We start from the raw sequence: 57,671 nt of genomic DNA, 5'->3' as shown, positions 1-57,671 counted from the left end.
CGCATCTCCGGCTCAAAGTCAACTCCCCAGTGCCGGAAACAGCAGCGCACCCAAAACCGCTGTGGATGATGAATTGGAACAGTTGCGATCGCAACTCAATGACAGTTAACTAATCCCCCAATTCTCCACAACTCCCTGATGTTCATGAGTTGGCTTGTCTTTACTTCTGACTAAGGCGGCCCTCTACCCAGGGAGTTGTGGTTTTTTTTCTATAAATCCGCCACCCCCCCATCCCTTAAGGGAACTCCAAAAAATAAAATACCCAAAAAACCCGCACCCTGAAGGGTGGGGCTATACGGACGAAGCCCGCCTGCGCGGGCTGAAGAAGTCTTGTTAGTTCCTTAACCATCGCATTTGGACGATTTATTTCTTGGAAACCCCAAAGGACAAATGACAAAGGACAAAGGACAAATGACAAATGACAAATGACAAATGACAAATGACAAATGACCCATCCCCCATCCCCCCCATCTCCCATTGCCTCCCCTGCTGTAAAATAATCAAAGTTTAATAACAGTGCGCGATCGCCCCAGAGTGGAGATCGCCTAGTACCTGATATTTGAAAGCGGTGGGCATGAGTAGCATTATCAAAGTCACAGATACTGAGTTTGGAACCGAAGTAGAACAAGCAACCACCCCAGTATTGGCCTATTTTTGGGCCAGTTGGTGTGGCCCTTGTCGATTGGTCTCTCCCTATATAGACTGGGCCGCCTCAGAATATGGCGATCGCCTCAAAGTCCTTAAGCTAGAAGTCGATCCCAATCCTGAATCAGTGAAAAAGTGCGGTGTAGAAGGCGTACCGGCAATTCGAGTATTTAAAGAGGGGGCGATCGTGGAATCCTTTGAGGGAGCCATTACCAAACAGGCATTAGCCGCCCTGATCGACGCCCATCTCTAAAAACCCATTGGGATTCCCTAACCGGACCTGCTTTATGATGAGAGCCTGCGTAGGCAGGCTTTGTTAGTATAGCCCCACCCTTGAGGGTGCGGGTTTAGCAGACCCCGGTAAACCGGATTCCGAATCAGTTGCACTCCATCAGCTTCTCACCCGTTAACCATCATGCAGTTTGCTAACCGTTTAGAACCCCTGCGTTCCAATGTCTTTGCGGATATGGATAACGCTAAAGCTAAGGCAAAAGCCGCAGGATTGAAGGTCATTGATTTATCATTGGGGTCCTCGGACCTGCCTCCGGCACCCCATATCGTTGAGGCGATCGCCTCATCTTTGCCCGATCGCAACTCTCACGGCTATGTCCTTTTTCACCGCACCCAAGCCTTTCGCGAAGCGGCTGCCCAGTGGTACTACGAGCGCTATGGCATTGCAGTAGACCCCCAAACTGAAGTCCTGGCGTTAATTGGCTCCCAGGAAGGCACCGCTCATTTACCCTTAGCCATTTTAAATCCCGGAGATTTTGCCCTACTGATGGATCCGGGCTATCCCTCCCATGCGGGTGGGGTGTACTTAGCCAGTGGTCAAATTTATGGGATGCCTCTGCGGGAAGAAAATGGATTTCTGCCTGTCTTTGAGGAAATTCCCTCAGCGGTTCTCAATCAAGCGCGGATGATGGTGCTCAGCTATCCTCACAACCCCACCACCGCGATCGCTCCCCTGTCGTTTTTCCAAGAAGCGGTTGCTTTTTGTCAGCAGCATCAGTTAGTCCTGGTGCACGACTTTCCCTACGCGGATTTAGTCTTTGATGCCCAAATTTCCGTCCCTTCCATCCTGCAAGCGGACCCAGAAAAAACCGTTTCTATCGAGTTTTTTACCTTGTCCAAATCTTATAATATGGGCGGATTACGGGTGGGGTATGCCATTGGGAATCCCCAACTCATTAAAGCCCTGCGGCAAGTCAAGGCGGCAGTGGATTTCAACCAATATCAGGGGATTCTCACCGGGGCGATCGCTGCCCTCACCGGCCCCCAAGACACCGTAGGCGAAATGACCAGCATCTTCCGGAAGCGTCGGGATGCTTTCGTTAATGCCCTCCATCGCATCGGCTGGCAAGTGCCGATGCCCGAGTCTACCATGTATGTCTGGGCCAAACTCCCGGAACAGTGGGCCAACAATTCCATCGGCTTTTGTACGCAAATGGTCGAAAAAACCGGCATAGCTGCTTCTCCCGGTTCCGGATTTGGAAAAATGGGTGAAGGATATGTGCGGTTTGCCTTAGTTTGGGATCCGCCGGTTTTAGAAGAAGCGGTGGAACGAATTGCCCAGTTTTTGAATTCATAATTTTACCGAGTCCCCCAGTCCCAAAGAACAACCGATGAGAGCGTCTCATCGGTTGTTTTTTACAAAAGCCCCACCGGGAGAAAACTTTAGTAAAAATATAGGCTGGCAACGGGGCAAGTTTAGCAACTCTTTACACAAACTTTACGAGATTCCATCATAACTTTATGGAAGGTGAGAGGGGTTGCGGATAAGATGAGGAGAGATAGTCAGAAATCCTATTGTTATTACTCAACCTTAATGTTGAGACCCTCTCAGATAGAGAGGGGGGCCGACCGACCCCAGCCTTGGTAAGTGTATTTACTGGCCCGCTTCCAAACGATCGCGTCTTTAACGTGATGGCGATCGCACCATCCCGGGAAACCCCGAGATTTAATAAGACATCCGCAAGACCCAGCGGATTCCCCAACCTAAACCCACTTGCACATTCTTGAGGAGACCCCCACCATGACCGGATTCATCAACAAACTCGCACTCGCCACCTCCGTTGCTGTTGGTATGACTGCGATCGGTAGCGCCCCCGCCTTTGCAGGCACCTTAACCAATCCCCAATTTGGAGGAACTGCTGCCACCGACGTCTTATTATACTGTTCCAATGGCACTAGCACCTTCACCGGACTCACCTGCACGGATTCTGTATCCACCATCCTATCGGGCAATAGCAGCGCCCCAGGCGGCAACATCGAATTAGCGAAAAGCAGCGAACAAGCTAACTTTGATTTTACCAAAAACACCACTTTAACGGGTACAATCGGCGGCAAAAATATCGTCATCAGCAGCTTAACCCAAGCCGACTGGTACAGCGATATGGGGAACGGCAAAACTTTACTGTCTCAATGGTTAGACGATGCCTTTTTAGCGAACAACGTCCCCTCTTTCGTCAAACCAGCAGTTCAGGCTGCCTTGATCAGCAAGAAGGGATTGCAGCGCTTCAGTGACCCCAATATTTCCTACGTCAATCAAAATGATACAACAGGGGAAATTAGTATTGGACTGGCAGGACACTTCAATGCCTCCGATATGTTAAAACTGGCAGTCGGAAACGCCACAATACAAGTGCCATTTCTAGGAACGGTACCTCTAGCTTCCTTGGTACCCGCCAGCATAAAAGCCAGCGAACTGGTTAAAGTGATCTATGACAATGGTCCTGCTAAATACCTGTATAGCTTCGCTGCCACCGATTCGCGTCAAGCCAACAACCTCGGCGTTGGTGCAGATGGGATATCTCATAATGGGAACTATGAAGTTAAACTAGCTGGCGTCCCAGTCACCTCAGTTCCCGAACCCTCTACGATGCTTGCTTTAATGGCTGTTGGCGGTCTATTTGCCACAGCCAAGCGCAAAGGAGTCAAAAACGCCTAAATTGTGAGACCCTTGCAGAAAAAGGAAGCCTAAAAGCTTCCTTTTTTTTGTACCCTTCAGCCGGAGGATAAAGCGTATTTGTCAGGGGCGAACCGGGAATCGCCCCTACTGTTCTTATGTCCAATTACAAACTCGCCTGCAACTTATCCAATAAGCCCTCGATATAATCTAAGGCACTGGCGATCGTCTGGGGATTTTCGATATCCACATCCACATACTTCCGCAATGCGTCCACCTGATTGATACTCCCACCGGCAGCCAATAATTCCAGATAGCCGGGAATAAAATCTTTACCCGTTTCCAGATACTTCTTATAGCAGGCTAAACTCACAATATTAGAAGCGGCGTACTGGTAGCAATAAAAAGGCTTAAAGAAAATATGCCCAATTCGCGCCCAGTCATACTGATGTTCGGGCAATAATTCTACGGCATTGCCACAGAGATTGCGATACAACTCCATCCATTTTTCATTGACGAACTTGGCATCAAAGCTGCCTTCTTTGGCGCGATCGTGAATTGCTAATTCCAAACGACTAATCGTACTTTGCCGGAATAGCAAATTAAACTGGTCTTCCAACTGCCGAGTGAGCAACGACTTCATCAGTGCCTTATTGTCTGCCGAAGTTTTCAGCAGGTAATCCAGCAACAGCAGCTCATTAAAGGTCGAAGCAATCTCTGCTAAAACCAAAGGCGGATTGCTATTATAATAGGACTGAGCATCATCAATCCAAGCAAAATGCAACCCATGACCCATTTCATGAGCTAGGGTAAACAAAGAATTGTAATCGTCCGTGTAAGAGAGCAATAAATAACTGTGTTTACCGTGAGAGTAAGCACAAAATGCACCACCCCGTTTACCTGGACGGACCTTGGCATCAATCCAATTTTTCAGGAAAAACTCTTCTGCACGCCGCGCATAATTGACATCAAACTCTTGTAAGGCTTTCAGCAAGGTTTCTACCCCGGTTTGATACTTAACTGGGGGTAAGGGTTCCTCATCCTCAGTGGTCCAAGGTGCATAGAGGTCACAAATTCGGATTTTCTGACCCAGTGCCTTTCCTTTGAGTTGATAGTAGCGCTCGAACAGTTCAAATCGACTCGCTGTCCCGTCCATAATCGCACGGAAAACAGGTTCAGAAACCTCATCAGCTAACAATTGCTTATGCAATGTGGAGGAATACTGCCGCATCTGACTTTCGATGCGATGATCCTGAGTGACGGTATTTAGAATAAATCCGTAAAGGGAGTTGTGCTGTTTGAGGACATTTCGCACGGAGAGATAGGTATTGTACCGCACTTCCGGCGAGGGATGAAACAACAAGGCACTTAATTCTGCCTCATTGCTTGCACTTTTGCCATCGGGGGTTGTGACGGGTTCATATTCTTGTTCTCCCAAATGTACCGATCGCAATTGGATAAACGCTTGCCGACCCGTCAGACTGTCTTGATTGCGCGTTTGTTCGATTTCTTCCGAAAGGGTGTGAGGACGAAACTCCGCAATCCGATGGAGATAATGGGTATAACTTGCGAGTTCTGCTGCCCCCAGTAATTGATTGAAATTCTCTTCAGAAATCTGTTGTAATTCTAGGTCAAAAAAGAGCAATTGATTTTCAATTGCTGTTAGAGCTTCCATCACCTGATCCAGCAGTTGCTTCGCTTCCGTATTGCGCGTATCTGCTGAAAAGGTCAGGGAAGGATAGGCATAAACATAACCCGAGGTTTGCGCGATTTCTTCCAATTCTTGTAAACAATCGGCGATTTGCTCCGGTTTGAGCGTGGCAACATTGCCGCGATAGGTGCGACGAAACCCCGCAGCACGATGCTGAAGGACTTCTAAATCATGCTCGATCTGCGGGTCATCAAACCCTTGATAAAGGTCCGATAAGTCCCACTCTTGGGGATTTTCCAATTGAGCGATCGCCGGGGATTGAGGGGTTTGAACCAAAGTAGCACTCCTTTGTAACAATTTGCTACTTCTATTATGAGGGAAATTTTCTCCATTATCCACACCCACTCCGGGTACGGCAATCCGAACGGACTCCCCCATTCTATCAAGCGATGGACTCCCGGTGCAGGTCAATTCATGTTAACCCTGGGAATTATTATGAACCTTTTTATATTAAACTTAACCATAAAACCTGGCAATTAACCTCAAGGATCATGCCGATTGATAACTTATGTAAATACCTCGCCGCCAAATATCCACAACGGTTTGCCGCTTGGAGACTGGGAACCCCAATTTCCAGCCCCGTCAAAGTTTTAAAAACCGAATTGACCCTAGAACCCATTCGGGCGGATTCCGTAATTTTTTTACAGACGGAGCGGGAAATCCTGCACTTAGAATTTCAGGTGAAAGTCCCCCAGGAACAAATCATGCCTTTGCGGATGTTAAATTACTGGGTTCGACTATACTGGCAATATAGACTACCCGTGAGGCAGGTGATTATTTGGCTCCAACCTACCCGCAATCCAGCAGTTTTTGAGACAGAATTCCAGTTCCAATCAACCCGTCATGGATATGAGGTTGTGCGGATGTGGGAGGAACCTCCAGAACCGTTGCTCCAAGACCCCGCATTGCTACCCTTAGCCGTATTATCAGCGACGGAAGAACCGAACCAACTCCTAGGGCAAGTGGCTCAGGAAGTGGCTAAGATAGAAGAAACTGAACTGCGCCAAGAAATCGCTGCTTGTACCCAGGTTCTAGCGGGTTTACGGTTTAATAAAGATGTGATTGCTAACTTTTTTCGGGAGGAAATTATGCAAGAATCGGTGATTTACCAAGATATCCTTCAAAAGGGTCTCGAACAGGGACTTGAACAGGGACTGAATCAAGGGAAAAAACAGGAGGCGATCGCCCTAATTCAGGGGATGCTGAACCGCCGTTTTGGTTCCCTGGAACCCCATGTCCAAGAACGCCTTGAATCTCTCACCCTAACTCAATTAGAAGAGCTAAGTTTAGCCTTATTTGATTTGACCGAAGTTACGGATTTAGTGACTTGGTTGCAGTCCCGTTAAAATCAAGTTTGGGGCTGTTAATTAACGGCCCCAAACCCAATCAGTTGAGGAGTCATTTAAAGCCCAGTTCCATGCCACTAGATAACCTATGTAAATACCTGGCAACGAAATATCCCCAACGCTTTGCCGGTTGGATACTACGCAGAATCATTACCTCACCTGTGGAGGTGTTAAAAACTGAATTAACCCTAGAACCCGTGCGGGCCGATTCGGTGATTTTTTTACAGACGGACCGGGAAATTCTGCATTTAGAATTTCAGGTAAAAGTCCCGACAGATAGACCGATGCCTTTGCGGATGTTAAACTATTGGGTGCGGCTATATTGGCAATATGGCCTCCCGGTGAAACAGGTGATTATTTGGCTCAAACCCACCAGCAATCCAGCGGTGTTTGAGAGGGAATTTATCAGCGAAAATACTCGACATCGATATGATGTTATTCGGATGTGGGAGGAATCTCCCGAACCGTTGCTCCAAGACCCAGCATTGCTCCCCTTGGCGGTGTTATCGGCGACTCAAGAACCGAACCAACTCTTAGCGCAAGTTGCTCAGGAAGTGGCTAAAATAGGAGAAACTGAACTGCGCCAAGAAATCGCTGCTTGTACCCAGGTTCTAGCGGGTTTACGGTTTAATAAAGATGTGATTGCTAACTTTTTTCGGGAGGAAATTATGCAAGAATCTGTGATTTATCAAGATATCCTTCAAAAGGGTCTCGAACAGGGTCTGAATCAAGGGAAAAAACAGGAGGCGATCGCCATGATTATGCGTCCGATTACCCGACGGTTTGGTTCCTTAGAACCGGATGTAATAAACCGCCTTGATGCACTTACAACAGCTCAATTGGAAGATTTGAACGAGGCATTATTCGATTTTACAGAAGTCACCGATTTAGTGACTTGGCTGGAGTCTCGTTAGCGGGGTTCCCCCTTTTTTGGCGAGTAGGGACAAGGCAGTGCCTTGTCCTTGGTCCTTGGTCCTTGGTCCTTGGTCCTTTGATGACCTCAAAAATTAGGCTTTAAGGCGCGATTAAATGTTGCTCAGAACGGCGATATTTTGCTTTGAGACGCGATCGCCTGATGGGAAGCCACACCATGACTCCTATCACGGGAACGCCGGTGAGGGCAGCAGCAGCAATGAGTAATGGAGTCCAGAATCCTAATTGTAAAGCAATGCCGCAACTGATGCCAGAGGCGGCAGTTAGTAGGGAAAGGGCAGTGGCGATTTGCAGTCCAAATTCCTTGGTAATCCCGGAGGCGGCCAATATTAAAGCAACCCCGGTAACCGCTGTGGCAGCTAGGGTTCCAGCTGTGGCCCAGGACCCCATTAGACTGGCCCCGGCAGCCATTCCCAGGGTAAATCCGGCGATCGCCGCGATTAGGGTCGTTGCTACGGAAGTGAGCAGGAATTTAACGACAAATCCCTGCTTTCCAGCAAGTTTAGACAGCCCCGCCCAAGCTAGAAATCCACTCAGGGCGATCGCAATTGGTGTGGCGATGGAATGAAGGGCTAACATTCCTCCAACACCGGCTGCTAAAAATAACAATCCTAATGAACTGTAAGGTAATTTTTGAGTAGAAATTGGAATGGGAGCTGTGGTAATTTCGACAGGAATTCTAATCGGGTTGGGTATGCCATTATTTTCTAATAAAAGTTCTCTTTTATAAGTTTGATTTGCTCGTAATTGACGGGTATCAATAATAATTTTAGTGTCTAACCGATTGTTATTTTTAAAATGCGCAGGAGAAAAGGAAATCCAAGCATGAGCATCGGGACTATGAGGCGGGTCCTGTCTATGGGGAGCAACCTGCCATTTTCCTTGGAGTCGGGTGTCGGGAACCGGGTTTCTAATCGAGAGGGTGTGGGTGATTTGTTCTCCTAGGGTTGAGGCGGTTGCGGTGAAGTGAGTTTTGCTGAGATGGACTTCCGGTGTGCGGACGACATAAATCGGTTCCAATGCGGCCAAGGCGGTTGCTGCATCAGGGAAGCGACTATCCGGATGGGGTTGAACCATTGTTTCTAACCATTCAATCCAGCGCCAACTCACTTTAGGCATGAGATGTTTGAATTGGATGCGATAATCGTCATCGACTAACTCGGCGATCGCAACTGACCGGGTTCCGGTGAGTAAACAAATCAAGGTCGCACCTAATCCGTAAAGGTCTGAAGCAGCAGACAGTTGGCGATTCAGCAATTGTTCAGGGGGCATAAATCCCATTGTCCCTTTGACCATACTGCTCATCGCCACATCTTCCGAACCGAGTTTAGCAAAGCCAAAATCGACGAGGTATAATGTTAGGAGATCGCTGACGAGGATATTTTCGGGTTTAATATCCCGATGAATCACCAACGGGGTCCGAGTTTGCAGATAAACTAAGATGTTTAAAGCTGCGATCGCCAGTTCCTTGACCTCATCCGCCTCAAAACTACGGGGAACCGCCAGGGATTGAGCATCTTTATACTCCTGTACCATACAAAACCCGTCGGCAGTCTCAAACGAATTCAAATATTTGGGAATCCCGGGGTGATTTAACTGTTGTAATACCTCAATTTCCCGTTCCACCGCCCGATAAGCGGACCAGTCCGAACCACTGGTGGCAAATTGGAATTGTTTAATGGCAACGGATTCTTGTCGCTGCTGATCCACCGCCAAATACGTCACCCGACCCCCGGCGCGATTATGGCCGAGTTCTCGGATAATTTTATAGCCGTTCGCGCTAAAGTCGGGAAAATCATTCATGGTTGGAAATCGCTAGGGGCTGTTTTTATTGTAGGAGATGGGGAGGTGGGGAGAGACGGGAGATAGGGGAGAGACGGGAGATAGGGGAGATAGGGGAGATAGGGGAGAGACGGGAGAGACGGGAGATAGGGGAGATAGGGGAGAGACGGGAGAGACGGGAGATAGGGGAGATAGGGGAGAGACGGGAGATAGGGGAGAGACGGGAGATAGGGGAGAGACGGGAGATAGGGGAGAGACGGGAGATAGGGGAGATAGGGGAGAATAATCCTCCCCATCCTCCCCATCCTCCCCATCCTCCCCATCTTCCCCATCCTCCCCACCTTCCCCATCTCCCTAAGAACGCAACTGTTTCAACAGAAATTTAACCTCCTGCGGAGTCAAATCCCGCCATTCACCGGGTTGTAACCCCCCTAGGGAGAGGTTGCCGATGCGCGATCGCACGAGGCGGAGGGTGGGAAACCCGACAGCGGCAGTCATCCGTCGGACTTGGCGGTTTTTCCCTTCGGTGAGGGTGATTTCTAACCAGGCGGTGGGGACAGTTTTGCGAAAGCGAACAGGGGGATCCCGGGGGGGGAGTTCGGGTTCGGTGGGTAAGAGTTGCACCGTTGCCGGTCGGGTGCGATAATCCTGAATCTGGACGCCTTTGCGGAGGGAATCGAGGGCCTGTTCGTCGGGGATGCGTTCAACTTGTACCCAATAGGTCCGGGGATGGGCATATTTAGGGGAACAGAGGCGATGTTGAAGGGCTCCGTGATTGGTTAACAGCAACAGTCCTTCACTGTCAAAATCTAGGCGACCGGCAGCATAAATATCGGGGATGTTAATGTAATCTTTTAAGGTGGGGCGTTCAATGCCTGCATTGTTGCCGTCGCGATCGCTAAATTGGCACAGAACGTTATAGGGTTTATGAAACAAAATATACTTATAAGACACAGATTAATTCATTGATGAAACAATAAACTTGGCGCAAATGTGAGGAAAACTGTTGTAGGGTCACCGAGTTGAGGACAGGGCACGGCCCTGTCCTCAACTCGGTGAATACGAAAATGTTAGGCGTTGGTGTTCCCGGTCCAACTGGTTTCTAACCAGTCTAAAATCAGGGGATTCACCACCTCGGGACGTTCATCATGGGGACAGTGCCCGGTATTGGGAATCGACTTAAAGGTAATGGTCCGTTGTGGGTGAGACTGTTGAAAAATCCGACTTCCGGCGATCGGTGTCCAAGGGTCATCTTCCCCCCACAACACCAATAACGGATGGGTAACATTTGGTAAAATCTCGGACGGAGGGGTTCCCGGAGGTGCGGTCAAAATTGAGGCAAACACTTTTTGTGCCCCCGCATCACAGGAGGGTTCGTATAGCAAATCGACCAATTCATCGGTAATCGCCTCGCGGTTGCGATACACTTGGCGCAAGGTATTGCGAATTCGGTGTTTTTGGCGAATGCGGTTAAACAGGAAGGTTCCTAGTGTGGGAGAACTCACTAATTTGCTAAACGTACCCATCACCAACCGCAATGGCGGATTCAGTTCTTCCGGGCGATGATTTAACCCCCCGGCACAATTGATTAAAACACCCCCTGCTGACTTTTCGGGGTGATTGGCAACCAGCATCAGACTCAACAATGCACCAATGGAATTGCCGATAAATACGGTCGGTTCCTGGATATGTTCCCTCCAGAAATCCGTGATTAGTTCTTCCCACAGTTCCAGGGTGTAATTCAGGGGGGCTTTATCTGAACCGCCAAATCCCAGCAAATCCAAGGCAAACACGCGATATCCCCCTTCTGCAAGGGCGGGAATGTTCTTGCGCCAATGGCCGATAGAGGCCCCGAATCCATGAATCAGGACGAGGGGACGACCGACCCCTTGGACGGCATACTGTATTTTATGGCCGTTCCAAATCCAGGTTTCCTTGGCGATCGCAGTCGGTAGTCTAAGCTGTTGTGTAGTCACGGTCTCTATTATTAAGTTTAGTAAACTCTCTTTATCATAATCTAGGACATCCAGACTGGGAAGGGCCAGAAACCCAGGACCCTGAAACCGGGTTTCTGACACGGATTGTAGAGATTTAGCACAGATTAGGAAAAAAAACCCGGTTTCTCACCCCTACCCCAGGACCCGAAATGATTGAATTCCCCAACTTAGAGCGAAGTTCTGGGGTGTTTGCTCTGTCTCCGTGAGCCTTGCCCTTGAAAGGATATATCCTTTTTTATAGGTTCATCAATGTTAAAATTGATAGAGTAGCGAGTTGAAAGTAATGGGAGAATGGGTACAGCGTTGCAGTCTCAGAGGAATCGGAGTTATGCCATTATTGGCACCGGGGCGATAGGCGGATTTTATGGCGCGAAACTCCAGCAAGCGGGGTTTGAGGTGCATTTTTTGCTGCATCGAGATTATCAGTTCGTGCGGCAGCGCGGATTAAGGGTGGATTCGGTTTGGGGGGACTTTACCCTCGACTCCCTGAATGTTTATAATGATGTCCACCAAATGCCGCCTTGTGATGTTGTTATTGTTGCCTTAAAAACCACCCGCAATTCTTTATTAACCACTTTGCTGCCGCCAGTTTTGAAAGAATCCGGGGCGGTGTTAATGTTACAAAATGGTCTGGGTAACGAAGAGACAGTCGCCCCGATTGTTGGTCCAACTCATATTTTGGGCGGATTATGCTTTATTTGCTCTAATAAAGTCGCAGAGGGCCATATTCACCACCTCGATTATGGCGCGATTACCCTAGGGGAATATGCACCAGATTATCAACCCTTGGGAATCACCCCTACCCTGCGAGACATTGCTGGAGATTTGGAAATTGCTGGAATTCCCACCCAATTTGCTGAAGATTTACTCCTGGCCCGGTGGAAAAAATTGATTTGGAATATTCCTTATAACGGCTTGTCAGTAGTTCTCAATGCCCGAACTGATGAAATTATGGAAAATGAATACACGCGCCTGTTATCGGAACAGTTAATGCGCGAAGTGGGGGCGGTTGCTGCTGCCTATAATCGGGAAATTCCTGAAAGCTTTATTCAAAAAATGCTGGACCATACGGCTAAAATGAAGCCCTATATCACCAGTATGAAATTGGATTATGACCACCAGCGACCCTTAGAAATAGAATCCATTGTAGGCAATCCTCTGCAAGCAGCGATCGCCAAACAAATCCCTGTCCCCAAAATATCAATGCTTTACGCCCAATTAAACTTTATAAACACTCAAATCCAAGCTAAACACCCTCTCACTACTTCGTAACAATTATGGATGAACGCTTAATCAAACCCGGACTCCCCCAACCCCCCACATTCGATCGCCTCAGCGATGAACGACTGTATCGCAAACAACGCTTGGCAGCCGCATTCCGCCTGTTTGCTCACTTTGGATTTGATGAAGGCGTGGCGGGTCATATTACGGTCCGCGATCCGGAATTTCCTGAGCGATTCTGGGTCAATCCCTTTGGAATGTATTTCGGTCATATTCGTGTCTCGGACCTGGTATTAGTCAATCATCAAGGGGAAATTTTAGAAGGCGATCGCCCCATCAATGCCGCTGGATTTGCCATTCATTCCCAAATTCACAAAGCGCGTCCCGATGTCATCGCGGCAGTACACACTCATTCCCTCTATGGCAAAACCTGGTCCACCCTGGGACGACTCCTTGACCCTCTCACTCAAGATGCCTGTGCTTTCTACGGGGATCATGCCTTATTGGATGACTATACCGGCGTGGTGTTAGATGTGAGTGAGGGAGAACGATTAGCGCGGACCTTGGGAAACGCTAAGGCGATTGTACTTCGCAATCATGGATTACTCACCGTGGGTCATTCCGTAGATGAGGCAAGCTGGTGGTTTATCACAATGGATCGGTCCTGTCAAAGTCAACTGATGGCAGAGGCAGCAGGAGAACCCATCTCTATTGCGCCAGAAATTGCTCAATTGACTTATTCTCAGGTGGGAAGTCATTACATGGGGTGGTTTAGCTTTCAGTCACTTTATGAGATGATCGTTCGTCAGCAGCCGGATTTATTGGAATGAAGGAGGCGATCGCCTGGAAAAATATGACCCTAGTCTCCCCAGGCGAGTTGATGAATTCCCTTCAGTTATAGCCGAGATAGCTGTAATTTCAGGGAAAATTGACTCACTACTGGCTAAAAATGAAGTATAATCTTCAAGCTTTCATCCTTTGGATAGAGATAAAAAAGCGTCAATTGTATTAAAAAGGAACTCTGAATCTAAACCCCCAAATTAAGCTATGCAACTAACCCGCGTTGATGGGATCGCCCGAGGACTAGCTTTAGAGGCGATCGCTTCCTATAAAACCCACCTTTCTCCCAGAAAAGGGTTTGCCTGCGCTCATCGGATGTTACATCAAGACGAGTCTTGCTCAGATTATATTTACCGGATGTTTAGCAGTGAGAATTTTCTCGCTGCCCTTGCCCAGTCTGGGGAACGGTTCCGCGCTTGTGCTAACGCGCACCAAGCTTTAAAAGGAACATCGAAATCGGGTTTTGGCTGTGTTGTGCTTCCCTGCTGTCTCCCGTTATAAAAACTGAAGGTGTTAAACAGCAGACGTAATCCGGGTAGAGGCGGGGCATTTTCCGTCTCTACCCCCCTTTTGCTGCTAACTGGAGGCGCTGGTATAAAACCGGAGGGCAAAGCGCCAAAATGCCATCGAAGCCAAGAAGAGGACGATCGCCAAGAGGGCAGCCCCCGCAATCCAACTGAATTCGACCCGTCCTAAAACCGCCTCGGCAGGGACGGTAGTGAGAAAGGCAACGGGGACAATGAAGGTGAAGAAAAAGCGATAGGCAGTGGGATAAGCCACCATTGGAAATCGACCCGCTTCCAGTAATGCTCGGAGGACTTGCGTAACATTATATATTTTCACAAACCAAATACTCATCGCACCTAGCATAAACCAGAGGCTATAGAGACTGATTGCCCCAAAGAGTAGGGGAATGAAACTGACTAGATAGTTAACCGCAGGTAAATTTAATTGGCTGCCTGCATAAAAAATCAGGAGTAAGCCTAAAATAATATCCGGCAGCCCCCAAAGGGAAATTGTCCGTCCCGATAGCCAAAATTGAGAACTGATGGGTTTAAGCAGCACAAAATCGAGAGTGCCGTCCTGCACTTGTTTGACAATGGTATTCAAATTAGGGGCGAGCAAGGTGGAGGAAAAGCCTTGGAGAATGGTAAACACCCCCAAAACCACCAGGGCTTCTTCCCATTGCCATCCTGCAAAATTGTAGTCAGTGGCGTAAAATAGGGAAAGGGCAAACCAACTCCCGGCGAGGTTTCCCAGGCTGCTGAACGAGGCGATCGCAAAGTTGACCCGATATTCGAGTTCAGCAGCGATCGCAGTTTTCCAAAATAGCACGAGTACAGACAAATATAGCCAGAATACTGACAAATATCGTTTCATTTTTCTTGGGGATTTTAGAAGATAATAAATTGGGAAGGGCCAAAATTAGTCCGTTTTTTATTAGCGTAGCGCAACGATCGCCCCTTGAGGAAATTCAAAACTCCCCAGGGACCTCGATTCGCCAACAGCGGTTCATCTTCCGAAGCTTTAGGTCATTGCCAGGAGTCATTTTATAATTTACATCTCAAAAATTCACCTCAAAAGCCTTGTTACGGCTGGAGTAAAAGGCCATTGGGAATGTCTAATCAATTTAGCAGAGGAAATAACAAATGAATGACTTTAGCGAATTATTAAGAAATAAAAAAGATTTAATTTTGGAGCAATGGATTATCTTGGTTCGCCATGAGCAAGCGATAGGCACAACGGGTGAGGTCCCTTATCAAGCCATTCTGGATACCCTACCTAAAATCATTGAGGCGATCGCTTCTCTCCTGGAACCCTTCCCCAAAAATGATCAACGCACTCTATTACAAACTGCTTTAGCTCAGGGTTTTATAAACCTGCAACCGGACTACAAAGCGCCCGAAATTGTCCGAGAATATGGATTAGCCCGAGAGACAATTGTAGATGTCATTGAGGAAAAACTCGAACAAAGCAATCCCAGAGAAGTGATTCGGGTCCTGCGCCTGATTGATCATGCAATGGATGAAGTCATCAGGCTCTGTTTTAGCAGCTATACCGAAGAACAATTGCAAGAATTGCAGGTTTTATACGCCCAGCTTAAGCTCACTAATCAAGAACTGGCGCGATTAGTCCGTGCGAGTCAAGAAAATCTGGCCCACCTGGCCCATGAATTGAAAACCCCCCTGACTTCCATTATCGGCTATTCCGACCTCTTCTTACGTCAACAGCGAAAACATTTAGCGGAATGGGAGAATGAGATTCCTCATTTAGATCATATTGAAAAAGTGCTTCGCAACGGACGACAGTTACTCCAGTTGATTAACGATGCCTTAGAAATTTCGCGCTATGAATCTGGGCAAATGCCCCTGCATTTGATGGAAACTAATGTGCGTAATGTCATTAATTTAACCGTAGAAATGGTTGAATATATGGCCCACGCTAAAAATATCACAATTGAAGTGGACTGTGATCAATCTTTTAATTTAATCGTGAGTGACCCGTTACGATTACAGCAAGTGCTAACCAATTTAGTTACTAATGCAGTGCGTTATACCGACAAGGGAACAGTCCTCATTCGCTGCCAAGTGATCTCGGAAGAGAAGTGGTCAATTACTGTAAGTGATACCGGCATTGGAATTGAGGAAAAAGAGCAATCTAAGATTTTTGAACCCTATTTTCGAGGAGCGGGTTCCAATAACACATTTTTGGCGAATAGTACGGGATTGGGGCTGGCGATCGTCTCTCGTTTGGTTAAGTTGTTGCAAGGCAACATTGAGTTGGTTTCAGAAGTGAATGTGGGTTCTACTTTTACAGTGACTTTACCCTACCAAATCCAGTCTTCCTAAACCCCTGAAGCCCGGTTTCAGTGAGTTAGAAACCGTTCGGGTCTCCACCCTGTGCTATACATAAAACTACAGCCTGTCTGCTTGATCCAGGTCCCCCAAGTCTGGGGTTTTTTGTCTTGACAATTTAGTCGAGTTATGCTATATTTTATTACCCTATTTTTATCAACTTAGACCCAAACCCCTGATCAGCAGTCCCTAAAATTCAGCAAAAAAGCGGATGTCTGATAAGTATTTTTTCTGGTAAAATAAGTAGTAAAGCGATAAGTCAGATAACCAAACCGGAAGGGGTCAATGTTGGGGGTTAACCACCCTAGTCTTAAAGAATAAAAGTGACAGAAGCATAGAGAATTCTCTATTTATTCAGGGGTCCGATGCCACTCTTCTTCGGTCATTAATGGGTTTTTGAAATTTCAACTGCATCCAGAACAAGTTAGTGCTTTTCGGTGAATTGGGAGACTCAAATGATTACCAAACTCTTCAGCAAATTTCAAAATAAGCTCTTGGTTTTACTGTTCTTGAGTACATTAATTCCGGTGGCGATCGTCGGGGGATATAGTACCCTGTCCTACCGGAAGGTTCTAACCGAGTTACTTTATAACCAAATGGCGCGTCAAGGTACAGATAGTGAATCAAAAATTAGTTCTTTTCTAAAAAATGTTAAAGCTGATGTCTTATACCTCAGCCAAACCCCTCCGGTTCAAGGGATAGTGAGAGCCAGAGCTAATCGAGGAATCGACCCCCAAGACAAATCCTCGTATCCAGACTGGAAAAATAGATTAGAAATCATTTTTAATTCTTTCCTAGACTCTAAACCCTATTATTATCAACTGCGCTATTTGGATGAAAAGGGCGATGAGTTGGTCCGGATGGACTCACGAAATGGAACGATTAAGACTATACCGGATTCCCAGCTTCAGAATCAGGCTAATCGGGACTATTTCCTTGAAACAATGAAATTAAGTTCCGGTGAAATTTTTGTTTCACAGGTTGACTTGAATCGGGAAAATGGAGAAATAGAAGTTCCTCATACTCCAGTGATTCGCTACAGCACCCCGATTTATAGTGCATCAGGAGAAAAAAAGGGTATTGTTATTGCCAATGTGTTCGCCGATGCCTTTTTGGAAATGGTGGATGGGAAAACGGGAGAAAACTCCCATGAAGCCTTTATTATAAACCCTGAAGGCTACTACATTTATCACCGAAACGAAAGCAAAGAATGGGGATTTGACTTAAATAAGCAGGAGACGGTAGTCCAGGACTATCCTGAAGAAATTAGTCAAAAGTTATTGTCATTTCAAACAGGCTTTATTTCTGAAGGAATTGATTGGGTGATTAGCTATAATCCAATTTTCCCAAATAGCCAAAATTTGAAAAATGGGTTTGTTTTGGTCTATGCCGCGCCGAAAGACGTGGTTTTTGCCCCAATTAATAACTTAAGCACCGTTGCTATTATGATTACTGGGGTTGCCTTGGTGGTTGTCCTGCAAGTCGGGAGTATGATTTTAAAGAATTTGCTCGGTTCTATTCGAGATATTACCGGGGTAGTTTCCTCCTTCTCAATAGAATTGTTAGCAACTATTGAACAGCAAGAACGAATGACGGTGCAACAGTCGGCATCAGTGCAAGAAACAACCGTGGCGATTGATCGGATTAATGCTGCTTCTGCCGACTCAGCGCGACAAGCGCAAAATGCCGCTCTGGGTGGAAAACACGCCTTAGTTAAAGTGGAAGAAGGGAGCAAAGCGGTTTCCCAAACTTTTGAGGAAATGGAAACTTTGAAAGAAAAGGTCGAGGCGATCGCCTCCCGGAGTTTCAGCTTAAATGAACAGACAAATAAAATTAGCACCATCTCCAATTTAGTCAGCAATTTAGCCACCGAAACCAATATGTTGGCGCTGAATGCGGCAGTGGAAGCAGTGCGTGCAGGAGAACAGGGAAAAGGGTTCGGAGTGGTTGCCTCGGAAATTAGAAAACTGGCCGATCGCAGTAAACAATCTACCCAGGATATTTCCACCTTAGTCCAAGATATTGAACGGGCGGTTAATTCAATGGCCCTAGCTGCTCATGAGGGACAAACCAATGTAGAAACTGGAGTGAAAATCGCTCAAAATACCGCCGAAGTGTTTACCGATATTGCCGGTGGCATGGAACAAATTGTGGAACATACCCAACAAATCGCCCTCACTGCACAACAACAGTCCCTGGCGATCGAACAGGTGATGACTGCGATGAATGATCTCACCCATGAAGCAGCAGAAACCGCAACGAGTATGACTCACGTCAAAACCGGGATTCAAAAACTCAACGAAACCGCCTTAAATCTGAAATCCATGATTTGAGCTTAAATTAAGCCCCCATCCCGGAATATTGGCGCAACCCGCGACGCCACAACCAGCGATTGAGGATCCAAAAGATTGCCACCCAACCTAACATGATGGCAAGACTGGGGACTACATTAACAGGTAATCCCACCAATAACGCCGCTGGAAAGTGAATCATATAGGGAAACGGTGTCCATAAAACCACTTGGCGAACTGCTTCGGGGAACACCTCTAAAGGAGCAACCATGCCGGAGAAAAACAGATAAAATAGAAACCAAAATTGCTCGATCGCATTCGCCCGTTCTATCCAAAAACACAGGAGTGCAAAGGTATATTGAATCAAAAAGCGCAGAGTAAACCCCAGCGCCACCACTCCGATCCAGAGTAAAAACTGTCCTAAATTGGGCAGCCAAAACGCATCGGGATATAAGGCAAAAAAAACTAAAATCAAGCCCCCAATAAAGGGCAGGCGAGCACCCCGTTCCGCCAGATGAGCGCTAACATGATGCCACACCGGGTCCAAGGGTTGTAATAACCTCATGGATATTTTTCCTTCTACCACTTCTTTTTCAAACTCCCAAACCACCCAAACCACATTGAATTGACGGACAATAAACGCTGCCAAAAAATAACGAGCAAACTCCACAGGCTCTAAGGCGAATTGACCTCCTTGAGAGGCTTCTAACCACAGTCCCATTAAAATAAAAGGGAGACAACCTGACAGCGCCCACAACACAATTTCGGCGCGGTATTCCACCATGTGAGCATAATGAACTGAGAGTAAAGTTGGAGCAATTCTTAAAAAACGTCTCATGAATTTTAGGAGTTAAGAGGTTAGGGTAGGGGTACAAGAGAAGTTATAAATGGGTTTTTTGGACTTAATTGCCGGTGATTCGTATAAATTGGGGGACTCAACCCGGTTTCGGTTCTTTACCCAATGGTTTAGACGATCGCCCCAGCGGTAAAGACTCGTCCTATCACTTCTTCAAGCGGCGGTTCAGTCACTGTTAAATCTAATATTTCAAAATCGATTAAAATCTGACCCACGGTAGCAGTTAGGGTATCCCGACGCACCAATAATCGCACCGACTGACCCGCAATTTCTTCCACCTCTCCATACTTAGAAATTTGTTGCCGCAATTTTTCCGGGTCAGTAACCGCATGAGTTAACTCTAACTGCACCTCTCGATAGGGAGCAAAACGCTCAACTAAGCCATCTAAACTGCCATCATAAATCAGTTGCCCTGCATAAATTAAAATCACGCGATCGCACAGGGCAGTAATATCCGCCATGTAATGACTGGTTAACAGAATTGTCGCCCCTGTCCTTTGATTATAGTCGCGTAAAAAATCCCGAACCGATGCTTGTCCATTCACATCTAATCCCAGAGTGGGTTCATCCAAAAATAAAACATCCGGATTGTGCAACAATGCCGCCATCAATTCCGCTTTCATCCGTTCCCCGAGGGATAGTTTGCGCACAGGTTGATTCAGCTTGCCTTCCAAAGAAAGCATTTCCGTTAATTGACCAATCCGTTTCCGACATTCTTTCTCGGGAATTCCATACACCGCCCCATTAATTCTTAACGAATCTAAGGCGGGTAAATCCCAGATTAATTGTTGCTTTTGTCCCATGACTAACGTAATTTTTTGCAGGAAGGCTTCTTGGCGTTGAAACGGAACATGACCCGCCACCTCGACGCGCCCACTTGAGGGATGAATTAACCCGGTTAACATTTTTAAAGTCGTGGTTTTTCCTGCCCCATTAGGTCCTAAAAATCCCACCATTTCCCCGGGTTGTATTTGGAAAGAAACATCTTTAACCGCTTCGATATTCCGATAGGTCCGTTTGAAAAAGTGATTCAGAGTTCCTTTGAGTCCCGGTTCTTTGATGGCAACGGGATAAACTTTACTGAGATGTTCCGCAACAATGATTGACATAATAATTATTTTTACTAAAACCGCAACTCATCCGGTGAAATTTTCATCTAACCCTGCCGCAGGAGACAGGGTTGGATTAGCCCCATGCTTTAGGGGATAGGTTTATTTTAGCTCAGGGAAGCAACTCTTTTAAATCAACAACCCGAACCACGGGACGGGGATGGGTAAAAATTAAGCCATTGTGGCGATAAACGAGGATAAATTGGACAACCAGACGCTCAATAATCTCGATGATTCGCCCTAAACAATGGCGACTTTTAAAATGTTCCAGGGGGGAGGGAGTCCGCTGAATCAACCACTCGGTTAAGCGGTATTTCCAGGACCGAGTTCCTCGTTTAGAGATTTGCAAAATTGTCCCGGGGATGAATTCTCCTTGATTCGCCCAAAATGCGTAACGTTCCCCGAGGGTAAAGTAATGAAATACCGACGGATGAGGACTAGATTGGGCTAATTTTCGGGAAACTCCTAAGGGATTAAAGGTGACAACGGACGCGATGCGATCGCAGTATTTAACCCCCAGTTGTTGAGCGATTTTTCCGCCTAGACTTTCGCCAATCACGTCCGGGCGATCGCCCTGTTCACATTTTTCCTTAATCCAAGCGATCGCGCCTTGGGTTTCCGCAGCTTTGGATTGCCAATCTAGGTGAGCAATAAACACCTCTGGAGTATCTTGAATGACTCCATCCAAGGGATACCAAGACCCATATCCGCGAATCACTAATACCGGCGGTGCATTGCCCGATAAAGGCACTCGACCCTCGGCATAAAATCCCGTTGTTTTATCTTCAAATACCTTTTCCACCTGATAGTTCCATTTAATAATTTGTCCCTCGGTATGCCGCACATAAATCGAGGGTTCGTCTTTTTTAAAAATAAAATTGAGTTGAGGTTTACTAAACTGTTCATAAACCACATCTAGGGGATGGCGAGGGGGTGGAGAGGGGATAAAATCAGGGAATTTAACTGAACCCGCAGGTTTTTGACCAAGTTGAGCGCGTTTTGATTTGGATTTTTTGCGTTTAGATAGCACGAATTGATTCCCCTTGCATACCGAGAGGGTCATTACCCGGTTATGTTTATAGAGCATAGCCTAATAAGGCCCTCAACGGGGAGGGGATTAGCAGAAAAACCCTCATCCTAAATCTCTCTCCCCTTTTCAAAGAGGGATTTAGGGTGAGGGAAATATTTCCCCCGCTTTCACCGTGAGAATTTGGGCGGAATTAATCCAATCATGCTCAAATCCGCCTAAATGAGTCGTGGCAATCACTGTTTGAAATCGGTCTTGAATCGCTTCTAGGAGTTGGTTTTGCCGCTTGGGGTCTAACTCAGCGAGAACATCATCTAGGAGTAAAATCGGCGGTTCTCCAACTATCTCCTCAATCAGTTTAAGTTCCGCCAATTTTAAGGCTAAAACCAGGGTGCGTTGTTGACCCTGGGAGGCGAATTGTTTCACGGGGAGTTCGTTGAGAGTAAACTCGATCTCATCGCGGTGAGGACCAACCAGAGTTGTTCCTTGAAATGACTCAGCGATCGCCCGGGATTGGAGTTTTTCTAAAAAAGCCTGCGTTGCCTGTTGTGGATGATCGCGCAATGCTTTATCTTGCATTCCTTCCACATTTGGGGCATAATGAATACATAAAGATTCCACACGCCCACTAATTGCCGCGTGCCAAGTTTCGGCAATGGGAACCAATCGGTCTAACGCCCGCGATCGCCGCTGCATCACCCGGACTCCAAGGGTCGCTAATTGGGCATCCCATAACCCCAATTGAGCCTGCTTTTCCGGACCTAGATAGGATTTTTCTCCCCGGGCCTCCGCATTTCTAATCTCCTTTAATAACGCGTTTCTTTGTTTTAAAACTTGATTATATTGCTGTAAAATATGAGCATAAATCGGCTCAAGCTGGACCAACAAACCATCTAACCAATTGCGCCGCGTTTCCGGACCAGCACGGACTAATTCCAAATCCAAACTAGAAAACTGAACCACATTTAACAAACCCAAAAAATCCACATTTCGCCGACAGGATTCTTCATCTACGGATACCGTTCGTCGTCCACTGCGCCGCAGGACCACTCCCAATTTAACTGACCGATATTCCCGCGAAACCATCCCAATAATTTGTCCCTGGGGTTCACCCTCCCGAACTAAATCGCGATCGCGAGAGACCCGAGAACTCTTCAACGTCGAAAGTAACCCCAACGCTTCCAAGACATTGGTTTTTCCCTGAGCATTATCCCCCACTAAAATAGTCTTCGGGGCGTTTAACTCAATTTCCTGTTCTCTATAATTTCTAAACTGTCTCAAATGCAGTTGTTTTATAAACATAATTAAATCTAGTTTATTAAAATAAAATTAATCCCTAATCTTGATAAAAAATCCTCCTCTTTATAATAGAGACTTGAGTTGTTATCCCGATGTTGGTAGCGATAACCACCGTAGAGACAAGAGCAGGGGGTAAAAACCCCCTGCTACTAGCTTTGAGTCAGATTTATCCGACTATAACCCTTTTAGGGTCAGGATTTGACCCCGACTAACGGGCAAAAATCCCATTCCCTAATCTCTAGCTACAACGTTAAATTAGGGTTTTTGCTGGATACCTGCTGGCTGTTTCCGGCTCTGAAACACCTGAAAGAATACCTTTTCTAGCTCCAACCAAACAAACAACAAAGAACTAAACCCTAAACAAATGGCCAATTCATTCAGCGGCAACCAATGGGTTCCAAAAAATGCCCGTAACGGTGCGACATAAATCAACATAAACTGGAGAATGGTGGTGATAATCACCGCCCCGAAGACATAGGGATTGGAGAAGGGATTTAACTGAATCGTCAACTGACTATGGGACCGAATGGCGATCGCATGACCCATTTGAGCAACGCACAAGGTGGTGAAAACCATCGTTTTCCAACGGTCCGCATCCAGTACGTCGCTTTTAACGGCGTGAGTGTGGGAATAGGCCCACATCATTAAGGCAATGGAAATAATCGCAAACACAATCCCAATTCGCACCATATACAACCCCAACCCGCGAGCAAAAATATTCTCCCGAGGACTAAAGGGGGGACGATACATCACATCCGGTTCTGGGGGTTCTACCGCCAAGGCTAAAGCGGGAAACCCATCGGTAACCAGGTTCATCCAGAGAATTTGTAAGGGCGTGAGGGGAACACCCGGTAATCCTAACAGGGGTGCAGCCGCGATCGTCAGCAGTTCCCCAATATTAGACCCGAGAATGTATTTGATAAAGCGGCGAATATTGGTATAAACCACCCGACCTTCTTCCGTTGCGGCAACAATGGTGGCAAAATTATCATCCAGCAGGACCATATCGCTGGCTTCTTTACTCACATCGGTTCCGGTAATCCCCATTGCAATACCGATATCAGCTTGTTTGAGGGCGGGTGCATCATTTACCCCGTCCCCAGTCATAGCGACAAATTTACCCCGTTTTTGCAACGCTTGGACGATTCTGAGCTTATGTTCGGGAGAGACTCGGGCATATACACTAACGTGATCCACCTCCCGTTCTAACTCATCCTGGGACATTTCTTCCAACTGTTGACCGATGAGGACCCGATCGCCCTCTTGAGCAATTCCTAAATCCTGGGCGATCGCGCTTGCCGTGAGTTGATGATCCCCAGTAATCATAATCACTCGAATCCCGGCCCTGCGACATTTCACCACCGCCTCACGCACTTCCGGTCGGGGTGCATCTAACATCCCCACCATTCCCAACCAGACTAACTCCCGTTCTGCTTGCTCTTCTGAACCCTCTGGTGGTTGTACACTTAACGGTTTGTAAGCAAATCCCAGAACGCGCAACCCCCTACTGGCTAAATCATTATTCCGGGCTAAAATCTGCTGCCGTTGTGCCTCAGAAAGCGGTTGAAGCTGGTTGCCAATGAGAACTTGGGTACAACAGCCTAAGGTTAATTCGGGAGAACCCTTGGTAAACATCACGAAGGGCGGTGAGTTCTGAGTCAGCACCTTTGATTCAGCATTGGAGACTCGACAGACGACACTCATCCGTTTGCGTTCTGAGGAGAAGGGAAACTCAGCGATCCGAGGCAGTTGGGGAGAGAGGCGATCGCTAGTGAATTCCAACTTACCCGCCAGGGCCAGTAACGCCGCTTCCGTCGGGTCACCCACAATCCCCCAGTCATTATTCTCGTACTGTAATACCGCATCATTGCACTGCACACAACTCAGCAGCAGGGTTTCCAGGTCGGGAGCGTCCCCTAACTGACCCACCCCAATTTTGCTCCCATCTGCCCGGAGAAAATCTCCCGTGGGTTGATATCCTTCTCCGGTAACAGTCAAGCTGTGACTCGCAGTTTCTACCCCTTGGACCACCATTTTATTTTGAGTTAAAGTGCCGGTTTTATCCGAGCAAATGGTCGTCACACTCCCCAGAGTTTCCACCGCAGGTAGTTTGCGAATTAAGGCGTGACGCTTGACCATGCGTTGGGTCCCCAGGGCCAGAGTCACGGTAATCACTGCCGGTAACCCTTCGGGGACGATCGCCACCGCCATACTCAGGGAAATTTCTAACAGATTACTAAATGCATCCATTCCCTGAACCAGGGTGCCACCCAGGACAACGAGCGCCACGACCACTAAGGCCCCGGTGACCAACACATTCCCCAGTTGAGTCATCCGTCGTTGCAGGGGGGTATCTTCACTTTCCACCCCCTGAATCAACGCGGCAATTTTACCGAGTTCCGTGTGCATTCCGGTCCCCACAACAATCGCCTTGGCCCGTCCCTTGACCACTTCCGTGCCGCAAAAGACTATATTCAGGCGATCGCCCAGGGGTGTATTCTCCGCCAAACTCAGGGGTGCATCTTTTTCCACTGAATGCGCCTCCCCAGTCAAAGCGGACTCGCGGATTTGCAAATTAGACTCTTCTAGGAGTCGGGCATCTGCTGCAACCTGCACCCCCGCTTCTAAAAACATAATATCTCCCGGGACCACATCCTTTGCGGCAACTTCCAGCAGTTTGCCATCCCGTAGAACTCGGACCAGAGGAGAGGCCAAACTTTTCAATGCCGCGAGGGCTTTTTCAGCCCTGCTTTCCTGAAGATAGCCCAATACCCCATTCAGAATGACGATCAGCATAATTGCTACCGCATCCTTGGGAAACTCCTTCTCTTGAATGGCCAAAAAACCTGAAACAAAGGCAACCCCAATCAGCATCAATAACATGATGTTCTTGAACTGATCGAGTAAAATAATCCACGGACTGCGACCGGCAGTTTCTTGTAGTTCATTCGGGCCATACTGCTCCAAGCGTTCCAATACCTCCGCCGAGCTTAAACCCGTCGCGGGATCAACCTGGAGTTTTTCCAGGGTGGTATCGATGTCGAATGTATGCCAAGGGACCGGCGGATGTTGTCCAGAAGAAATTGCAGACATAAGTGTGCAGAGTTGGTGATCATAGAAAGAGAGTGGCAGCGCGGGACCGGGAGAGTTTGGCACCACAGTTGATTTAACTGGCCCGTCTCCTGAGCCCTAACCCTGTAAAGATTCTACTCGGAATTGGACTAATTTGGAGTGGGAGAGGCTCAGGGCATTCATGAGGCGGTCTTATCCGCTGAGAGTCCCCTCAGCAGCCAGTCTTGCTTTCATCTGTTGAAGGTAGTCCCATCCCCGTTGCACCGCCACGGGACGGGCAATCCGTTCCGATATCCAATCGGCAACAGTGCGACTATTCCACAATCTGCCAGTGGGAGGAGGGCCTTGGAGTGCTTTCCATAACTCGATTTCCTGTTGGGGAGACAGCAACCGTTCGGCACCGGGATTATCATGACGGCGATCGCCCACTCCTGCGCCGCCTTCCTGATTATAACGACGCGCCACCTGCCGGATCCACTCCCGACAATACCCCGTTACCTCTGCCACCTGTTCCGTGGGGAAGCCTTTTGCCAACAGCCAGATGATTTGATAATGGGTACGTTCTACCGGGTCTTTGGAGTGGCGATAGCGACTTTCAAGTTCTGCTACGCTCAGATGAGGTTGAATGGTGATGCGTCTGGGCATAGAGCATCAGAATGAAACAGTATATCCTCACTATACGCTCGGATCCAAAACCCTGTCGAATTTCCCGATTTCTAGAAAATTCCTGGGGGGAAAAGACCCTTAAATAGGCATTCGTGGGTCTTCTACCTGGGGCTCGCGGGTTCGGGTTGTTTGCTCGGTGACGGAATCGCGAGGGAATGTCCTGTATGTTAAGACGGTTTATTAAAAAGGAAGGGCAATCATGAACCCCAATCGGGACTTGCAAACGGCAAAACCCCATCAGGTTAATTATCGGGATTGGACGATTTTGGTTTTTCCCGGAACGGATGGATATCGTCCCTTGTGCCTTGCTTCAGAAACTGAGGTCCTCAGCGATACGAAACCCTATCCCACTCCCGAGGTGGCGATCGCGGCGGGGAAGCGTTTCATCGACCGGGCGATCGGTCACCAAGAGGTGGCCTAATTCACCGGATTTTGTCATTTATACCCCCATCATTACCAGACTGAGATGCTCCCACCGCTCAGTTTTTCTCAAATCAGGATAGGGTCAAATCAATTCGCCGTTTTTGAGGATATTACTTATCATAAATTCTTGAATGATTGGGGGCGCAAGTTATGCGCCCTTTCGATTATTTTCGGGATTAGCCCCTATTAATAAGACTTGGGGAGATGGGAAATTGATGGAAGGGTGGTGATAATCACTAGGGGAAATCCCTGAATTCGGGACGTTGCACATTAGAAAACGACAGCCAGTCGTGACCTTGAGTTTGATTTGGAATTAACGGTTCATCTTGTGGGATAATTGTGAGCGGGGGACGGAACTTCGGAATAGCCGAAATTCACGGCTCTAACTAAGGGTTATTTTTCTGTGGGCTTTTCATGCAATATCAACGGTTACAACAGCAGTTAAATCAATTGGATGGTCGCAGTTATAAGGCGTATAAAGAAATCCAGGGTCGCTACGAATTCCCGGATTTTACCCTGTCTATTGATTATGTTCAGGGCGACCCATTTGCATCACCGAGTAAACTGTCCGTGCGAGTGCCGCAATCGGTGGCGGGTTTTCCTGGAGAATTGTATCACTCTCCCAGTCGCAATATTGCCCTGGGGGATTATCTCACTCGGGAGTTTGCTCAGGCGGCAAGGCAGGTTTCCACCCGACGGGGAACGGGGAAAAGCGGTCAAATCACGATCGCCAAGGTGACCCAAGAGGTCCTAGAACGCACTTGTGCTTCCATCCATTCCGATTGGGTAGAAATTCGCTTCACCGTAGGACTTCCGGCCCAAGGACGGCGAATTTTGGGGCATCTGGCAGCAGAAATGCTTTGCGATGATATTCCTAAAATTGTAGAAAAAGCGCTGTTTTACCGCAATCTGAAGGCGGCGCAAATTCGCACCCAGGTGGAAACCATTGAAGATGCCGACTGGTTGCGCGATCGCCTCAAAGAACAAAATTTAATCGCCTTTATTGCCAATGGTGCTATTTTACCCCGCCGCAGTGGAGTAGACGATCGCCCGTTAAGTGCTACGGAAGCAATTCCCTTCGTCTCTCCGGAATCATTACAGGTGGAATTTGATTGTCCCAATCGCGGCCAAATTACCGGAATGGGAATTCCCACCGGCATTACCCTGATTGTCGGAGGCGGTTATCATGGCAAATCTACCTTACTGCGGGCGATCGAATTAGGCGTTTATAATCACATTCCCGGAGATGGACGGGAATTTGTTGTCACCGATCCGGGGGCAATGAAAATCCGGGCAGAAGATGGTCGCAGCGTCGTCGGAGTCGATATTTCACCCTTTATCAATCATTTACCACAAGGTCGTTCTACTCAACAATTTTCCACCACCAATGCCAGTGGCAGTACCTCACAAGCTGCTAATATTATGGAAGCATTGGAAGCGGGAACAACTGTATTACTGGTGGATGAGGATACAGCAGCGACTAATTTCATGATTCGCGATCGCCGGATGCAAGCTTTAATTGCTAAAGAAAAGGAACCGATTACACCCTTTATTGATAAAATTAAATCCCTGACCACTCTGGGAATCTCGACCATTTTAGTCATGGGCGGCAGTGGCGATTATTTTGATGTGGCCGATCGCGCTGTGGCAATGGATAATTTTGTCGCTTATGATGTCACCGATCGCGCCAAGGCAGTCGCTGCCGAATATGCCACGGGTCGGCAATCAGAAGGGGGACAAGAATTCGGGGCGATCGCCAACCGGATTCCCATCCCCAACAGTCTGGACCCAAGTTCCGGGAAACGGGATGTGCGTCTGAAGGTGCGAGATGTGGATGAAGTGCGCTTTGGCATGGAAGACATTGATTTAACTGCCGTTGAGCAAATTGTGGACCCGGGACAATTACGGGCGATCGCAGCAGCAATGGTATATGGCAAGGACCGCTACATGGACGGCAGGCGATCGCTGCGGGAGATTCTCGATCGGGTCATGGCGGATATTGATGAACAGGGGTTAGATGTATTAACCCGATTTCCGGAAGGGGATTTAGTGCGATTTCGGCCTCTGGAACTCGCTGCGGCCCTCAATCGGTTGCGGACTTTACAGGTGCGATGATCCAGGATTGATTCTTAGGGACGATCGGTGGGGGTTGCAGGTTCTTTCGCGGATCCCGAGAGAAAGTCCTTTAGACTGGCTATATCCTGGTTTTTTCATGAGATAAAAGACATAACCAAAAAACTCGCCATTCCAGGAGATAGATGGCCCCTTATGACCCAATCAGGTCAAAACTGCCCGGTGGGTCCTCTAATGCACCCATATCTCCTTGACGAATCGTGATGCGATCGCGCAGTCCCGCTTGTCTCGCCCACACTTTTAACTGTTGCAGAAACGGTTCATGCAAATCCACAAACTCCATCCCTTCCCCCTCCTCCAACTCCGTGAAAATCCGTGAAATCCGTGGTTCACCCTCAAAATCATGCAAAAATAGGATAATCTCAATGCAATCCTTGCATGATTAACCCATTCTGGTAATCAATGATACGAATTGTCATCCAGATTACAAATAGCCTAAACTAGAAATAACAGAGCGGTCTGGAATTCCCTGACCCGAACTTTTTTGGATATTATTGATACATTTTAACGCAATAAACCTAGATCAATCGGACCGATTCACAGCAACTAAAGTCAAGAATTAAAGTTGAGTCAATATGGTAGTACAATCGGCAAACTCAAGCGGGTCCAAGGCCAAAACATTGGGCAAAGTTTATTTAGTTGGGGCCGGACCTGGAGACCCGGGTCTGCTCACGATTAAGGGCAAAACCCTCTTAGAATGTGCGGACGTGGTGATTTATGATGCCTTAGTCAGTCCGCAAATTCTTGCCCTGATTAATCCTCATGCTGAACAAATTAATGCCGGAAAACGCCGGGGACGGCACTCATTGAAGCAAGATGAGACGACCCAGATTTTAATCGAACAGGCGCAGATTCATGCCGTTGTGGTGCGGTTGAAAGGCGGAGATCCGTTTGTGTTCGGGCGCGGTGGGGAAGAGATGGAGGATTTAATTGCCGCTGGGGTGTCCGTGGAAGTGGTCCCTGGGGTGACTTCGGGAATTGCGGCCCCTGCTTATGCGGGAATTCCCCTAACTCATCGGGGATATAGTTCTTCGGTGACGTTTGTCACGGGACATGAGACGGTGGGGAAATATCGACCCCAGGTGAATTGGCAGGCGATCGCCCAAGGTTCAGAAACCATCGCCGTCTATATGGGCGTACACAATTTACCCTATATTACTCAGGAACTGCTGAGTGCAGGGCTCAGTCCCGACACGCCGATCGCCTTAATTCGCTGGGGGACCCGCCCAGATCAAGAAGAACTGATTGGTACTCTCGAAACTATTGCCCAACGGGTTGAAGAAACTGGATTTGAAGCCCCAGCGATCGCTGTGATTGGTCAAGTGGTCAATTTACATTCCATCCTATCCAGCAGTCGTCCCGCCGTTTTTGGGTAAAACAATGCCTAAACAACAGGAATCGGGTTTCCCCTTTCCTGCATTGTTGTAAAGGTTAATTTCCGATTCTTAAAGGTAAGGAGTTGCTATCTACCCATTCTGGAAGTTCTTGCAACTCCAACTCCATCCAAAAGATGCTCCCTTCGCCGACGCGACTGATAACATGGAGCTCTCCTCCCATCATTTCTACTAATTTTTTACTAATCGCCAGTCCGAGTCCCGTGCCTTCTGCCATCCGGCTTTTATCTCCAACTTGATGGAAGGGGAGAAAAATTTCGTTGAGCATTTCCTCGGGAATGCCGATGCCTGTATCTTGAATTTCAAAGCGAATTTTTCGGGGGGGCAGATGTCCGCTGTTCTCTGCTTCCGGCTTCAGTTCCTCGGTAGTTCCGTGGCTACTAGGGAGGGAGTAACAACCCGGAAGGCGATCGGTATGACACCACTGTCCATTAACCGCATAGCCCACTTTAAAGGCAACCCAACCGCAATCCGTAAACTTAACCGCATTTCCTAATAAATTAATCAGAATTTGCCGCAATCGTTTCTGATCGGTGTAAATGCCATTGGGTAAAGAGGTAACCCGCTCGTAAGTAAACTCGATCCCCTTTTGTTTAGAGCGCATATCAAATAAGTCACAAATTCCTTTCAGAAATTGAGGAAAGTGAAATTGTTGTGCATCGATTTCTAATCGGCACGCTTCTATTTTAGCTATATCGAGAATATCGGCGATTAAAGTTAAGAGATGTTCGCCGCATTGATAAATTTTAGTCAGGTCAAGTCGTTGTTGTTCCGTGAGGTCTTCTTCTTCTTCCAACATCAGTTGGGCATAGCCTAAAATGCCATTTAAAGGGGTTCGCAGTTCGTGGCTCATATTCGCTAAAAATTCACTTTTAGCACGGCTTGCCACTTCGGCCACCTCTTTGGCTTTTAACAGCTCGGCTTCGATATTATCGCAATGTTCCGTGGTATTCTCCAGTAGGATCTCCAGGTCATTTTTTTCCTGCTTAAGTATTTCCATATCCCGGCGCAGGGTCTGGACCTCCAAAAGGAGCTGTTCTCTTGTTACTGTCTCTTCCCACATAGACTTAATTTCTTCCTTTGGCGATCGCATGACGTTTGCCGCTTTACCCCGTTGTACTCGCCTTGTTCAAGCCTTCTAAAAGTTCTACCGATCAAGCTCCGGTTGAGGGTCGCTTTAAAGTATTTTTGAAGACTTGAAAGAGGACCAGGGATTCAACTGAGGGCAATCAGCCGCTTTGACCCTTGAGCTACCTTTGGCAGAGCAGTCTGCTGTCGTCTACAAGATGGCGACGGGTATCATGCCCCTGATAACGACCCACTCCCCTGGGGTCTCTCCCTATTCCCATTCCAGTTTTAAAGACGGCATCAGACGCTGTAGGTTCTTTAATGATTTTCCCTGCCACAGCAGCTTTGTAGAACCTTTGACAATCAGGTTCACATTTTTTTTCTGCCGTACCTTAATCACAAACTTGGAAAGCACGTTGATCCCCGAGCTGTTTAAAAATTCTAGGCCCTTGAGATTGAGGATCATCGTCTCCGGTTCTTGGTCGATCGCACTTTCGAGGAGTTGAATAATGGGGTCATATTCATCCATACCATTCAACCGCAGGGAACCTAGGCAGTTTAGTGTCGCGGTTTCATTCTCATACCACAGGCGATAATCGTCAGTCTTAATTTCCATCATTAGTAGTCAGTCGTTAATAAGGGATCTCGGGGGGTATAAGGAGTAGGAGGGTCAGCTTGCCGATCCTAACCGTAGTTTGCCCAGATTGGATTGCCTCCTCTCTCGTTTCTCTCCGGTTCTAGTCGATGCACTCCCCAACTCTGACGGATGCTCGTCGAATCACTCCCTAGTTAATGGTACGGGACAATGCCAGGATACCGTTCAGTAGAATGACCCCTTCAGTCCATTGACAACCCTGGTCCTTCGTCAAGGCAGCACCTCTGATCACTTGCGCCTCGCTCTCTAGGAGCAATTGTCCCACCAGCCAAAGAATAGAATCAGATAGGGCTGCAAGTCTCGCGATATTAATGAGTCTATAATAAGAGCTGTACCATTGTGGTTACGGCGATCGCTTTTTGGTCCCCGTTCATATCCTGAAATTTCCACCCTATCTTAGCGTCATAGTCATTAATCATAGTCAGAAAACCCAATCCCGAGGTGCTGCTGCCACCCTCCTGGGCATTTTTTTCCAGTTGCTCAATGTAGAGTTGTAGGGGGTCCTCCGTGCTTAACCGCTTTAAAAATGCCTGAAAATCCGCCACTTTCTGCTGAGAAATACTATTAGTAGTCACAAAAATAATTCTTTCAGAATTTAAATGGAGTTGAATACTAATCGGATATCCCTGAGTCTCCACACTAAACTTCATCGCATTCTCTAAAAGCTCATTGGCAACATAGCTGACTGCACATTGAATTTCTGCTTTTTTATCCAGCTTTAAAGCGGTTTCATCGCTACTGGGAAAAAATGTAGTTAAATAGTCTGCTAGAAAATCCGCCGATAATCCATTGTTTCGCCATCGCTGTTTGAGGGGGAGCGAAGCAGGAGAAAATCCCAAAATCAAATATTCCGTTCCCGAGGGCAACTCCTCAATGAAGTCTCCAAATATCTCTGTCATAAGGGGGTTCTAGTGGCTAAATTAGTTATTCACAATTGGCACTTGGGTTACAGTACCACCAAAAAATAGAGCGGGGGATTCTTCAGCGGATTGGCTGGGGAACTGGATCAGGGGAGTGCGGGCTAGAGAACCGTCTTAACACCTGAAGGGGGAGGCACTATTTTTTGCCGGAATCGGGGCGATCGCAGTCTAATTCAGGAATATTTACCCTGAAGAATATCCTACTCCCTCGGAATGGGCCAGATTGTCGATGTCAAATCGGTGAGGTGTTGCAGTGGGACCATTCCTCATTTGTCATTTGTCATTTGTCGTTTGTCATTTGTCATTTGTCATTTGTCATTTGTCATTTGTCATTTGTCATTTGTCATTTGTCATTTGTCATTTGACCAAGGACTAATGACTAATGACCAATGACCAACGACCAACGACCAACGACCAACGACCAAGGACTAATGACTAATGACCAACGACCAACGACCAACGACCAATGACCAACGACCACTGACCAATGACCAATGACCAATGACCACTGACACTCATCCGTATCATAAACCTTTTGGGTAAATACACTCCGGCCTTGCGACTTATCCAAATGCTTGTATTGTATCCACAACTAATCCGGTGCGGCAACATCCCGCCACTAAGAGGTATTTTTATTTCATGTAGAAGGGGGAGACTCAGATTCCAAGGGGGAGACTCAACCCATCTGAGTCTCCCACTCCGGTTAAGCTGCCGATAATTCCCGCACAGGTTCCACCCCTGGCACGCGACGGCCTACAGCCTCTGCCACCAGTGCCAAACTCTGCACTAACTCTACCATTTCGGGGAGAGAAAGAGCCTGTCTGGCATCAGAAACCGACTGTTCCGGTTCCGGGTGACACTCAATAATCAACCCATCAGCACCTGCTGCTACTGCAGCCCTTGCCAATCCTGCTACCAATTCTCGCTTACCTGCGGCATGAGACGGGTCCACCATCACCGGCAAATGGGTAATCTGTTTCAGGGCCACTACTGCCCCCAAATCCAGAATATTCCGCGTGAATGAATCGAAACTGCGGATCCCCCGTTCACAGAGAATCACATCGGGGTTACCATGAGACAGGATATATTCAGCAGCAAACACAAATTCCTCCAGGGTTGCTGCCAGTCCCCGCTTCAACAACACAGGTTTACCCGCTTCTCCTAATGCTTTGAGCAAGTCGAAATTTTGCATATTCCGACTGCCTACTTGTAACAAATCGGCGTGGGCGACAATGCTTTCAATTTGATGAACTGACATTACTTCTGTCACCACGGGAATTCCATAGCGCTGACGCACTGCGGATAAAATAGTTAACCCCGCATCTCCCATGCCTTGAAACGAGTAAGGGGAGGTGCGGGGTTTGAAGACGCCACCGCGTAACATTTGCACGGGTGCATGGGCGAGGTGACGGGCGACGGTTTCCATTTGTTCAAGACTCTCTACGGCACAGGGACCGCCGATTATTAATAAGTCTTGGCCCCCGATAGTGGTGCGATCGCCTATGGAAATGGCGGTTTGCTGTGTGGGATGAGATTTGCTGACGAGTTTGGCATTTTTCATGGAATTACTCCTTATGTACAAATAATCAAGATGGACGATAAAAAAGCCCGGAACCTGTTTAAAGTTCCGGGCTAAGGCGATTTGGCATCATGACAAAACCTACCCAGAACTCTTTCTGAGCCAAAAGTAAAAGCCAAAAAACCAGTTAGGGAGATGGGATGTCATGGCGATCGCCTTTTTCCTTTGCGAGATAGTGCTTCAAACCAACAAAAAACCGCAGCGTTGCTTCTGCGGTTCACCAGCGGTTTCCATGTCAAAATGGATTCACTGCTGGTGAACCAAGGTAAACCAAAAATAAAAGAAGGGGCTGCGGTTTAACATGATGATGAGATTGATGAGTCAATTGAATGTAGTCCTAGATAGACTAAACCTAACAAAGCTCAAATCCAATGTCAACCCCCCAATCGGGATAACTTTTAGCCCGGATTTCTACCTATTACGGGGAGGAGTGTTCCTTTATAGATAGTCCTATCCTCGTGAGGGGGCGATCGCCATGTCACAAGGAAAAGCCCCCCTTCTTAAGGGGGGTTGGGGGGATCAATCCGGTATTTTGCAACCGATCTAATCTTGATGATGAAGCACTTTCCAACTCCGGGGCTGATAAAACTGACATCGGCTGGTTACTTTATTGGATTTGACCGTAAATCTAAATGATTCTACAATATCCAAGGATTTCACCCCGGTTCTGATATAAATTTTGGCACTATATGTACCGGGCACTAAACCGCAGTGCGGCAAGTGCATCTGAATTTCCACTCGTCCTGGGGAGATTTCCAACAACTCATTATCACTGGCTGTCGTGAGATATAACACATACTCGCGATCGCCTCCTAATCCGGTGAGCAAAAACCCCAAATTGGCATTATCAAAATAGCCGGATGATTTACATTCTACGGATAAATAAGCCGGTTCCCCAGAATTGAGATATTCTAAAATATTGCCCGTTTCATCTTTAAAACAAACCTGGGTAATATCTAATCCCATGCTTTCCTGGGGGGATTTTGCCGGGAGTACCATTGCGCCGTTTGCTTTATCTGTGCCACTCAAACAAAGATCTTCCTCATAGTGACGAATCACCGACTCAGTTTCTCCCGAGGTAATTAGTTGCCCTTTTTTCAAATAAATCGAGCGATCGCAAACATTTAGCAAACTGTGGGAATTATGGGACACCAGAATAAAAGCCGTTCCCGTTTCCCGCAATTGCGCCAAGCGGCGATGACATTTAATTTTAAACTTGACATCTCCCACGGCTAACACTTCATCAATCAGCAAAATATCTGGATTAATATGCGCCGCACAAGCAAATCCTAATCGCGCCGCCATCCCAGAACTATAGGTTTGAACCGGCGCATCAATGGCATCGGCAATCTCTGCAAACTCCACCACTTCATCAAATCTTTCCTTGATTTCTCGGGTGGGTAACCCTAAAATTGACATATTGGCATAAATATTTTCTCGCCCGGTTAAAATAGGATTAAATCCCGCTCCCAAGGCAATTAAGGGGGCAACGCGGCCTCTAATTTTGACCGAGCCGGTGTCGGGATGAATTAACCCACTAATAATCCGTAATAGGGTACTTTTTCCAGCTCCATTTGCTCCCACTAATCCCAGGGCTTCCCCCCGTCTGAGTTGGAACTCAATATCCCGCAGCGCCCAAAATTCCCCCTCTCGCAGCACATCGCTTTTTCTACCTCCTCCGATTAATTCAGCGGCAATATCTCGCACCCCATAAAGCAAAGATTTCTTTAAATTTCGGCAAAATTTCTTAGAAAGATTTTCCACGGAAACCAACAACTCAGCATCATCGGAAGTGGGAGGGGTAAAATTTTGTTGTTTCAATTCTTCGACTATCATCAGGAACTCACTCTTTCGATCGCAAATGGCAAGGCAATTCGGAATCCCACCCAAGTTACCATTAATCCCAGTAAAGTGAACACACTGGCAATCCAAAAACCAGTCTGCTGGGACAAGATTCCCGTGGTGGCTAACTCTCGGGTGGTGACGAGTAAGGGGGTGACGGGATTCAGTTTGACGATTGTCGCAAAGGTTCCTTCATGGGGAACGGGATAAACCACTGGGGTGATAAATAACCACAATCCCGTAAGCATGGTTAATCCTTTGGAAACATCTTTATATAAAAGACCCAGGGGTGCTAATAGAATGCCCAAAAATGTCCCTAGTAAAATGAGATGAATTAAGGCAACGGGGGCTAAAATTACCGTCCAACTGACGGGGACTTTAAATATTAGAAATAAAGCGCAAATTAAAATCATTTTTATGCCAAAGTTAAACCCCACTTCTCCTAATTTTGCTAAAATTAAGGCTTCCCGGGGAAATTTGACTCGGGCTAACATGGGTTTAGCATCGGATGAGGCTTGAACGGGACCTTGTAAGGATTCTACAAAAGTTTGCCACAGGGCGGTACTAAACATGACATAAGCGGGATAGGGAAGGTCGGTTTCTCCAATGGAAATGGCTCTAGCATTTCCTGCTAAAGTAAATCCTACTGCCATTGCGATCGGGGGAATAAACGCCCAGGCAATTCCTAGAAAGGACTGACGATATTGAGCGCTAATATCCCGAACCATCAGCCGCCATGCGAGCGATCGCCCTGCCAGCAAATCCCGCCACATTTGGCGGAACATTCGTTTCGGATCTCGGAGTTCACTCCGGGGAGTATAAATGTATTCGGGTCGCATATTTGGTTTACTAACTGGACATAAGAAAGAACTGGGAGGGGAAACAAAGGGGCGATTCTCGTTCCGAGACGCTTCGCGATCGCCCTCTGAGAAATTGCTTTTTTTGCAGGATTTCAGGATGCTATAAACTACTTACGATTGAGATAATGAGGGCGTGGGCAATTCCTGTTCCTCCGGTAGAGTTTTTGTTGCCATCAGAGGTTTAATTTGGATTGGCTCAGATTCTTGTTTGAGGTGGCGATCGCTTAAATAACGGTTAAGCAACTTATCCAAAGGATAGAGAATCGTCCGCTCAAAAAAGCCACTTTTAATCCCAAATGTCAACCGTTCACTTAACGGCATCAAAATTGATTTTCTGCGCCGCCATCCCATCCGTTTATACTTGACTTGAAAATAAGCATCTTCGTCTAAATTCCATTTATCCCGTAAGCGATGCAAACTATTCAACTGCCAAGCATCACTCCAGCGCAGCATATAGAAGGGTAAATCGGTCCATTCTAGGGGAGGACCGGGAACATAAGTCACCAGGGATGCAGGCTCAAAATAGACGGTTTCCCCGGCTTCTCGGACACTCATACAGAAGTCCAAATGTTCTTTGGTATTCAGCATCGCTTCATCCAGGGGTCCGAGGCGATCGAATATCGAACGACGCACCAAAACACAATGAAATTCAGCCAGTTCCGTTTCCTGTCGCTGGAGTTCGTCGCGCACTTCAGCCACCCGCTTCCCTTGCTTATACATTTTTTCCCGCAGTCGGCGTCGGGGACTCTCCCCATGATTATCCGTCCAAATATGGGACTCTCCTCCAGCAAAATGGATGATTTCATGAACAGGTTTATCTTGACACATCAGGGGACCGACGACGGTAGCATTCGTTTCTTCCGCACAGTTAATCAATCGTTCTAACCATCCAGGACTGACAATGACATCGTTATCTAGGAAGGCGACATATTTGGTTTTAACCTGACTCAAGCCTAGATTGCGACTCTTATTCGGGGATAAATAGCGATCGACTCGAATGAGGTGAAACCCGTGCAAGCAAGCTTGTTCTTCTAAATACTGGCGCACTCTTGCAGGAGAATTGCCATCCACATAGACTAATTTAAAGGGAATATCCGTGTATTGATAAATACTTTCCAGGGATTCCCTGGTGCAACTAAATCGTTCCCGAGGAACAACAACAAGGGTCACTTGAGGGTCAGTCATAGTTAGTTTGTCCTGTGATTGTTAATTAAAAAATTGCAAAATTGCGCCGATTTGCACTAAAAAATTAAGTGCTTTAGATTATTCATTTTGAATGGGAATCAACTCAGAGGTGTAGGGAGACTGGGCTGTGCAGGGGGCGTTGAGTGCCTGCTGATAAATATCTACGAGGCGATCATTTAGGGGGTTAATATTGTAGTGCGTTTCTACTTCCCTGCGCCCTGCTTGACCCAGTTCTTTCCAGCATTCCGGATGCTCAATCAGGAACTTGATTTTCTCTGCTAATCCCTCGGCATCTCGTTCGGGAACTAGAAAGCCCGAAATCCCATCTCGAACTAATTCGGGAATCCCTCCATGATAGGTACTAATCACAGGCAATCCCATCGCCATTGCTTCTTTTAAAACATTAATTGGCGCATCGCAGTCGCCATCGGCAGCAGTGACACTGGGTGCCATAAAGAGATGAGATTTGGTTAAAATTTCTTGAATTTCTGGCTGAGTTTTCCAGCCGACTAACTGGACTGAATTTTTGACTCCTAGTTGGGCAATTAATTGTTTTAATTTTGCTTTTAAAGGGCCGTCGCCAATAATTTTATAAGTTAAATTAGGATATTCGGGTAGCAGTTGAGCCACGGCACGAATTCCGTACTCAATTCCCTTTTTTTCACTCAGTCGTCCCGTAGTGGCAATGCAGATTTTTCCATCCGTAGGAGGACGAGGGGGGGAGAATGTAAAGTCCCGAGGTTCTAGTCCGGAACGGACCACAGCGAGGCGATTAGGGTCACAGCCAATGCGGATGAGTTCCCGTTTGAAATAGTCGCAGTTGGTCATAAAAAATTCGCCTTGTTGAAACAGGGGTTCATAAACGCGATCGCCATGTTCGCGCAGGTAAAGACTAATATCAAATCCCCGAAAGGTTGTAACTAATTTAGCCGAAGGAAAACAGATATCCCGAAAAGAAATTCCCCGTAATCCCAGGTCCCCAAATTGACAGTGAATGATGTCATAAGGTTCTTTATCCAAGGTGGGGAGGGCGACATGGAGTAACCAGAAGGTTGCCGCTGGGGTGCCATATTTAAAAACGTTGAGCGATCGCCACACTACTGCGGGATTTTTAAAGAAATTCGTGGCGAATAATTTCACCCCATTCAGCCAACGGACTGCGTAATTTGAGCTAATTTTCGGCAAGGGATAGGTGCGATCGAGCAGGTGATATTTCTCTACATCCGGATGCACCTTTTCCAAATTTTTGGCAGGGATACCTTCGAGGGGATAAATATCCACCTGATGATTCCGATCAATCAATCCCGTAATCTGATTCAGGATGAAAGTTTGGGATAATACTGGAAAATGGCGGACAATCAAAGCTATTCTCATCGTTGTTTCTCATCCCGGGATGTTCAGCTAGATTTTTGCAACAATTTTAATCAGTTCTTTAGGAGTTGGCATTAGGGCACAAGCTTCAGCCCGCCCGGACTTAGGTTTAGAATAGTAAAGCCTCCGCCGTCCCCCGAGTTTTTAAAATGCCCTGCAATGACGGAATTTATGCATTTTCTCTCGGTTGACTCCTGTTTGAGTTAACGGGACGGCTCAATTTAATTCCAATGGCTTCTCCCATAAATTCGCTAATAAATAACCTGCTTTTTTCTCCCGCTTTAACCAGCTTTATCCACATTAGAATAGTCATAAACTCTAGTTTGTAGGGTAAATCATTGGGCCTGTTGTTATTTCCAATTTTAAACCAGATTCGTAACGGCGGCTTTAAATCGGAGAGAATAAACTTGAGGAGAACTAAGGGAAAATTAGGTCGATGGCGATTGAGATCATAGGTTGCCCTTGCCACCCTTCTCACCTTTTTCTGGAGTTTTTGCACCGAATCGCGGGCGGGATGACAGATAGCAGCATCAGCGGCATAACTTTGGGCGTAACCCGCAGCAAAAACGCGTTTTCCCCATTCGCGATCGCCCCCAGATTTCAGCATTGAGTTAAATAACCCGACTTGCTTAAACACTTGCTTATAAGTAAAAACATTGGCCGTTGCCGCAAATTGTTCATATTTTAGATAATATTCTTGCTGCAAAAAGAAAAACTGATCGTAGAGTTCGGCAGCGTTTGGACGGTGGGGATTTTTAAAGGAAAACAGCACATTACCTCCCACCAATCCACAATTAGGAACCCCTAATAAATGAGCCGTTCCCTTCTCCAACCAATCTGACTGGGGAATACAATCAGCATCCGTAAATGCCAGCACTTCACCTTTAGCGTGTAAAATTCCTTTATTGCGGGCGGTATAGGAACCCGGAGAAGGTTCTAGGAGCATTTTCGCTTGCTTAAAGTGGCGAACCACTGGCTCAATACTTTCATCAGATCCATTGTCAATCACTAAAACTTCATAAAGATGTTTAGGATAAGTCTGGTTTTCTAATGCCTCCAAACACAGTTGAAGTCGTTGGGGATCATTTAACACGGGAATGATTGTGGAAACAAAGGGTTGAGTTTGCTGATTCATTCTTTTTCTCGGATTAACCAAAGAAGCGTAAGGATTGGCAAGTCTAGTTCCCTTTGGGCAATATATAAAGTTACCCCTAGGAAGGAGTTTCCGCTACAAGGCAGATGCTCCAGGAGTAGCGATTGTCCGTAAGAGTGCAAATCTCCCGAGGGGCGATCGACCAATTCTGCTATTATCTCTCCTGGCTTATCTACTCCCGATTATCAGGATGAACCCTTTTGAAATGGATAAAAAAGAGAGAGCAAAAAGGTCTGGGAAACTACTTTAAACAGGTAATTATAAGAATTGACGCTGTAAAAAACTTACACCGATTGTATCCACCCCCGACACAAAAGCCCTCTACCTACGGGATGAATTACTAATATTTTACATGGCCTATCCTACCTTTAAGCCTGCCCTGCCACCCTATCCTATCCCCTGCTCCTAGGCGATTTGCTGCTCCAGAGTTTTTACTATTTTTAAGGAAAAATCAGTGGATTGTGGGCGAAAATCTATCGAGTCCCTACCCCAAATCTGGGAAGATTACTATAGAGATTTTTTTTACCGAGGTTTCGCCATACCCCTGATAGCCGCCCTGATAGCCGCTTTCCCAGTTTCAAAGAGCGCTTTTTTTAAGATATCTTAACCCGAAGTTAGCTTAATCTCTATTTCCCCGGTGAGTTGAGAGGTAATCTATCAAAAGAGGTAAGCCGAGGGGATTTTAAAATTGAGCCTAATCCGTCAACCCTCCTGGGGTAGAGAGGGACCCATCTTTGCTCTTTTGGGATTCTAAATCCCCCTCCAGCCTGGGCTCAGGCTACCCTAATTCACCCCGGTTTCTGGTCTACTGACAGTCCAATTCTGTACGGGGTCTAGATCGGAACGAGCCGGTGAAATCGTGAGGTTGAAGTTAGATCCGAACCGACTTGCTTTGTACTAGATACCCAGTTAAGAAATGACTGAATTTAGGTTAGTTTTTATTGGGAATAAATAGTCATTGAGTTAGGCTTGGTATTCGTCTATGGCTCGATTGGCTTCGGCGTCGGCTAGGGCGTTGTCGGCTCTGCGGACGTGTTGCGGGGGGGCGTAGCTTTCAAATTGATTAAGCAGGGATTTTACTTGGTCATAGAGGGGTTTTAATTCGGGTTTTTTGACCTGGTATTGGCCGAGGAGTTGTTTGACCATGAGTTCGCTATCGGCGCGGAGTTGGACGCGGGTTGCTCCCATTTCTAGGGCTGTTTTTAGGCCAAGAATAGCGGCTTGATATTCGGCTTGATTGTTGGTGGTTTCGCCTAGGTATTTACAGACTTTGTTCAGGATATTTCCCTGTTCATCCAGGAGGACTGCACCAGCTCCTGCGGGGCCGGGATTACGGCGAGAGGCTCCGTCAGAATAGATTGTGATATACATGAAAATTACTCCTTTAAGGGTGAATAGGTATTGTACGGCAAAAGGGAGGGGCGATCGCAATTTTTTGAGGCAAAATTAGAGGGAGGGGTGGAGAGGCGATCGCCCTCTAGGTTAAGGATATTCAACAATTAAGGGTCCCTGCGGGAGCAAGCGGCGATCGGCATGAGCTTTTTTATTGAGAGCATGAAAAGAGGCAATGGGAATCTGTTCACTCACCGGCAATTCACTCAGGTTTTCCACTTCCCAAAATACAGCCCAGGTGCTTTTATCCAGTTGCGCTGAATCGGGGCGAAATCGCTTTTCCCCAGGATATCGACCGCGCCGGGAGGGCTGGTGTCCTTGATAGATGCCGTGCCATGCTACGGACATCAGAAGAGGTTTATCTGAGTCAGAATGGGAGGGGTAGATAAACACTTCTACCGCTAGACCTTTTCTAATTTCATCCGCTTCCCGAAACAGTTCCCAGGCATCACTTCCAAAGACAACTTTCCCCTCGCGATCGCAAGTTTCCTTGCCGGAAATTAAGTGGGGTTCGGGAACAGGGGCCAGAATGGCCAAGGCTTTAGTGATGGTCATTTAATTTAATATCCTTAGATTTTCAGACTCAAAGGTTACTGGGTTGTCATCCCCGAGTTTGTCAGTTTCCTAAGCAGGTTATTCAAAAAACTGAATTTTCGGCTAATCTCAGTTTACTGGCTTTCTGGAGAAACAATGATATCCGCATTACTTTTTGATTTAGATGGAACCCTCTGCAACACTGACCCCACTCATTTTGAAACTTGGGTGCAACTGTTGCGGGACTATGGGATGGAGATTGATGAAGTCTTTTATCGAGCGCGGATTACCGGACGGCTGAACGAGGCAATTATTCAAGATTTGTTACCACAACTTTCCCCGTCCGAGGGGAAGCAGCTTGCGGATGAAAAAGAAGCGTGTTTCCGCAAACTCGCCTCAAAACTAGAGCCATTAGCGGGGGTATCCAATATTTTAGCCTGGTCTGAGGAACAGGAATTATTGCGATCGCTCGTCACGAATGCTCCCCCGAAAAATGTAGAATTCATGTTACAAGTGTTGGGATTAACCGAGATGTTTGAATCGGTAATCTTAGCAGAAAATTTACCTGCTGGCAAGCCCGATCCGCTCCCTTATCGAATGGCATTGGAAGGATTAGGGATTTCCGCATCGGAGGCGATCGCCTTTGAGGATTCTCCCTCCGGGATTCGCTCAGCGGTGGGGGCCGGTATTTACACCATTGGCATTGCCTCAACTCAATCGCCGCAGCACCTCAAAGATTTGGGTGCGTCAATGGCGGTTCCTGATTTCACCGACCCGGAACTGTGGAAGTTGCTGGAAACGATTTAGAGGGTCTTCTCTTCGCTTCTAGTTTGGCATTGAATTGCATTGTTTTATCGGTCAAAAACAATGCAATTGTTTTCTCTGATACCATTTAGCCGATACCTTCTGAATGCGATGGTATTGTAAACGAATTTGCCCCTTAAATCTTCTCTCTTTAGAAAGATGCAACGTTGGCCTGTTTGCAGCAATAATCAGGATTGAGTTTATTTGAGACTTGAAGGGTCTATATCCCACTCTAATCAGTAGGTTCTATTAAAACGTATGACGGTTACACTAGGTTCTAATTATTTGGGAAACGATCGCTGTGAGTTTACGGTTTGGGCACCCACCCTTAAGGAAGTAGCGGTGGTGATTTCTGACGGGAAGGAACAACGGGCGATCGCGATGGAACAGCAAGCGGAAGGATACTGGAAGGCAACTGCCGAAGGGATTACACCCGGGACTCGATATTTCTATCGCTTAGACGGGAACCTGATGAGACCCGACCCTGCCGCTCATTTGCAACCGGATGGGGTACATGGAGCCTCAGCCGTAGTAGACCCCAAAGCGTTCTCCTGGAGCGATCGCAGTTGGTGTAATCTTCCCCTGGAAGAGTATATCATCTATGAACTGCACGTTGGTACATTTACCCCAGAGGGAACATTTGAGGCGATTATTCCCCGTCTTGGAGTTCTAAAAAATTTGGGAATTAACGCCATTGAAATTATGCCCGTTGCCCAATTTCCTGGCGATCGTAACTGGGGATATGATGGTGTTTTTCCCTACGCCGTCCAAAATTCTTACGGAGGACCTGATAAATTAAAAGAATTGGTTGACGCCTGTCATCAACAAGGCATCGCCATCATCATTGATGTGGTTTATAACCACCTCGGTCCTGAAGGCAATTATTTAGGAGATTTTGGTCCCTATTTTACTAATAAATATCGGCCCCTTTGGGGAGATGCCATGAATTTCGATGAAGAGTACAGCGATGGAGTTCGCAATTACTTCATTGAAAATGCTCTTTATTGGCTGCGCGATTATCACATCGATGCCTTACGATTAGATGCAATTCAAGCCATTTTTGAAATGGGAGCGCGGCCCTTTTTGCAGGAACTTTCCGCTGCGGTGGCGGACTTGTCTAAGCAGGAAGGACGAAAATTTTATATAACGGCGGAAAGCGATTTAAACGATGTTCGGGTTTTGCGTCCCCAAGAATTGGGAGGTTATGGACTTGACTCCCAATGGTGTGATGATTTCCATCACGTTTTGCATACATTGCTAACAGGAGAAAATGACCGTTACTATCAAGATTTTGGGCAAATTACACAGTTGGTTAAATCCTTTAAAGAGGGGTTTGTTTATGATGGACTATATGCTCCTCATCGCAAGCGCCGACATGGAAATTCAGCAAAAGACCAACCGGCTCATCAATTTATTGTATTTTCTCAAAACCATGACCAAACCGGGAACAGAATTGGGGGCGATCGCCTTTCTACTTTAATTTCCTTTGATGGATTAAAACTAGCAGCAGCAACCGTTTTACTCTCTCCCTTCTTACCCTTTTTATTCATGGGAGAGGAGTATGGAGAAACCGCCCCATTTTTGTATTTTGTCAGTCACTCCGACCCCGATCTAATTGAAGCCATTCGCCAAGATAAAGAAAAAGAATTTAAACACGCTTTGAAGTCCGGAAAATTTAACAATCCTCAAGATGTTAATACCTTCGAGAAATGTAAGCTCAAGTGGGAAAATTATCAACAAGGTCAACACCAGGTCCTCTGGAACTTTTACCATCGGTTAATTGAACTACGGCGCACAGTTCCTGCCCTGAAAAACCTCAGTAAAGAAACCCTAGACTGTGGCTGCCTGGAAGCTGAAAATCTCCTATTTGTCCGGCGATGGACGGAAAATAGTCAAGTTTTCTATGTGATTAATTTCAGCACCAATTCGGTCAGCTTTGAACCGAAGATTCCCGAGGGAAATTGGCAGAAAGTCTTAGATTCCTCTGAAGAAAGTTGGAAAGGTCCAGGGTCGTCTTTACCCCAAGGAATTGAACCCCAACAGTCCCTTTCAATTCCCCCTTTAACCGTCGCGGTTTATGAAATTGCTGGATAAAAAAAACATCCCCCTTTCTCGTTCCCAGGCTCTGCCTGGGAATGCAAAATAGGAGGCTCTGCCTCCTATCTACTCAAGCCTACAAAATAGCTTGAGATTAGAACAACTTGCCAACCCGTTTATTTTAGCATAAAAAAATCAAACATGAGAATTCCCCAAGCAACTTACCGAATTCAATTTAACTCTAAATTCCAGTTTGCCGACGCCGAAAAGATAGTCGAATATCTAGCAGATTTAGGAATTTCTGATATTTACGCTTCCCCCATTTTCAAAGCGCGTCAAGGCAGTACCCACGGCTATGATGTGGTAGATCCTAATCAACTCAATCCGGAACTGGGAACTCCAGAAGCATTTGAGTCTTTAATAGAAAAAGTCCAAGGAAAAGACCTCGGATGGGTACAGGATATTGTCCCGAACCATACTGCATACGATAGCGAAAATTCCCTGCTAATGGATGTGCTAGAAAATGGGGCATCATCGGATTATTTCGGTTACTTTGATATTGCCTGGAATGCTCCTTATGGGGATATTAGTGAAGGGGTTTTAGCTCCTTTGCTGGGAAATTTTTATCAAGAATGTCTGGAAAATGGCGAAATTCAGCTTCACTATGATGCCACGGGGTTAACCGTCCATTATTATAGCCTTAAACTGCCGATTCGGATTGAGTCTTATGTGTCTTTTTTGACTCATAATTTAGGGCAACTGCGAAGAACCTTGGGGCGAAATCATCCCGAGTTTATAAAACTGCTGGGAATCCTTTACTTATTAAAAAGTATTCCCGCCGAAACTAAAGGGCGAGAACGGTATGATCAACTAACCTTTGTTAAAGGTTTATTATGGGAGTTGTATGACCAAAATCCCGATATTTGCCAATTTATTCAAGATAATTTAAAGGAATTTAATGGCACACCGGGAATACCGGAAAGCTTTAATTTACTGGAAGAATTGCTGCGGGAACAAGTGTATCGCCTGACTTTTTGGAAAGTGGGGGCAGAAGAAATTAACTACCGACGATTTTTTACGGTGAATGAACTGATTTCCGTTCGGGTGGAGAACCTACGGGTGTTTCATGATACCCATGATTTAATTGCAAAACTGGTTAAGGAGGGAAAATTTACCGGGGTACGGATCGATCATATTGATGGACTCTATGACCCTCAGCAATATTTAGAACGATTGCGAGAAAAGTTAGGGGATATCTATATTACCGTGGAGAAAATCCTGGAAATGGAGGAAATCATGCCCTCCAATTGGCCGATCGCCGGGACCAGTGGCTATGATTTTATGAATCGCCTCAATGGATTGTTTTGTAATGGGAATAATCAAGACCGATTCACGGAGATTTATGGCAAGTTTACGGGGTTAAATCACGCTTATAAAGACTTATTTTTTGAGAAAAAGCACCTGATTGTCGATCGCAATATGGCAGGAGATGCGGACAATCTGGCGAATTTGTTAAAATCCATTGCCAATCAATCCCGGGAGGGACGAGATTTTACCTTGTACTCCCTGAAACGAGCCCTGGTGGAGGTGCTAGTTGCGTTTCCTGTGTATCGCACCTATATTAATGGAGAGGGAGTCAGCAGTCGCGATCGCCACTATATCAAAGAGGTGATTGCTCAAGCAAAACAGCTTCTGCCATTGCAGGGAAAAGAGCTGGATTTTATTGAAAAATTAATGTTACTAGAAAATGCTGATTATTTAACGGAAGAAGAACGAGAACAGCGTCTTTATTCCGTGATGCGAATTCAGCAGTGGACAGGGCCTTTGATGGCAAAAGGGATTGAAGATACCCTATTTTACGTTTACAATCGATTAGTCTCTCTCAACGAAGTTGGGGGAGATCCGGCGAAATTTGGCCTAACCTTAGAAGAGTTTCATGAGTTTAATACTCAACAAAAAGAAAGTTGGATTCATAAAATGAATGCCACCTCAACCCATGATACCAAGCGGGGAGAAGATGTCCGTGCCCGCATCAATGTCCTGTCAGAAATTCCTGATGAATGGGAACAGCAACTCATATCCTGGCGGGAAATTAATCAAGGACATAAAACCAAACTCCCCGATAAAGTCGTCCCCACTGCCAATGATGAATATTTCTTTTATCAAACCCTCTTGGGAGCATTTCCCTTTGCCGAAAGCGAGTATTCCGAGTTTATCCAGCGGGTTAAAGATTGTTCAATAAAATCCGTGCGCGAGGCGAAAGTCCACACCGCTTGGTTGCGCCCAGATACGGCTTATGAAGAGGGATTTCAGGCATTTATTGATGCAGTGATGCAACCGTCGCCTGAAAATCCATTTTTACAAAAATTCCAGCCATTCCAACAGAAAATAGCCGCTTATGGGGTTTATAATTCTTTGGCTCAAGTGCTGCTGAAATTGACCACCCCAGGAGTACCCGATTTTTATCAGGGAACCGAATTGTGGGATTTAAGTTTAGTGGACCCGGATAATCGCCGTCCGGTGGATTTCGAGCAACGGATAGCAGCTTTACATGAGATTCGGACCCAAGCATCGGAGGATATTTTTGCCTTGATGAAGGAACTCCTTTCTCATCCGGAATCGGGCAAAATCAAACTGTTTGCGATCGCCCAAATTTTAAAGGCTAAATCTCAGGCGATTGAACTGTTCCAAATGGGAGATTACCAACCCCTCAAAGGGTCGGGAAAATTTAGCGAAAATGTGGTGGGATTTGCCCGATCGCAGGGAAACCAAGTGGCGATCGCCATCGCACCCCGCTTTCTCACTCATCTCATCCAACCGGGAAGTTTCCCCTTGGGAGAAGTCTGGCAAGACACCCATTTACAATTGCCTTCCGGACTCCCATCACAGTGGCACGATGCAATTTCTGGGCAACCCATTCAAACCGATGGCACTTTGTCAATTGCCCAAACCTTAACCCATTTCCCCGTCGCCCTGTTAATGAGTCAAACACCCTAATCATCGCAGACTCTGGGTGAGATTAACCCGGTTGCAACCCCCCAAGGGTGGATTTAGAGACGGAAAATTTTCCGTCTCTACCCGGGGTTGAGCAGCTCTATAAAATCGGAAGTTTATCATCCGGATAAGAGATTAGAGTCGCATTCCGGCAGTTTTTTGACCGGAACGCTACAATGGAGAAAAGTGCGATGCCTTAGATGGACTCGCCTTCTTTTTTTTAGTTTGAATTTAACATTAACTGGTGATAACAATGATAGCAGATGTCTTTCAACCCAACGAATTTCCCAGTCCCCGCCGCATTGCCGCGATGCGAGAATATATCAAGAAAACCTGGAAAACTCTCTATCGTTCCCATGCTCATATTTTAGAAGCTGCCAAAGATGAAAAAATCGGCCATACTGATGAGCAACGCTGGCCGATTTATATTTCTGCAATGGAGGATAAAAACCGGGTAGAAGCGGAATTTAAAAGCGTTTTAAGCTCCGAAGAATTTCAACAACTTGAAATTATGAGTCTACCCTCAGAAATCGACCAAATTACCGAGCATGGATTGCTGTATCTTCCCGGGGATTATGTGGTACCTGGAGGTCGGTTTAATGAAATGTATGGATGGGATAGTTATTTTATTGTCCTGGGATTGTTGCGGGATGGAGAAATAGAATTAGCCAAAAGTCAAGTGGATCAGTTAATTTATCAAATCGCCCATTATGGAACGATTTTAAATGCGAATCGGAGTTATTTATTATCCCGATCGCAACCCCCGTTTTTAACCCCGATGATTTTAGCAGTGTATGAGCATACCCAGGATAAAGACTGGTTGCGATCGCTCTTGGGGGCAGTAGAAAGTCATTACTATTACTGGATTGTCCCTCCGCACTTAAATCAATCCACGGGACTTTCTCGCTATTGTGCCTTGGGAGAAGGGCCCGCTCCCGAAGTGCTGGTATCAGAAACCGATGCTCAGGGACGAACTCACTATGATCGCATCCGAGAATATTATCGACGATTTGAAGTGATGGCGTATGATGTGAGCTTGTATTACAACAAGGAAACCGATACCCTGACTGACCTTTTTTATAAAGGCGATCGCTCCATGAGAGAATCGGGATTTGACCCCTCAAACCGTTTTGGTCCTTTTAATATCGATATTATTCATTATGCGCCAGTTTGTTTGAACGCATTATTATATCGAATGGAGCAAGATATTGCCAAAATTCTGACAATTTTAGGCAATTCGCAACTGGCAGAATCCTGGTGCGATCGCGCTCAAACTCGCCACCAGTTAATCGATAAATTCCTTTGGGATGAACCTTCCGGTTTGTACTTAGATTATAACTTCCGGACCAACGAACGCCGCCTCTATGAATTTGCAACAACCTTTTATCCCTTGTGGGTTGGACTCGCCTCAGAAAAACAAGCGCAACGAGTAGTAGAAAACTTGGAGTTATTTGAAGCCCCTGGAGGATTGCTCACCAGCTCTCACGTCACGGGGAATCAATGGGATGCCCCCTTTGGTTGGGCACCTTTAAACTTAATTGCCGTGGAAGGATTGTATCGCTATGGGTATCGCAGCGAAGGCGATCGCATTGGAGGCAAGTTCATTAATTTAGTCACCCAAGAATTTGAAAAAACCGGCACTCTTTTAGAGAAATATGACGTCCTCTCCTGTTCCTCAGAAGTTTCAAACGAAATTGTCTTTGGGTACAATACCAATGAAATCGGGTTTGGTTGGACCAATGGCTCAATTTTGGAACTGTTAGCCCAATCAAAGAAAATGTGAAAAAAAAACACCCTCTAGGGTGCGGTTAACCGGCTCAAACCCCCGAGGAAGGGTATTGTTTTGCCCGGACTTACCGCTGATCCTCCATACGGTATTGATAGAAAAAAACCGCACCCTCAAGGGTCTGGCTCTACGGATAAAGCCTGCCTACCCAGCGTCAGAGAAAAAGGGGTAATTTATGAATTACCCCTTTTCTTTACTTGAGCTAAATTATAAATCTCGGCTGAATTGGGTATAAAGTCAACCAATGACAAAATTTTAAAAGGCTACCTTAAAAAAGGGTGTTGGTAAGATGTCTAATCTTCTTTTTTCTCGACCACTAGGGTGAGACGAGCGACCATTGCGCCAATAGCACCAACCGCTGCAACGACGGGAAATAATGCCACCCCAATTGTTCCCCCGACGACACCAACGGTGAGGGGAATTTCAATTAAAGTGTGACCCTCTTCATTTTTAATGACAATCCGTCGGGCATTTCCTTGTTGAATCAGTTCTCTAACTTTTTTTACAAGGTCATCTCCATTAAGTTTAAACTCTTCAAGCCGCACGTTTGAATTGGTTTGTACTTCGGGGTCGATGGGGGTAACAGGGTCTGGGAAGGGAGTGCCGATGGGATCTTGTGGACGAATAGGTTCAGTCATGATAACCAGTCCTGTAAATGGAAGTATTCTTATAGTCTACCAAATGGTTTTAGGGATGAGTAGCGATCGCCCCAGGGTAAGCGATCGCCTGGAGGGTACAACAGGGGAATCCAGAGGGAGTTGAGTCTACTTCCCCGGTGACGGGAACGGGGGATTCCGAAGGGGGAGAGGGTTCGGAACCTTATCTATGGAGACTTGAGCCTATTTTCGCTACAATCATCACAGCAAAACAGAACAAACAAGGGGAGGGAGATCCAGGAGAATTGATGCAAAAGGAGGACGGGTTGCCTGGGATAGCACTCTTGACAACCGCGTGAGGGACAACGGAGGTTTTGAACACCTCTCCCTCGCACTCTCGGGCGTTACTACAGTAAAGGGTAGAAACTGGGTTTCTATACCGCATCGATACTTCCATTGCCACCATGAGGATAAAAAATCTGGTTTCTTGTCCCCTTGATTTAATCGGGATCTCATACGGGACTGACGCCCTACGGTTCAAAAGCGATCGCCATCGCTGAGGGGTCCAACCCTCTATCCAGCCAAGGGAAAAAACTCTCAGAACTCATTAATTTGGGAGAAACCTTCTACTGGATGGGGAGCAAGGGGTTAATTTTAAATCTCGATTTAAACTTAAAAAAAAGGCATCTCTACTTTAGGCAAATTAATCACTTTACTGGGTATCATTCCATGTCAAAGCGGGAGCATCTACTCATGCAATTTAGGCAACTTGTCAAACCGCATCATTGGCTTGAAATAACAGAACTTCTGTTATTAGTTGGGTCCCTGGCCGGGACGGTGGCAGCAGCGATCGCCAAACAGGCTGCCTACGCCGCCGCCCCAGTAACCCTTGCCCTCTGGCTAAATTTTATTAACCAAAAACGTCGAGAGGGACTTCACGAAGAGAAAATCCCCTCCGTTATTTCTGAAATCGACCTAAAATTGTCAGAATTAGACCGACAGTTAAAAGCTCTCCCTGAGCCAGTTACCATTAATTTAACAGAAGTGCATGAAGAATTATCCAAACTGAATAAATCCGTAACCATGATTGAGGGCAAAGCAGCCTTTATGACCTCAAAAGTTTATGATAACTTAAGTTTAAAAATTGAAGCCCTGCAAAAACAAATTTCTGACTTTACCGAACCTTTTGATCTAACCCGGTTTGAAGCCAAAATTGCCTCATTGAATGTAGCCGTCCAATTTTTAGCGCAACGCCCGATTATCGATTTGCAAGAGTTTGAGAAACTGCATCGTCAAATTTTGCAAGTCGAAGCCGATCGCCGCGAGGTCCTCTCTCCGTACCTTCAGCAATTGGAAGGGGAAATTCAAAAGTTACAACATACCGATCTGATTCTTACCCGGAAGGTGGATACCCTCACTCAAAAGTTTAATTCCCGACCGGAAATGGCCCAACTATCTAAATTAAGCCGCATCGTCGCCCGGTTGAGCGATAGTTTAAATCAAATGCAACAGACAGAAGCGATCGCCTCCCTCTATGAAGACATCTCCCGACTCTCCCGCGAGATCAACCAGTTAAAGCAACAATTAAAATCCCCACCCGAACTCACCTCGGTTCAGGAACTGCCCCGAAGTCAGCAGAATGATCCATTCGGGAGGGATCGGTAGGTAGATCGTCCTGGATTCAACCCCCGAAACCCTTCTCCCTCGCCTCTCTCCCTCTTCCCCCCTTCCCAGCATAAGCGCCCCTACCAACAGAATCGCCACTTATCCCCCCTGTAGTTTCTGTGGATTTAAGCGAGCAGGTTGGTGGCAAAATAGAATAGGCGTCTATTTTTATTCTTTTGGGGACTTAGAAGCCACCCAGTTTTCAATTAAAATAGTTTTTTCTATGCCAAACTTAATAGTTTAGCGTCGATCCCCGATCACCCGAGGATGATCCTCAAGGTTAACCAATAAAGAAAACGATTAGAGGAGGTAAAAAGAAGTGACGACCGATATTACCACAAAAGAAGTCCGAGCGCAGATCGAAGCAATAAAAATTAAAGTTGAACGCAACGGCCATTTGACCCCCATCGCCCAGATTGCACCCGTCGAGGTAGGAGGTACTAAAATCGAATACGCCACCTTCCTCGGCAGCGATCGCTTCACCGAGTTAAACCCCCAAATCGGCGATACCCTACTCCTGTGTCATGGGGGAACCGACAAAATGGCGGAAGTCGTGGGAGTCATTGCAGAAGAACGGTCTTCCAGCAGTCAACCCTTTAAAATGCCCACCCACTGCCCAGAATGCCGATCGCCGGTCATCCGGACCGCCGAGAATGAAATGAGCTGCATTAATTCCTCCTGTGCGCCCATTCTTCCCTACAGCCTGCTCAATTGGGCCAGCCGAGATGCAATGGAAATTAGCGGATTGGGAGAAAAACAGGCATACGAACTCATCCAACAGGGACTGGTTAAATCCGTTGCCGACTTGTACGAACTCAACGCCGACCAACTGAGCACCCTGGAACAGATGGGGAAAAAATCCGCGAAAAACCTGCTCAAGGCGATCGCCAAATCCAAATCCCTCCCCTGGTCCAGAGTCCTCGCCAGTTTGGGCATCCGCCAAGTCGGTCGGACCACCGCGCAACTACTCACCCACGCTTTTGCCACCGTCGGAGACCTCGCCAAAGCTGAAATCGCCGAACTAGAAGCCATTGAAGGCATTAACCCCGAAACCGCCCAGTCTGTCTATTCCTGGTTCCGGATTCAGGCCAATCAAACCTTAATTGATCGCTTATCCGCTGCCGGGTTGCAACTCCCCTCCGTGGCATTACCGGCAATCCTCGCTGTCCCCGTCGCCCCAGAAACGGCGACCCAGCAGGTCCAACCCTCCGTTGCACCCCCCGACAAAGAACCCGTTGTCATGCCTGCTCCTTCTCCCTCAGAAACCCCCGCTTATAAACAGTCTCAGGATGCGACTGCTCCAGAATTACAGCCCGCCACTGAACCCAAGGCTCAATTACAATCGGATTTAGAGCAAGCCACTCCCCCTTCGGGTCCATTGCAATCGGAGTTAGACGAGATTCGGACCCAGCTAGAACGGGCGGAACAACAAACGGCGCAACTCCAATCGGAACTAGAAGAAAGTCGGCAGCAGTTGGCACAGGCGAATCAATCAGTGTCCCTGGAGTCGGAACTGGCTCAAAAGAACACCGAACTCACCCAAGCTCAGGAGCAAACGGCTCAATTAAATGCTCAATTACAGGAAATTCAGTCTGCGTTAGAATCTTCTACTCGCCGGACTGAAGAACTCCAAACCGAGTTAAGGCGATCGCAACAACATTCAGGGGAATTAGAATCCCAACTGAATCAGGTGCGAACTGAGTTAACGCAAGCTCATCAAAATTCAGGGGAATTAGACTCTCAACTGAATCAGGTGCGAACTGAGTTAACGCAAGCTCATCAAAATTCAGGGAAATTAGACTCTCAACTGAATCAGGTGCGAACTGAATTAGAGCAAGCTCATCAAAATTCAGGGAAATTAGAATCCCAACTGAATCAGGTGCGAACTGAATTAGAGCAAGCTCATCAAAATTCAGGGAAATTAGAATCCCAACTGAATCAGGTGCGAACTGAGTTAACGCAATCGCAACAACATTCCGGGGAATTAGATTCTCAACTGAATCAGGTGCGAACTGAGTTAGTGCAAGCTCAACAACATTCCGGGGAATTAGATTCTCAACTGAATCAGGTGCGAACTGAGTTAGCGCAAGCTCAACAGCATTCCGGGGAATTAGATTCTCAACTGACTCAAGTGCGAACTGAGTTAGCGCAAGCTCATCAACATTCCGGGGAACTCGACTCTCAACTGAATCAGGTGCGAACGGAATTAGCTCAATCGCAACAGCATTCAGGGGAATTAGACTCTCAACTGAATCAGGTGCGAACTGAGTTAGCGCAAGTGCAACAGCATTCAGGGGAATTAGACTCTCAACTGAGTCAGGTGCGAACTGAGTTAGCGCAAGTGCAACAAGAGCGATCGCAGGTTCAATCCCACCTAGAGGAACGGGGGGAAAGATTGCAACAACTGGAAGGGGAGAAGCAGGACTTGCAACAGCAACTTTCTGAAACCCGGACCCAGTTACTGGGAGTAGAAGATCTGCGATCGCACCTGCAAACCGAACTTGCTCAAATCAAGGCAGAAAACGAGCGCGCGCAACAGCAGCGAGCCGACTTACAGACTCAGCTTGGCAAATCCCAGGCAGCACAGTCCCAACTCCAGGGGGATTTATCGGAAACCCAAGATAAATTACAGCGCGTCTTGCACGAGCAATCCCACGCTCAATCCCAAGTCACCCAAGCTAACCGAGAGCGATCGGAGGTGCTATCGCAATTGGAAGCCGCCAACAAAGAGCGATCGCAGCTAGAATCCCAACTCGCCCTCGTGCGATCGCAAACTCCCCTCTTAAAAACAGGAGTCGTTCTAGCGTTCCTCTTCGGTTCCCTAATTGCCTGGTTCTCAGCCTTAGCCATTTACTAACATTATATCCTTGACCAGTAATTCTAGGGCAATTGTATAAAGAGGGGTCTAGCAATAGTGCTAGACCCCTCTTTTTTTAGCAACCCCACCAGTCGTGATACCGAACCGGGGAAGAGAAGGACAGCAAGTTATACGGAATCCGATTGTGATAGGGCTATAAAAACCCGCACCCTCAAGGGTGGGTCTATACGGACTAAGCCTGCCTCCGCTTTTCTGGAGAGGAAAACAGGTCTTTGACAACCGGATTTAGTATTATGACATTGAACGGGCAAATGAGCGGGTTGTACGGAAAAATCAGGGTTTCAGGGACTATTGCCCTTAGTTATGTGAAAAGTGCATTGTTAAATTGCGTAAAAATCATAGTTAGAAATATTTTGTAACTTTAGATACGCATCCCCCTAGTTTATGCGACTAACTTATAGGGAAATCAAGCGGGAATTAAGGAGAAAATGAATTTAAAAAGAAATAAGGTAATCAATGATACGGTTTGGACATTTTTAGAAATTGGCTAGGTTATTATTTTGATTAAGAGGCAACAGATAAAAAGAGGTTCTTTATGACGTTAGCCACAGAAAAGCCCACAACGAGTTTAAATAAATTTGAGAAAATCAAGGCCGAAAAAGATGGACTTGATGTAAAAAATCAGCTAGAAGATTTTGCTCAAATGGGCTGGGAGGCAATGGATGCGAGCGATCGCGACTACCGGCTCAAATGGCTGGGGGTCTTCTTTCGTCCCGTGACTCCAGGTCAGTTCATGGTGCGGATGCGGATGCCTCATGGGGTCATGAGCAGTCTACAAATGCGAGTCCTAGCCGAGATAGTAGAGCGGTATGGAGAGGATGGCAATGCAGATATTACCACTAGGCAAAATCTCCAACTGCGGGGCATCAGAATAGAAGATATTCCCGATATTTTTAACCGATTTAAAGCAGCGGGGATGACCTCGGTGCAGTCGGGGATGGATAACGTTAGAAACATTACAGGGTCTCCGGTTTCTGGGATTGACAAACATGAGTTAATCGATACTCAAGAGTTAGTCCAAAAGGTGCAAGATATGATTACCAACACCGGAGAGGGTAATCCTGCTTTTTCCAACTTACCGAGGAAATTTAACATTGCGATCGGTGGATGTCCAGACAATTCCATTCACGCGGAAATCAATGATATTGCCTTCATTCCGGCTTATAAAAATGGAGAAATTGGCTTTAACGTACTCGTCGGGGGCTTTTTCTCGGCGAAACGGTGTGAAGCGGCGATCCCCCTAAATATGTGGGTTCCCCCCAATGATGATGTGGTGGAGTTATGCCGTGCTATTTTAGAAATTTACCGAGATCATGGACCGAGAGCCAATCGCCAGAAGTCTCGTTTGATGTGGCTGATCGATGAATGGGGTGTGGAGAAATTCCGGGCCAAAGTCGAGCAAGAAGTCGGAAAACCCCTGGCAGAAGCAGCCGAGAAAGATGAGATTGTCTGGGAAAAACGGGATCATCTGGGAGTTTTCCCCCAGAAACAAGCGGGATTAAACTTTGTGGGGTTCAATGTTCCCGTGGGTCGCTTGTTTGCGCCGGAGATGTTTGAGTTAGCTAGACTTGCCGAAGTGTATGGAAATGGTGAGATCCGGTTAACCGTGGAACAAAATGTCATCATTCCGAATATTCCCGATTCGCGGTTAGAGGCATTGTTGCAAGAACCGCTTTTAGAGAAATTTAGGATTGATCCCGCACCTCTGACGCGATCGCTCGTTTCCTGCACCGGCGCTCAGTTCTGTAACTTTGCCTTAATTGAAACCAAAAATCGCGCCTTAGCCTTAGTTCAAGAACTGGAAGCGGAATTAGAAATCCCTAAAACCGTGCGCATTCACTGGACTG

The 57,671-nt window shown here is 46.8% G+C and carries 46 protein-coding genes (2 of these 46 cut by a window edge); 22 read left to right on the top strand and 24 right to left on the bottom strand.

Annotation, left to right across the window (positions count from 1 at the left end; translation table 11 throughout):
- The 4 genes from NG792_RS15860 to NG792_RS15845 all read left to right on the top strand — a co-directional run.
- Positions 1-109 carry the 3' portion of a PspA/IM30 family protein gene (locus tag NG792_RS15860; RefSeq protein WP_261236024.1) on the top strand. 656 nt of this gene lie to the left of the window's left edge, so 109 of the gene's 765 nt are visible here — the last part of the coding sequence; its start codon lies beyond the left edge, outside the window; the stop codon is at positions 107-109.
- Between the two features lie 465 nt (positions 110-574).
- A complete protein-coding gene (locus NG792_RS15855) occupies positions 575-898 on the top strand; it encodes a thioredoxin family protein (RefSeq protein WP_261236023.1) in 324 nt (107 codons plus the stop codon).
- Between the two features lie 162 nt (positions 899-1,060).
- Positions 1,061-2,233, top strand: coding sequence for an LL-diaminopimelate aminotransferase (locus tag NG792_RS15850; RefSeq protein ID WP_261197805.1), 1,173 nt, complete (start codon positions 1,061-1,063; stop codon positions 2,231-2,233).
- A 444-nt stretch (positions 2,234-2,677) separates the two neighbouring features.
- Entirely contained in the window at positions 2,678-3,592 is a 915-nt protein-coding gene (locus tag NG792_RS15845; protein ID WP_261236022.1) for an NF038130 family PEP-CTERM protein, read from the top strand.
- A gap of 124 nt (positions 3,593-3,716) precedes the next feature.
- Here the strand turns inward: NG792_RS15845 and NG792_RS15840 are convergent, their stop codons facing one another.
- Positions 3,717-5,537, bottom strand: coding sequence for a M3 family oligoendopeptidase (locus NG792_RS15840; protein WP_261236021.1), 1,821 nt, complete (start codon positions 5,535-5,537; stop codon positions 3,717-3,719).
- Between the two features lie 215 nt (positions 5,538-5,752).
- Here NG792_RS15840 and NG792_RS15835 point away from each other — a divergent pair, with 215 nt between their 5' ends.
- Positions 5,753-6,607, top strand: a complete 855-nt coding sequence (locus NG792_RS15835) for an Rpn family recombination-promoting nuclease/putative transposase (RefSeq protein ID WP_261236020.1) — start codon at positions 5,753-5,755, stop codon at positions 6,605-6,607.
- Positions 6,608-6,678: 71 nt separating this feature from the next.
- Complete coding sequence (locus NG792_RS15830; protein WP_261236019.1) at positions 6,679-7,521, top strand: Rpn family recombination-promoting nuclease/putative transposase; 843 nt, start codon at positions 6,679-6,681, stop codon at positions 7,519-7,521.
- Positions 7,522-7,621: 100 nt separating this feature from the next.
- Here the strand turns inward: NG792_RS15830 and NG792_RS15825 are convergent, their stop codons facing one another.
- The 3 genes from NG792_RS15825 to NG792_RS15815 form a co-directional block, all read right to left on the bottom strand.
- The gene (locus NG792_RS15825) at positions 7,622-9,343 is read right to left on the bottom strand and encodes a serine/threonine protein kinase (RefSeq protein ID WP_261236018.1); all 1,722 of its coding nucleotides are present in this window, start codon (positions 9,341-9,343) and stop codon (positions 7,622-7,624) included.
- 333 nt (positions 9,344-9,676) lie between these two features.
- On the bottom strand, positions 9,677-10,276 hold the full coding sequence (locus NG792_RS15820; protein ID WP_261236017.1) for a pseudouridine synthase: 600 nt from the start codon (positions 10,274-10,276) through the stop codon (positions 9,677-9,679).
- A gap of 116 nt (positions 10,277-10,392) precedes the next feature.
- Complete coding sequence (locus NG792_RS15815; protein ID WP_261236016.1) at positions 10,393-11,298, bottom strand: alpha/beta fold hydrolase; 906 nt, start codon at positions 11,296-11,298, stop codon at positions 10,393-10,395.
- A gap of 312 nt (positions 11,299-11,610) precedes the next feature.
- Here NG792_RS15815 and NG792_RS15810 point away from each other — a divergent pair, with 312 nt between their 5' ends.
- The 3 genes from NG792_RS15810 (at position 11,611) to yidD (ending at position 13,881) form a co-directional block, all read left to right on the top strand.
- Entirely contained in the window at positions 11,611-12,591 is a 981-nt protein-coding gene (locus NG792_RS15810) for a putative 2-dehydropantoate 2-reductase (RefSeq protein ID WP_261236015.1), read from the top strand.
- Positions 12,592-12,596: 5 nt separating this feature from the next.
- Positions 12,597-13,370: a class II aldolase/adducin family protein gene (locus tag NG792_RS15805; protein ID WP_261197794.1), complete on the top strand. Its 774-nt coding sequence runs from the start codon at positions 12,597-12,599 to the stop codon at positions 13,368-13,370.
- A gap of 217 nt (positions 13,371-13,587) precedes the next feature.
- On the top strand, positions 13,588-13,881 hold the full coding sequence (yidD, locus tag NG792_RS15800) for a membrane protein insertion efficiency factor YidD (protein ID WP_261236014.1): 294 nt from the start codon (positions 13,588-13,590) through the stop codon (positions 13,879-13,881).
- Positions 13,882-13,956: 75 nt separating this feature from the next.
- Here yidD and NG792_RS15795 read toward each other — a convergent pair whose 3' ends face one another.
- Positions 13,957-14,760 (bottom strand): ABC transporter permease, encoded by an 804-nt coding sequence (locus tag NG792_RS15795; RefSeq protein WP_261197792.1) that lies wholly within the window; start codon positions 14,758-14,760, stop codon positions 13,957-13,959.
- 269 nt (positions 14,761-15,029) lie between these two features.
- Here NG792_RS15795 and NG792_RS15790 point away from each other — a divergent pair, with 269 nt between their 5' ends.
- Together NG792_RS15790 and NG792_RS15785 are read left to right on the top strand one after the other, a co-directional pair.
- Positions 15,030-16,229, top strand: a complete 1,200-nt coding sequence (locus NG792_RS15790) for a sensor histidine kinase (RefSeq protein ID WP_261236013.1) — start codon at positions 15,030-15,032, stop codon at positions 16,227-16,229.
- 461 nt (positions 16,230-16,690) lie between these two features.
- Positions 16,691-18,568, top strand: a complete 1,878-nt coding sequence (locus NG792_RS15785; RefSeq protein WP_261236012.1) for a methyl-accepting chemotaxis protein — start codon at positions 16,691-16,693, stop codon at positions 18,566-18,568.
- 7 nt (positions 18,569-18,575) lie between these two features.
- Here NG792_RS15785 and NG792_RS15780 read toward each other — a convergent pair whose 3' ends face one another.
- From NG792_RS15780 to NG792_RS15755, 6 genes are all read right to left on the bottom strand, one after another.
- Entirely contained in the window at positions 18,576-19,364 is a 789-nt protein-coding gene (locus tag NG792_RS15780; protein WP_261236011.1) for an ABC transporter permease, read from the bottom strand.
- Positions 19,365-19,492: 128 nt separating this feature from the next.
- A complete protein-coding gene (locus tag NG792_RS15775) occupies positions 19,493-20,491 on the bottom strand; it encodes an ABC transporter ATP-binding protein (protein ID WP_261236010.1) in 999 nt (332 codons plus the stop codon).
- Positions 20,492-20,603: 112 nt separating this feature from the next.
- Positions 20,604-21,521 carry an alpha/beta fold hydrolase gene (locus NG792_RS15770; RefSeq protein WP_261236009.1) on the bottom strand — a complete coding sequence of 306 codons (918 nt, stop codon included), beginning with the start codon at positions 21,519-21,521 and terminating at the stop codon, positions 20,604-20,606.
- Positions 21,522-21,659: 138 nt separating this feature from the next.
- A complete protein-coding gene (gene recF, locus NG792_RS15765; RefSeq protein ID WP_261197786.1) occupies positions 21,660-22,820 on the bottom strand; it encodes a DNA replication/repair protein RecF in 1,161 nt (386 codons plus the stop codon).
- 252 nt (positions 22,821-23,072) lie between these two features.
- The gene (locus NG792_RS15760; RefSeq protein WP_261236008.1) at positions 23,073-25,910 is read right to left on the bottom strand and encodes a cation-translocating P-type ATPase; all 2,838 of its coding nucleotides are present in this window, start codon (positions 25,908-25,910) and stop codon (positions 23,073-23,075) included.
- Positions 25,911-26,081: 171 nt separating this feature from the next.
- The gene (locus tag NG792_RS15755) at positions 26,082-26,534 is read right to left on the bottom strand and encodes a helix-turn-helix domain-containing protein (protein WP_261236007.1); all 453 of its coding nucleotides are present in this window, start codon (positions 26,532-26,534) and stop codon (positions 26,082-26,084) included.
- A gap of 220 nt (positions 26,535-26,754) precedes the next feature.
- Between NG792_RS15755 and NG792_RS15750 the strand changes: the two genes are divergently transcribed.
- Both NG792_RS15750 and NG792_RS15745 read left to right on the top strand, forming a co-directional pair.
- A complete protein-coding gene (locus tag NG792_RS15750; RefSeq protein ID WP_261197783.1) occupies positions 26,755-26,976 on the top strand; it encodes a hypothetical protein in 222 nt (73 codons plus the stop codon).
- 416 nt (positions 26,977-27,392) lie between these two features.
- Complete coding sequence (locus NG792_RS15745) at positions 27,393-29,093, top strand: ABC-ATPase domain-containing protein (protein ID WP_261236006.1); 1,701 nt, start codon at positions 27,393-27,395, stop codon at positions 29,091-29,093.
- A gap of 151 nt (positions 29,094-29,244) precedes the next feature.
- Here NG792_RS15745 and NG792_RS15740 read toward each other — a convergent pair whose 3' ends face one another.
- Complete coding sequence (locus tag NG792_RS15740) at positions 29,245-29,394, bottom strand: class I SAM-dependent methyltransferase (RefSeq protein ID WP_261236005.1); 150 nt, start codon at positions 29,392-29,394, stop codon at positions 29,245-29,247.
- 292 nt (positions 29,395-29,686) lie between these two features.
- On the opposite strand from NG792_RS15740, the gene cobA reads away from it, so the two are divergent.
- The gene (gene cobA / locus NG792_RS15735) at positions 29,687-30,487 is read left to right on the top strand and encodes a uroporphyrinogen-III C-methyltransferase (protein WP_261197780.1); all 801 of its coding nucleotides are present in this window, start codon (positions 29,687-29,689) and stop codon (positions 30,485-30,487) included.
- 55 nt (positions 30,488-30,542) lie between these two features.
- On the opposite strand, the gene NG792_RS15730 is transcribed toward cobA, so the two are convergent.
- The 11 genes from NG792_RS15730 to NG792_RS15680 form a co-directional block, all read right to left on the bottom strand.
- Positions 30,543-31,598: a sensor histidine kinase gene (locus NG792_RS15730; protein ID WP_261236004.1), complete on the bottom strand. Its 1,056-nt coding sequence runs from the start codon at positions 31,596-31,598 to the stop codon at positions 30,543-30,545.
- A 246-nt stretch (positions 31,599-31,844) separates the two neighbouring features.
- The gene (locus tag NG792_RS15725; RefSeq protein ID WP_261236041.1) at positions 31,845-32,189 is read right to left on the bottom strand and encodes a slr1659 superfamily regulator; all 345 of its coding nucleotides are present in this window, start codon (positions 32,187-32,189) and stop codon (positions 31,845-31,847) included.
- 356 nt (positions 32,190-32,545) lie between these two features.
- Positions 32,546-33,127 carry a slr1658 family protein gene (locus tag NG792_RS15720; protein WP_261236002.1) on the bottom strand — a complete coding sequence of 194 codons (582 nt, stop codon included), beginning with the start codon at positions 33,125-33,127 and terminating at the stop codon, positions 32,546-32,548.
- 724 nt (positions 33,128-33,851) lie between these two features.
- On the bottom strand, positions 33,852-34,724 hold the full coding sequence (aroF, locus tag NG792_RS15715) for a 3-deoxy-7-phosphoheptulonate synthase (protein WP_261197863.1): 873 nt from the start codon (positions 34,722-34,724) through the stop codon (positions 33,852-33,854).
- A 546-nt stretch (positions 34,725-35,270) separates the two neighbouring features.
- A complete protein-coding gene (locus NG792_RS15710; protein WP_261236001.1) occupies positions 35,271-36,563 on the bottom strand; it encodes an ABC transporter ATP-binding protein in 1,293 nt (430 codons plus the stop codon).
- On the bottom strand, positions 36,563-37,408 hold the full coding sequence (locus tag NG792_RS15705) for an ABC transporter permease (RefSeq protein WP_261236000.1): 846 nt from the start codon (positions 37,406-37,408) through the stop codon (positions 36,563-36,565). Before NG792_RS15705 ends, NG792_RS15710 begins: the two co-directional genes overlap by 1 nt.
- 132 nt (positions 37,409-37,540) lie before the next feature.
- Positions 37,541-38,614, bottom strand: a complete 1,074-nt coding sequence (locus NG792_RS15700; protein WP_261235999.1) for a glycosyltransferase family 2 protein — start codon at positions 38,612-38,614, stop codon at positions 37,541-37,543.
- Positions 38,615-38,692: 78 nt separating this feature from the next.
- Positions 38,693-39,988, bottom strand: a complete 1,296-nt coding sequence (locus NG792_RS15695; RefSeq protein WP_261197774.1) for a glycosyltransferase — start codon at positions 39,986-39,988, stop codon at positions 38,693-38,695.
- 166 nt (positions 39,989-40,154) lie between these two features.
- A complete protein-coding gene (locus NG792_RS15690; RefSeq protein WP_261197773.1) occupies positions 40,155-41,120 on the bottom strand; it encodes a glycosyltransferase family 2 protein in 966 nt (321 codons plus the stop codon).
- A 981-nt stretch (positions 41,121-42,101) separates the two neighbouring features.
- The gene (locus NG792_RS15685) at positions 42,102-42,509 is read right to left on the bottom strand and encodes a ribonuclease HI family protein (RefSeq protein ID WP_261197772.1); all 408 of its coding nucleotides are present in this window, start codon (positions 42,507-42,509) and stop codon (positions 42,102-42,104) included.
- A 111-nt stretch (positions 42,510-42,620) separates the two neighbouring features.
- Entirely contained in the window at positions 42,621-43,085 is a 465-nt protein-coding gene (locus NG792_RS15680; protein WP_261197771.1) for a hypothetical protein, read from the bottom strand.
- A gap of 135 nt (positions 43,086-43,220) precedes the next feature.
- Here NG792_RS15680 and NG792_RS15675 point away from each other — a divergent pair, with 135 nt between their 5' ends.
- The 4 genes from NG792_RS15675 (at position 43,221) to NG792_RS15660 (ending at position 50,682) form a co-directional block, all read left to right on the top strand.
- Positions 43,221-43,871 carry an HAD family hydrolase gene (locus NG792_RS15675; protein WP_261235998.1) on the top strand — a complete coding sequence of 217 codons (651 nt, stop codon included), beginning with the start codon at positions 43,221-43,223 and terminating at the stop codon, positions 43,869-43,871.
- A gap of 255 nt (positions 43,872-44,126) precedes the next feature.
- A complete protein-coding gene (gene treZ, locus NG792_RS15670; protein ID WP_261235997.1) occupies positions 44,127-45,962 on the top strand; it encodes a malto-oligosyltrehalose trehalohydrolase in 1,836 nt (611 codons plus the stop codon).
- 144 nt (positions 45,963-46,106) lie between these two features.
- The gene (gene treY, locus NG792_RS15665; protein WP_261197768.1) at positions 46,107-48,902 is read left to right on the top strand and encodes a malto-oligosyltrehalose synthase; all 2,796 of its coding nucleotides are present in this window, start codon (positions 46,107-46,109) and stop codon (positions 48,900-48,902) included.
- Positions 48,903-49,152: 250 nt separating this feature from the next.
- A complete protein-coding gene (locus NG792_RS15660; protein ID WP_261197767.1) occupies positions 49,153-50,682 on the top strand; it encodes a trehalase family glycosidase in 1,530 nt (509 codons plus the stop codon).
- Between the two features lie 296 nt (positions 50,683-50,978).
- Here NG792_RS15660 and NG792_RS15655 read toward each other — a convergent pair whose 3' ends face one another.
- The gene (locus NG792_RS15655) at positions 50,979-51,323 is read right to left on the bottom strand and encodes a DUF4342 domain-containing protein (protein ID WP_261197766.1); all 345 of its coding nucleotides are present in this window, start codon (positions 51,321-51,323) and stop codon (positions 50,979-50,981) included.
- Here NG792_RS15655 and NG792_RS15650 point away from each other — a divergent pair.
- The 4 genes from NG792_RS15650 to NG792_RS15635 form a co-directional block, all read left to right on the top strand.
- A complete protein-coding gene (locus tag NG792_RS15650) occupies positions 51,322-51,447 on the top strand; it encodes a hypothetical protein (RefSeq protein ID WP_261197765.1) in 126 nt (41 codons plus the stop codon). The two genes, NG792_RS15655 and NG792_RS15650, sit on opposite strands and share 2 nt — an antisense overlap.
- A gap of 587 nt (positions 51,448-52,034) precedes the next feature.
- On the top strand, positions 52,035-52,946 hold the full coding sequence (locus NG792_RS15645; RefSeq protein ID WP_261235996.1) for a hypothetical protein: 912 nt from the start codon (positions 52,035-52,037) through the stop codon (positions 52,944-52,946).
- A gap of 319 nt (positions 52,947-53,265) precedes the next feature.
- On the top strand, positions 53,266-55,803 hold the full coding sequence (locus NG792_RS15640; protein ID WP_261235995.1) for a helix-hairpin-helix domain-containing protein: 2,538 nt from the start codon (positions 53,266-53,268) through the stop codon (positions 55,801-55,803).
- 556 nt (positions 55,804-56,359) lie between these two features.
- Positions 56,360-57,671, top strand: partial view of a ferredoxin--nitrite reductase gene (locus NG792_RS15635; protein WP_261235994.1) — the 5' portion only. It continues 569 nt past the right edge of the window; the window shows 1,312 of its 1,881 coding nt (coding positions 1-1,312); it begins with the start codon at positions 56,360-56,362; the stop codon falls past the right edge of the window.

This window comes from Laspinema olomoucense D3b (genome assembly GCF_025370785.1).
Classification (GTDB): domain Bacteria; phylum Cyanobacteriota; class Cyanobacteriia; order Cyanobacteriales; family Laspinemataceae; genus Laspinema; species Laspinema olomoucense.
This window is presented reverse-complemented; position numbering and strand designations above follow the sequence as displayed.

Excerpts from the sequence above, each read along its gene's own strand:
- NG792_RS15855 (WP_261236023.1), top strand. The coding sequence starts at position 575 with ATGAGTAGCATTATCAAAGTCACAGATACTGAGTTTGGAACCGAAGTA.
- NG792_RS15850 (WP_261197805.1), top strand. The coding sequence starts at position 1,061 with ATGCAGTTTGCTAACCGTTTAGAACCCCTGCGTTCCAATGTCTTTGCG.
- NG792_RS15845 (WP_261236022.1), top strand. The coding sequence starts at position 2,678 with ATGACCGGATTCATCAACAAACTCGCACTCGCCACCTCCGTTGCTGTT.
- NG792_RS15835 (WP_261236020.1), top strand. The coding sequence starts at position 5,753 with ATGCCGATTGATAACTTATGTAAATACCTCGCCGCCAAATATCCACAA.
- NG792_RS15830 (WP_261236019.1), top strand. The coding sequence starts at position 6,679 with ATGCCACTAGATAACCTATGTAAATACCTGGCAACGAAATATCCCCAA.
- NG792_RS15825 (WP_261236018.1), bottom strand. The coding sequence starts at position 9,343 with ATGAATGATTTTCCCGACTTTAGCGCGAACGGCTATAAAATTATCCGA.
- NG792_RS15810 (WP_261236015.1), top strand. The coding sequence starts at position 11,611 with ATGGGTACAGCGTTGCAGTCTCAGAGGAATCGGAGTTATGCCATTATT.
- NG792_RS15805 (WP_261197794.1), top strand. The coding sequence starts at position 12,597 with ATGGATGAACGCTTAATCAAACCCGGACTCCCCCAACCCCCCACATTC.
- yidD (WP_261236014.1), top strand. The coding sequence starts at position 13,588 with ATGCAACTAACCCGCGTTGATGGGATCGCCCGAGGACTAGCTTTAGAG.
- NG792_RS15795 (WP_261197792.1), bottom strand. The coding sequence starts at position 14,760 with ATGAAACGATATTTGTCAGTATTCTGGCTATATTTGTCTGTACTCGTG.
- NG792_RS15790 (WP_261236013.1), top strand. The coding sequence starts at position 15,030 with ATGAATGACTTTAGCGAATTATTAAGAAATAAAAAAGATTTAATTTTG.
- NG792_RS15785 (WP_261236012.1), top strand. The coding sequence starts at position 16,691 with ATGATTACCAAACTCTTCAGCAAATTTCAAAATAAGCTCTTGGTTTTA.
- NG792_RS15780 (WP_261236011.1), bottom strand. The coding sequence starts at position 19,364 with ATGAGACGTTTTTTAAGAATTGCTCCAACTTTACTCTCAGTTCATTAT.
- NG792_RS15775 (WP_261236010.1), bottom strand. The coding sequence starts at position 20,491 with ATGTCAATCATTGTTGCGGAACATCTCAGTAAAGTTTATCCCGTTGCC.
- recF (WP_261197786.1), bottom strand. The coding sequence starts at position 22,820 with ATGTTTATAAAACAACTGCATTTGAGACAGTTTAGAAATTATAGAGAA.
- NG792_RS15760 (WP_261236008.1), bottom strand. The coding sequence starts at position 25,910 with ATGTCTGCAATTTCTTCTGGACAACATCCGCCGGTCCCTTGGCATACA.
- NG792_RS15755 (WP_261236007.1), bottom strand. The coding sequence starts at position 26,534 with ATGCCCAGACGCATCACCATTCAACCTCATCTGAGCGTAGCAGAACTT.
- NG792_RS15750 (WP_261197783.1), top strand. The coding sequence starts at position 26,755 with ATGAACCCCAATCGGGACTTGCAAACGGCAAAACCCCATCAGGTTAAT.
- NG792_RS15745 (WP_261236006.1), top strand. The coding sequence starts at position 27,393 with ATGCAATATCAACGGTTACAACAGCAGTTAAATCAATTGGATGGTCGC.
- NG792_RS15740 (WP_261236005.1), bottom strand. The coding sequence starts at position 29,394 with ATGGAGTTTGTGGATTTGCATGAACCGTTTCTGCAACAGTTAAAAGTG.
- cobA (WP_261197780.1), top strand. The coding sequence starts at position 29,687 with ATGGTAGTACAATCGGCAAACTCAAGCGGGTCCAAGGCCAAAACATTG.
- NG792_RS15730 (WP_261236004.1), bottom strand. The coding sequence starts at position 31,598 with ATGCGATCGCCAAAGGAAGAAATTAAGTCTATGTGGGAAGAGACAGTA.
- NG792_RS15725 (WP_261236041.1), bottom strand. The coding sequence starts at position 32,189 with ATGGAAATTAAGACTGACGATTATCGCCTGTGGTATGAGAATGAAACC.
- NG792_RS15720 (WP_261236002.1), bottom strand. The coding sequence starts at position 33,127 with ATGACAGAGATATTTGGAGACTTCATTGAGGAGTTGCCCTCGGGAACG.
- NG792_RS15710 (WP_261236001.1), bottom strand. The coding sequence starts at position 36,563 with ATGATAGTCGAAGAATTGAAACAACAAAATTTTACCCCTCCCACTTCC.
- NG792_RS15705 (WP_261236000.1), bottom strand. The coding sequence starts at position 37,408 with ATGCGACCCGAATACATTTATACTCCCCGGAGTGAACTCCGAGATCCG.
- NG792_RS15700 (WP_261235999.1), bottom strand. The coding sequence starts at position 38,614 with ATGACTGACCCTCAAGTGACCCTTGTTGTTGTTCCTCGGGAACGATTT.
- NG792_RS15695 (WP_261197774.1), bottom strand. The coding sequence starts at position 39,988 with ATGAGAATAGCTTTGATTGTCCGCCATTTTCCAGTATTATCCCAAACT.
- NG792_RS15690 (WP_261197773.1), bottom strand. The coding sequence starts at position 41,120 with ATGAATCAGCAAACTCAACCCTTTGTTTCCACAATCATTCCCGTGTTA.
- NG792_RS15685 (WP_261197772.1), bottom strand. The coding sequence starts at position 42,509 with ATGTATATCACAATCTATTCTGACGGAGCCTCTCGCCGTAATCCCGGC.
- NG792_RS15680 (WP_261197771.1), bottom strand. The coding sequence starts at position 43,085 with ATGACCATCACTAAAGCCTTGGCCATTCTGGCCCCTGTTCCCGAACCC.
- NG792_RS15675 (WP_261235998.1), top strand. The coding sequence starts at position 43,221 with ATGATATCCGCATTACTTTTTGATTTAGATGGAACCCTCTGCAACACT.
- treZ (WP_261235997.1), top strand. The coding sequence starts at position 44,127 with ATGACGGTTACACTAGGTTCTAATTATTTGGGAAACGATCGCTGTGAG.
- treY (WP_261197768.1), top strand. The coding sequence starts at position 46,107 with ATGAGAATTCCCCAAGCAACTTACCGAATTCAATTTAACTCTAAATTC.
- NG792_RS15660 (WP_261197767.1), top strand. The coding sequence starts at position 49,153 with ATGATAGCAGATGTCTTTCAACCCAACGAATTTCCCAGTCCCCGCCGC.
- NG792_RS15650 (WP_261197765.1), top strand. The coding sequence starts at position 51,322 with ATGATAACCAGTCCTGTAAATGGAAGTATTCTTATAGTCTACCAAATG.
- NG792_RS15655 (WP_261197766.1), bottom strand. The coding sequence starts at position 51,323 with ATGACTGAACCTATTCGTCCACAAGATCCCATCGGCACTCCCTTCCCA.
- NG792_RS15645 (WP_261235996.1), top strand. The coding sequence starts at position 52,035 with ATGCAATTTAGGCAACTTGTCAAACCGCATCATTGGCTTGAAATAACA.